This is a genomic window from Natronococcus jeotgali DSM 18795 (assembly GCF_000337695.1).
Taxonomy (GTDB): domain Archaea; phylum Halobacteriota; class Halobacteria; order Halobacteriales; family Natrialbaceae; genus Natronococcus; species Natronococcus jeotgali.
In genome coordinates, this window is record NZ_AOIA01000116.1 from 54,280 (window position 1) to 109,465 (window position 55,186).

General features: G+C 67.5%; 57 protein-coding genes and 1 tRNA gene (2 of these 58 running past the window's edge). 29 read left to right on the plus strand and 29 right to left on the minus strand.

All coding sequences use genetic code 11. The annotated features are described in order from the left end of the window. The 4 genes from C492_RS12490 to C492_RS12505 all read left to right on the plus strand — a co-directional run. On the plus strand, positions 1-24 hold the final stretch of the coding sequence (locus tag C492_RS12490) for a biotin transporter BioY (RefSeq protein ID WP_008424077.1). Its footprint begins 564 nt before the window's first position; 24 of the gene's 588 nt are visible here — the last part of the coding sequence; its start codon lies beyond the left edge, outside the window; its stop codon occupies positions 22-24. 6 nt (positions 25-30) lie between these two features. Next, positions 31-759 (plus strand): energy-coupling factor ABC transporter ATP-binding protein, encoded by a 729-nt coding sequence (locus tag C492_RS12495; RefSeq protein WP_008424078.1) that lies wholly within the window; start codon positions 31-33, stop codon positions 757-759. Then, the gene (locus tag C492_RS12500) at positions 753-1,457 is read left to right on the plus strand and encodes an energy-coupling factor transporter transmembrane component T family protein (protein ID WP_008424080.1); all 705 of its coding nucleotides are present in this window, start codon (positions 753-755) and stop codon (positions 1,455-1,457) included. Before C492_RS12495 ends, C492_RS12500 begins: the two co-directional genes overlap by 7 nt. A 97-nt stretch (positions 1,458-1,554) precedes the next feature. Then, the gene (locus tag C492_RS12505) at positions 1,555-1,830 is read left to right on the plus strand and encodes a hypothetical protein (RefSeq protein WP_008424082.1); all 276 of its coding nucleotides are present in this window, start codon (positions 1,555-1,557) and stop codon (positions 1,828-1,830) included. 242 nt (positions 1,831-2,072) lie between these two features. Here C492_RS12505 and C492_RS12510 read toward each other — a convergent pair. Beyond that, a tRNA-Thr gene (locus C492_RS12510) sits at positions 2,073-2,146 on the minus strand. 690 nt (positions 2,147-2,836) lie between these two features. Here C492_RS12510 and C492_RS24650 point away from each other — a divergent pair. From C492_RS24650 to C492_RS12520, 3 genes are read left to right on the plus strand one after another with little or no spacing between them, the layout of a single operon-like run. Beyond that, entirely contained in the window at positions 2,837-2,983 is a 147-nt protein-coding gene (locus tag C492_RS24650) for a hypothetical protein (RefSeq protein WP_008424084.1), read from the plus strand. After that, a complete protein-coding gene (locus tag C492_RS12515) occupies positions 2,973-4,661 on the plus strand; it encodes a sodium/proline symporter (protein WP_008424086.1) in 1,689 nt (562 codons plus the stop codon). Before C492_RS24650 ends, C492_RS12515 begins: the two co-directional genes overlap by 11 nt. Continuing rightward, positions 4,662-5,186: a hypothetical protein gene (locus C492_RS12520; RefSeq protein WP_008424088.1), complete on the plus strand. Its 525-nt coding sequence runs from the start codon at positions 4,662-4,664 to the stop codon at positions 5,184-5,186. 514 nt (positions 5,187-5,700) lie between these two features. Here the strand turns inward: C492_RS12520 and C492_RS12525 are convergent. Next, positions 5,701-6,735 (minus strand): class I SAM-dependent methyltransferase, encoded by a 1,035-nt coding sequence (locus C492_RS12525; RefSeq protein WP_008424090.1) that lies wholly within the window; start codon positions 6,733-6,735, stop codon positions 5,701-5,703. Between the two features lie 90 nt (positions 6,736-6,825). On the opposite strand from C492_RS12525, the gene dph5 reads away from it, so the two are divergent. Next, positions 6,826-7,599, plus strand: coding sequence for a diphthine synthase (gene dph5 / locus C492_RS12530; RefSeq protein WP_008424092.1), 774 nt, complete (start codon positions 6,826-6,828; stop codon positions 7,597-7,599). 135 nt (positions 7,600-7,734) lie between these two features. After that, positions 7,735-9,645: a polysaccharide deacetylase family protein gene (locus C492_RS12535; RefSeq protein ID WP_008424094.1), complete on the plus strand. Its 1,911-nt coding sequence runs from the start codon at positions 7,735-7,737 to the stop codon at positions 9,643-9,645. 57 nt (positions 9,646-9,702) lie between these two features. Here C492_RS12535 and C492_RS12540 read toward each other — a convergent pair whose 3' ends face one another. The 9 genes from C492_RS12540 to C492_RS12580 all read right to left on the minus strand — a co-directional run bounded on the left by C492_RS12540 (position 9,703) and on the right by C492_RS12580 (position 20,927). Further along, positions 9,703-10,683 carry an isocitrate/isopropylmalate dehydrogenase family protein gene (locus tag C492_RS12540; RefSeq protein WP_008424096.1) on the minus strand — a complete coding sequence of 327 codons (981 nt, stop codon included), beginning with the start codon at positions 10,681-10,683 and terminating at the stop codon, positions 9,703-9,705. Positions 10,684-10,752: 69 nt separating this feature from the next. Further along, positions 10,753-12,996 carry a S8 family serine peptidase gene (locus tag C492_RS12545; protein ID WP_008424097.1) on the minus strand — a complete coding sequence of 748 codons (2,244 nt, stop codon included), beginning with the start codon at positions 12,994-12,996 and terminating at the stop codon, positions 10,753-10,755. A 487-nt stretch (positions 12,997-13,483) separates the two neighbouring features. Then, a complete protein-coding gene (leuD, locus tag C492_RS12550) occupies positions 13,484-14,125 on the minus strand; it encodes a 3-isopropylmalate dehydratase small subunit (protein WP_008424099.1) in 642 nt (213 codons plus the stop codon). Continuing rightward, a complete protein-coding gene (gene leuC, locus C492_RS12555; RefSeq protein ID WP_008424101.1) occupies positions 14,125-15,549 on the minus strand; it encodes a 3-isopropylmalate dehydratase large subunit in 1,425 nt (474 codons plus the stop codon). The genes leuD and leuC overlap by 1 nt, the downstream gene beginning before the upstream one ends. Beyond that, the gene (locus C492_RS12560) at positions 15,546-15,842 is read right to left on the minus strand and encodes a hypothetical protein (protein ID WP_008424103.1); all 297 of its coding nucleotides are present in this window, start codon (positions 15,840-15,842) and stop codon (positions 15,546-15,548) included. Before C492_RS12560 ends, leuC begins: the two co-directional genes overlap by 4 nt. Position 15,843: 1 nt before the next feature. Then, the gene (ilvC, locus tag C492_RS12565; protein ID WP_008424105.1) at positions 15,844-16,896 is read right to left on the minus strand and encodes a ketol-acid reductoisomerase; all 1,053 of its coding nucleotides are present in this window, start codon (positions 16,894-16,896) and stop codon (positions 15,844-15,846) included. Next, positions 16,889-17,554 carry an acetolactate synthase small subunit gene (gene ilvN, locus C492_RS12570; protein WP_008424108.1) on the minus strand — a complete coding sequence of 222 codons (666 nt, stop codon included), beginning with the start codon at positions 17,552-17,554 and terminating at the stop codon, positions 16,889-16,891. Before ilvN ends, ilvC begins: the two co-directional genes overlap by 8 nt. Then, positions 17,551-19,362: a biosynthetic-type acetolactate synthase large subunit gene (gene ilvB / locus C492_RS12575; protein WP_008424111.1), complete on the minus strand. Its 1,812-nt coding sequence runs from the start codon at positions 19,360-19,362 to the stop codon at positions 17,551-17,553. Before ilvB ends, ilvN begins: the two co-directional genes overlap by 4 nt. Positions 19,363-19,688: 326 nt before the next feature. Further along, on the minus strand, positions 19,689-20,927 hold the full coding sequence (locus tag C492_RS12580) for a LeuA family protein (protein WP_449289509.1): 1,239 nt from the start codon (positions 20,925-20,927) through the stop codon (positions 19,689-19,691). Positions 20,928-21,488: 561 nt separating this feature from the next. On the opposite strand from C492_RS12580, the gene C492_RS12585 reads away from it, so the two are divergent. Both C492_RS12585 and C492_RS12590 read left to right on the plus strand, forming a co-directional pair. Next, complete coding sequence (locus C492_RS12585) at positions 21,489-21,944, plus strand: ferritin-like domain-containing protein (protein WP_008424115.1); 456 nt, start codon at positions 21,489-21,491, stop codon at positions 21,942-21,944. Between the two features lie 119 nt (positions 21,945-22,063). Beyond that, complete coding sequence (locus tag C492_RS12590) at positions 22,064-22,354, plus strand: DUF5779 family protein (protein WP_008424118.1); 291 nt, start codon at positions 22,064-22,066, stop codon at positions 22,352-22,354. A 36-nt stretch (positions 22,355-22,390) separates the two neighbouring features. Here the strand turns inward: C492_RS12590 and C492_RS12595 are convergent, their stop codons facing one another. Together C492_RS12595 and C492_RS12600 are read right to left on the minus strand one after the other, a co-directional pair. Then, positions 22,391-22,681 carry a HalOD1 output domain-containing protein gene (locus C492_RS12595; protein ID WP_008424120.1) on the minus strand — a complete coding sequence of 97 codons (291 nt, stop codon included), beginning with the start codon at positions 22,679-22,681 and terminating at the stop codon, positions 22,391-22,393. Positions 22,682-22,716: 35 nt separating this feature from the next. Continuing rightward, positions 22,717-23,421 carry a VOC family protein gene (locus C492_RS12600; protein ID WP_008424122.1) on the minus strand — a complete coding sequence of 235 codons (705 nt, stop codon included), beginning with the start codon at positions 23,419-23,421 and terminating at the stop codon, positions 22,717-22,719. A 188-nt stretch (positions 23,422-23,609) separates the two neighbouring features. On the opposite strand from C492_RS12600, the gene C492_RS12605 reads away from it, so the two are divergent. Together C492_RS12605 and C492_RS12610 are read left to right on the plus strand one after the other, a co-directional pair. After that, complete coding sequence (locus C492_RS12605) at positions 23,610-24,293, plus strand: hypothetical protein (RefSeq protein WP_008424124.1); 684 nt, start codon at positions 23,610-23,612, stop codon at positions 24,291-24,293. A 38-nt stretch (positions 24,294-24,331) separates the two neighbouring features. Beyond that, positions 24,332-24,760, plus strand: a complete 429-nt coding sequence (locus C492_RS12610) for an MPN domain-containing protein (protein WP_008424125.1) — start codon at positions 24,332-24,334, stop codon at positions 24,758-24,760. A 47-nt stretch (positions 24,761-24,807) separates the two neighbouring features. Here the strand turns inward: C492_RS12610 and C492_RS12615 are convergent, their stop codons facing one another. Further along, positions 24,808-25,017 (minus strand): ribbon-helix-helix domain-containing protein, encoded by a 210-nt coding sequence (locus C492_RS12615; RefSeq protein ID WP_008424127.1) that lies wholly within the window; start codon positions 25,015-25,017, stop codon positions 24,808-24,810. Positions 25,018-25,129: 112 nt separating this feature from the next. Between C492_RS12615 and C492_RS12620 the strand changes: the two genes are divergently transcribed. Next, the gene (locus C492_RS12620; protein WP_008424129.1) at positions 25,130-25,459 is read left to right on the plus strand and encodes a DUF5789 family protein; all 330 of its coding nucleotides are present in this window, start codon (positions 25,130-25,132) and stop codon (positions 25,457-25,459) included. On the opposite strand, the gene aglJ is transcribed toward C492_RS12620, so the two are convergent. The 3 genes from aglJ to aglF form a co-directional block, all read right to left on the minus strand. Then, the gene (gene aglJ, locus C492_RS12625) at positions 25,456-26,460 is read right to left on the minus strand and encodes an S-layer glycoprotein N-glycosyltransferase AglJ (protein WP_008424130.1); all 1,005 of its coding nucleotides are present in this window, start codon (positions 26,458-26,460) and stop codon (positions 25,456-25,458) included. The two genes, C492_RS12620 and aglJ, sit on opposite strands and share 4 nt — an antisense overlap. Before the next feature lie 69 nt (positions 26,461-26,529). After that, positions 26,530-27,909: an AAA family ATPase gene (locus C492_RS12630; RefSeq protein ID WP_049893038.1), complete on the minus strand. Its 1,380-nt coding sequence runs from the start codon at positions 27,907-27,909 to the stop codon at positions 26,530-26,532. Positions 27,910-28,839: 930 nt separating this feature from the next. Further along, on the minus strand, positions 28,840-29,571 hold the full coding sequence (gene aglF / locus C492_RS12635; protein WP_008424134.1) for a UTP--glucose-1-phosphate uridylyltransferase AglF: 732 nt from the start codon (positions 29,569-29,571) through the stop codon (positions 28,840-28,842). Positions 29,572-29,866: 295 nt separating this feature from the next. On the opposite strand from aglF, the gene C492_RS24230 reads away from it, so the two are divergent. After that, the gene (locus C492_RS24230; RefSeq protein ID WP_008424135.1) at positions 29,867-30,253 is read left to right on the plus strand and encodes a hypothetical protein; all 387 of its coding nucleotides are present in this window, start codon (positions 29,867-29,869) and stop codon (positions 30,251-30,253) included. 107 nt (positions 30,254-30,360) lie between these two features. After that, complete coding sequence (locus C492_RS12645) at positions 30,361-30,843, plus strand: hypothetical protein (protein ID WP_008424137.1); 483 nt, start codon at positions 30,361-30,363, stop codon at positions 30,841-30,843. 30 nt (positions 30,844-30,873) lie between these two features. Here the strand turns inward: C492_RS12645 and C492_RS12650 are convergent, their stop codons facing one another. Continuing rightward, on the minus strand, positions 30,874-32,031 hold the full coding sequence (locus tag C492_RS12650; RefSeq protein WP_008424138.1) for an MFS transporter: 1,158 nt from the start codon (positions 32,029-32,031) through the stop codon (positions 30,874-30,876). A gap of 159 nt (positions 32,032-32,190) precedes the next feature. Between C492_RS12650 and C492_RS12655 the strand changes: the two genes are divergently transcribed. Beyond that, entirely contained in the window at positions 32,191-32,496 is a 306-nt protein-coding gene (locus C492_RS12655) for a hypothetical protein (protein WP_008424142.1), read from the plus strand. A 43-nt stretch (positions 32,497-32,539) separates the two neighbouring features. Here the strand turns inward: C492_RS12655 and C492_RS12660 are convergent, their stop codons facing one another. Beyond that, a complete protein-coding gene (locus C492_RS12660) occupies positions 32,540-32,806 on the minus strand; it encodes a hypothetical protein (protein WP_008424143.1) in 267 nt (88 codons plus the stop codon). Between the two features lie 42 nt (positions 32,807-32,848). Continuing rightward, positions 32,849-33,805 carry a glucosyl-dolichyl phosphate glucuronosyltransferase gene (aglG, locus tag C492_RS12665; protein WP_049893039.1) on the minus strand — a complete coding sequence of 319 codons (957 nt, stop codon included), beginning with the start codon at positions 33,803-33,805 and terminating at the stop codon, positions 32,849-32,851. Positions 33,806-33,956: 151 nt separating this feature from the next. Between aglG and C492_RS12670 the strand changes: the two genes are divergently transcribed. Further along, the gene (locus C492_RS12670; protein ID WP_008424147.1) at positions 33,957-36,881 is read left to right on the plus strand and encodes an oligosaccharyl transferase, archaeosortase A system-associated; all 2,925 of its coding nucleotides are present in this window, start codon (positions 33,957-33,959) and stop codon (positions 36,879-36,881) included. Positions 36,882-36,917: 36 nt separating this feature from the next. Here C492_RS12670 and C492_RS12675 read toward each other — a convergent pair whose 3' ends face one another. From C492_RS12675 to glpA, 4 genes are all read right to left on the minus strand, one after another. Further along, positions 36,918-38,078 carry a Cdc6/Cdc18 family protein gene (locus tag C492_RS12675; protein ID WP_008424149.1) on the minus strand — a complete coding sequence of 387 codons (1,161 nt, stop codon included), beginning with the start codon at positions 38,076-38,078 and terminating at the stop codon, positions 36,918-36,920. After that, the gene (locus C492_RS12680) at positions 38,078-39,439 is read right to left on the minus strand and encodes an anaerobic glycerol-3-phosphate dehydrogenase subunit C (RefSeq protein ID WP_049893040.1); all 1,362 of its coding nucleotides are present in this window, start codon (positions 39,437-39,439) and stop codon (positions 38,078-38,080) included. The genes C492_RS12675 and C492_RS12680 overlap by 1 nt, the downstream gene beginning before the upstream one ends. A gap of 91 nt (positions 39,440-39,530) precedes the next feature. After that, entirely contained in the window at positions 39,531-40,817 is a 1,287-nt protein-coding gene (gene glpB / locus C492_RS12685; protein WP_008424152.1) for a glycerol-3-phosphate dehydrogenase subunit GlpB, read from the minus strand. 1 nt (position 40,818) lies between these two features. Further along, a complete protein-coding gene (gene glpA, locus C492_RS12690) occupies positions 40,819-42,531 on the minus strand; it encodes an anaerobic glycerol-3-phosphate dehydrogenase subunit GlpA (protein ID WP_008424153.1) in 1,713 nt (570 codons plus the stop codon). A gap of 308 nt (positions 42,532-42,839) precedes the next feature. Between glpA and glpK the strand changes: the two genes are divergently transcribed. From glpK to C492_RS12710, 4 genes are all read left to right on the plus strand, one after another. Next, on the plus strand, positions 42,840-44,381 hold the full coding sequence (glpK, locus tag C492_RS12695) for a glycerol kinase GlpK (RefSeq protein WP_049893041.1): 1,542 nt from the start codon (positions 42,840-42,842) through the stop codon (positions 44,379-44,381). Positions 44,382-44,384: 3 nt separating this feature from the next. Then, a complete protein-coding gene (locus C492_RS12700) occupies positions 44,385-45,458 on the plus strand; it encodes a hypothetical protein (RefSeq protein WP_008424157.1) in 1,074 nt (357 codons plus the stop codon). 46 nt (positions 45,459-45,504) lie between these two features. Further along, positions 45,505-46,188 carry an HAD-IIB family hydrolase gene (locus C492_RS12705; protein ID WP_008424158.1) on the plus strand — a complete coding sequence of 228 codons (684 nt, stop codon included), beginning with the start codon at positions 45,505-45,507 and terminating at the stop codon, positions 46,186-46,188. A gap of 556 nt (positions 46,189-46,744) precedes the next feature. Continuing rightward, positions 46,745-46,924 (plus strand): hypothetical protein, encoded by a 180-nt coding sequence (locus tag C492_RS12710; RefSeq protein ID WP_049893042.1) that lies wholly within the window; start codon positions 46,745-46,747, stop codon positions 46,922-46,924. 103 nt (positions 46,925-47,027) lie between these two features. Here C492_RS12710 and C492_RS12715 read toward each other — a convergent pair whose 3' ends face one another. Further along, entirely contained in the window at positions 47,028-47,369 is a 342-nt protein-coding gene (locus C492_RS12715) for a carboxymuconolactone decarboxylase family protein (protein WP_008424160.1), read from the minus strand. A 140-nt stretch (positions 47,370-47,509) separates the two neighbouring features. Between C492_RS12715 and C492_RS12720 the strand changes: the two genes are divergently transcribed. The 4 genes from C492_RS12720 to ribB all read left to right on the plus strand — a co-directional run bounded on the left by C492_RS12720 (position 47,510) and on the right by ribB (position 50,486). After that, positions 47,510-47,815, plus strand: a complete 306-nt coding sequence (locus C492_RS12720) for a hypothetical protein (protein ID WP_008424162.1) — start codon at positions 47,510-47,512, stop codon at positions 47,813-47,815. 79 nt (positions 47,816-47,894) lie between these two features. Further along, positions 47,895-48,902 carry a 4-demethylwyosine synthase TYW1 gene (twy1, locus tag C492_RS12725; RefSeq protein WP_008424163.1) on the plus strand — a complete coding sequence of 336 codons (1,008 nt, stop codon included), beginning with the start codon at positions 47,895-47,897 and terminating at the stop codon, positions 48,900-48,902. A gap of 187 nt (positions 48,903-49,089) precedes the next feature. After that, positions 49,090-49,797 (plus strand): DUF120 domain-containing protein, encoded by a 708-nt coding sequence (locus C492_RS12730; protein WP_049893043.1) that lies wholly within the window; start codon positions 49,090-49,092, stop codon positions 49,795-49,797. Beyond that, positions 49,794-50,486 (plus strand): 3,4-dihydroxy-2-butanone-4-phosphate synthase, encoded by a 693-nt coding sequence (gene ribB, locus C492_RS12735; protein ID WP_008424166.1) that lies wholly within the window; start codon positions 49,794-49,796, stop codon positions 50,484-50,486. The genes C492_RS12730 and ribB overlap by 4 nt, the downstream gene beginning before the upstream one ends. A gap of 8 nt (positions 50,487-50,494) precedes the next feature. On the opposite strand, the gene C492_RS12740 is transcribed toward ribB, so the two are convergent. Next, positions 50,495-50,845, minus strand: coding sequence for a DUF7471 family protein (locus C492_RS12740; RefSeq protein ID WP_008424168.1), 351 nt, complete (start codon positions 50,843-50,845; stop codon positions 50,495-50,497). A gap of 206 nt (positions 50,846-51,051) precedes the next feature. Between C492_RS12740 and C492_RS12745 the strand changes: the two genes are divergently transcribed. Then, a complete protein-coding gene (locus C492_RS12745) occupies positions 51,052-51,579 on the plus strand; it encodes a winged helix-turn-helix transcriptional regulator (RefSeq protein WP_008424170.1) in 528 nt (175 codons plus the stop codon). Positions 51,580-51,691: 112 nt separating this feature from the next. Continuing rightward, a complete protein-coding gene (locus tag C492_RS12750; RefSeq protein ID WP_008424172.1) occupies positions 51,692-52,621 on the plus strand; it encodes a branched-chain amino acid transaminase in 930 nt (309 codons plus the stop codon). A gap of 49 nt (positions 52,622-52,670) precedes the next feature. Here C492_RS12750 and C492_RS12755 read toward each other — a convergent pair whose 3' ends face one another. From C492_RS12755 to C492_RS12765, 3 genes are all read right to left on the minus strand, one after another. Then, complete coding sequence (locus C492_RS12755; RefSeq protein ID WP_008424174.1) at positions 52,671-53,111, minus strand: hypothetical protein; 441 nt, start codon at positions 53,109-53,111, stop codon at positions 52,671-52,673. 74 nt (positions 53,112-53,185) lie between these two features. Beyond that, entirely contained in the window at positions 53,186-53,899 is a 714-nt protein-coding gene (locus tag C492_RS12760) for a DUF502 domain-containing protein (protein WP_008424175.1), read from the minus strand. A gap of 39 nt (positions 53,900-53,938) precedes the next feature. Then, entirely contained in the window at positions 53,939-54,826 is an 888-nt protein-coding gene (locus tag C492_RS12765; protein WP_008424177.1) for a proline dehydrogenase family protein, read from the minus strand. Between the two features lie 129 nt (positions 54,827-54,955). Here C492_RS12765 and C492_RS12770 point away from each other — a divergent pair, with 129 nt between their 5' ends. Next, on the plus strand, positions 54,956-55,186 hold the start of the coding sequence (locus tag C492_RS12770; protein WP_008424179.1) for a CDP-2,3-bis-(O-geranylgeranyl)-sn-glycerol synthase. The gene runs 315 nt beyond the window's last position; the window shows 231 of its 546 coding nt (coding positions 1-231); it begins with the start codon at positions 54,956-54,958; the stop codon falls past the right edge of the window.

The window sequence follows — 55,186 nt, forward strand, 5'->3', positions numbered from 1 at the left end:
CGAATCGACACGCTCGACGCCTGATCCCTCATGATCGAGTTCCGTTCCGTCACCTTCGGCTTCGCGGACGTCCCGATCCTCGAGGGCGTCTCCCGATCGATCCACGACGGGCAGTTCGTCGTCCTCGCGGGGGCTAACGGCAGCGGGAAGACGACCCTGCTGCGACACTGCAACGGCCTCCTGACGCCCGACGATGGATCGGTGCTGGTCGACGGCGTCGACGTCGCAGCGGATCCGATCGCCGCGCGCACGAGCGTCGGGATGGTCTTCCAGCACCCCCGCGACCAGTTCGTCGCCGCGACCGTCGGCGACGACGTCGCCTTCGGCCCGGAGAACCTCGGCCTCGAGCGCGCCGAGATCGACCGCCGCGTCGCGGCGGCCCTCGAGGCGGTGAACCTGCGAGGACGCGCCGACGAACGGATCGAGACGCTCTCGGGCGGCGAGCAGTCCCGGGTCGCCATCGCGGGTGCGCTCGCGATGGAGCCGACCCACCTGGTGCTCGACGAACCCTTCACCGGACTGGACGAGCCCGCGCGCCGATCCGTGCTCGACCGACTCGAGGCGCTGGCCGCCGACGGCACCGGAGTGTTGCTCGCGACCCACGACCTCCGGGACGTTCTCGGGCTCGCCGACCGCGTGCTCGCGATGACCGACGGCCGCATCGTCGTCGACGACCCGCCCGCTCGCGCCGCCGACTCCCTCGAGGGACTCCCCGTTCGGGTGCCGCGAGCGCGCGGGCGGCCCGACAGCCGATGCTGACCTACGAACCCGGCGACACGGTCGTCCACGCGCTCGACCCCCGGGCCAAGCTGGCGGTTCAGATCGGATTCGCGACGACCGCCCTCGCGCACGCGACGCCGCGGGCGCTGGCCGGGCTCACCGCGTTCGCGCTCGCCGCGCTCGGCCTCGCGCAGGTGCGGCCGCTGCGGACGCTGTACGCCTACCGGTTCGCGCTCGCGATCCTCGCGGTCGGCCCCCTCGTCGCGGCCGCGACGCTCGGTCCGCCGTGGGTCGACCTCGAGGCGGGACTGGCCACCGCGCTGGCGGGTTACCGGGTGTTGCTCGTCCTGCTCGTCAGCGCCGTCTACGTCCGGACCACGCCGATTCGGGACTCCCGGGCGGCGATCCAGCGGACGGTTCCCGGGAAGCCCGGCCAGCTGGTCGGCGTCGGCGTCGCGCTCGTGTTCCGATTCCTGCCAGTCGTCCGCTCGGATCTGCGAACGATCCGCGACGCGATGGCCGCACGCCTCGGCACCGAACGGAGCGCCCGCGAGCGCGCGACGACGACCGCGATGAACGGGCTCTCGCGGACGTTCGCCCGCGCCGACCGACTCTCGCTCGCGCTGCGAGCCAGGTGTTTTTCGTGGAACCCGACGCTGCCCGAACTCGCGTTCTCCCGACGGGACGCGCCTGCGCTGGGAATCGCCGTCGCGCTGACGGCGACGGCGTTCCTGTGACCGCCCCAAAGCCCGTACTGGGTCCTCGAGCGGCCGTCAAACGAAGTATTGGCCGGGCCGGAATCATTAACCCGCCTCGGGACGACGGCACACACGAATGGAGCTGCGCCCCGGCGACATGGTTCGCGTCCGTTCGGAGCAACTTCCCGACGCGATCAGGCGGGAGCTCGACCCCGAACCGGGAACCGCCGTCGGTCGGGTTCTCGAGGCGAGCGACGTCTCGCTGGTCGACCTCGAGTGGTCGGTCGACTACGCGAGCGGGGCCGTGATGGACGGCGTGCTCCCGAAGCGCCGCAGCGACCTGCTCCGTCTCCCGTCCGACGCCCTCGAGAAGATCGGTCGCGACGAGTACGTCGCCCGTCGAACTCGCTGACGGAACGCTCCGTGAACACCCGCACCGGAGTCGGAATGCCGGACATCGCGGTTCCGAGTCGATCGTCGACTCCGTAACGGTGCCGAACGTCGAGCGCAGCGAGCCTCCTTTACGTGCCGAGAAGCAATCGTACACGGGAGTTGGTGATCCGTTACGAAGAGGACCACAGCACGGCCGTACCCTGCTCTGAGCGGTCAGAACGCACGTTCGACTCGCTCGAAGGAAGCCGTTTGGAGAGGAAAAGCCGGTGGAGGGATTTGAACCCTCGACCTAATCCTTACGAAGGATTCGCTCTGCCAGTCTGAGCTACACCGGCACACTCGTGGTGTGCAATTACGGATAAGGCCGATACCAGTCATAAGGATTGCGAATCGCTTCGGTCCTGGAACGAGTTCACACGACCCTCGAGTCGGCGAGTGGACTCCTCTGTGTAGACTGACGCGTCCTCATCCGACGCTGTGGAAACATCTGTAATCTGTCTACTCTATCGATACATATCTAATCTGTCGTGAGATTGCGATCGGGACCGTTTTCAGGTACTCGATAGTCGGGGAAGACGAAGCCGGGTTACGGACCGATATGACCCGTGTATGAGGGAATCGATGAAGAGCGACCCGGTCATCCGATACTCCTGGTAGTGAGGTCGAGGATCGAATTCGTACTGGTTTATCGGCGCTCTACACGCATATGGGGGCGCTGTAACGGTATTTGGCTTCCGAAGGAGACAAGACTAGTATCTGAGAAAGTATATTATATTAGTATAGAAATAGAGAATGATATATCGAGGATAGAATCGATCACGCCCGACGGAGCAACGACAGCGTTCGATCGGCTCGAGCTGCGCGGATAGCGTTATAAATGATTACAAACATATGATTGTAAGTAAATCTAGAATAGTTCGGTCTACAGCGCGTCGGGTTTCTCCAGAACGGCCGTCTCGTCGCGTTCTCCGCCAAAAGAGGGTGATCCGGTATCCTTATACAAGGATAGTGATCACACGACGATAATGCTCGAGAACAGTTCCGTCAACCTGGTCTGGTTGTTCGGACCGTTCGCGGCGTATCTAGTGATGCTCGGCGTGTACTACGTCTGGGAGGGACGACGGGAGAAGCGACTCCGGCGGCGCTACGAGGAGGCGGAGCATGGCCGGTAACGGAATCGCCGGCTCGGCCGGGGTCTGGGTCCTCGGGGCGTTCGCGACGTACCTCCTCGTTCTCCTCGGTATCGGATTCTACTCCTCGCGACTCATGGACTCCGTCGACGACTACGTCATCGGCGGGCGAAGCATCGGTCCCGTCGTCACGGGATTCTCCGAGCGAGCATCGGAGATGAGCGGCTGGCTCACGCTCGGCGTCCCCAGCGACGCGTTCGGAACGGGCGTGATGGCCTTCTACAACGGTCTCGGGATGATTCCCGCCGATCTGTTCGCGTGGGCCGGGCTCGCGAAACGCCTCCGGAAGTACACGGAGATCGTCAAAGCGGTCACGCTGCCGACCTTCTTCGAGACGCGCCTGCAAGACGACACCGGACGCGTCAAGGGGGTCTCCGCGTTCGTCCTGATGATCTTCGAGGGCGGCTACGTGGGGGCCCAGATCGTCGCCGCGGGGACGCTGCTGGAGGTCCTCACCGGCGTCGAGACGCTGGTCGGGATCCTCGCGGGCGGAGTCATCGTCGTCGGCTACACGATCCTCGGCGGCTACTTCGCCGTCGCGTGGTCCGACTACTTCCAGGGCGCGATCATCCTGCTCGCGTTCATCCTCCTGCCCGTGATCGCGTTCGCCAACTACGGGCTTCCCTTCGACGAGCTCGCGGCCGCGGGGAGTTCGTACGCGAGCGCCACGGCTGGCATGACCGGTTGGGCCGCGATCTTCGGCATCATCAGCTACGCCGCCATCGGGCTCGGTATCCCCGGAAATCCGCACGTGATGGTCCGGTTTATGGGGATCGACGAAGTGAAGAACATCCGCCTCGCGGCGCTGGTCGCCCAGCTGTTCATGTTCGTCGCCTACATCGGCGCCGGGTTCGTCGGACTGTACGCGCTGGTCGCCTTCGGTCAGGGCGGCATCGACGATCCGAACAACGTCATGCCGATGCTCACGCTCGAGTTCTTCCCGGGCGCCGTCGCGGGGATCATCCTGGCGGCGGCCCTCGCCGCGATGATGTCCAGCGCGGACTCCCAGCTGCTGGTCGCGACCAGCGCCATCGTCGAGGACGTCTACCACGGGTACGTCAATCCGAACGCGAGCCAGGCGAAACTCGTTCGGTACTCTCAGTTCGTGACGCTCGGGCTCGGCTCGGCGAGCATCGCCTTCGCGTACCTGGCGAGAAACACGCCGATCTACACGCTCGTTCTCGACTACGCCTGGGGTGGTCTCGGAGCGGCCATCGGTCCGACGCTTATCGCCGCGCTGTGGTGGAAACGCACCACCGCCGAGGGCGCCGTCGCGAGCATGATCGTCGGCACGGCGACGATGATCCTGTGGACCCAGCTATCGATCGTCGTCGACGCGGTCGGGCTCTCGAGCGCGATCGAGGGGTCGCCGTTCCTCTCCGGTCTCGTCGGGGTGTACGGGCTGTTCCCGGCGTTTGTGCTCTCGACGGCGACGCTGATCGGCGTCTCCCTGGCCACGCGCCCGCCCGAAGGCGTCGACGACCACTTCGACGTGTTCGACAAACCGCTCTCGGCGCTCTCGAGCGGCGATACCCCGACGGGGGCCCCGGAGTACGTCACCGACGGCGGCCGCGACGTGGACCCGAAAGCGGTCACGGAGACCGATAACGTTCGCGCACACGTCGCCGCCAGCGGCTACTGGGAGGAGGGCGACGAGTAGATGACCGACGCGCACCGCCCCGGACGGCGGGATGCGTCCGCGTCCCTCGAGGACGACTGCGGTCGCTGCGAGCGTGCGGACCTGCCCGTGATCAGCCCGACGGTGACCCGCGGCGACGTCGACTCGACCGGTCGCGTCGGCGCCGTCGCGTACCCGTATCGGATCTACGACGCGGCCGCCACCGTCGACCGACCGCTGATCGCGGATCGCGAGATCGAGTACGTCGTCAGCGTCGACCGCTCCCGCCGACTCGCGGTTCGCGCGGATACGGTTCCGGAAACGACGGACCGAACGGTCGACGACGTTCTCGTCATCCCGTCGGAGCTCTCCGACGACCAGTCCCGCGAGAAGGCCGAGGACGCCGTGTTCAACTGGACGCTCCGAACGGTCGCCGTTAGCTCCGCGCCGGACGTGCGTTTCGAGCGCTCCGTCGACGCCTACAAGCTGTACTGGCTCGCGTCCCGACCCGAGGGCGACGTCATCGTCGACAGCGTCCGCGCCACCGAATCGCCGCTCGAGGACTGAGGCCCCGCGCCGACGACCCGATGCTCGCTCGAAACGAAGGCGGGATCTCGCGGCCGTCGGTATCGTCCCGTGATCGCCCGAAGAAACGTATCCGAACACTGTCTATTCTACAATAGTGATTGATATATTACCTGTTTCGAAGGGACGTCTCGTGTGGACACCCGCGGTAGCGAAAGGTCGTGTTTGACGTATAAATCGGAGTGGAAGTGAAACACCGACACGCAATCGAGGAAGAGATGGAAAGAATGGATCCGTTCCGGCTTTCGAACGGGACGTTCGGCACGGCTGCCTCGAGAGTCAGTGCTGGCTTCCGTCGACGGGAACCAGAGGGAGCGCTACCGGGGTACGCGTCGCGTTTTCGAATCGGGCGCGGCGGGTAACGCGTCGGGGATCGATGTAGAGTGACGGAATTCGTGTCCCTAGTCGGTCATTCTCTGCCGAATGATATCTTTCGGCGGAGCGGTTCGGCAGGTCCGAGCGCGATCCGCGCGAACGCGCGCCCGCTCGAGCGACGCTATCGCTCGAGGCGGACGTCCAGACAGACGTTCAGTTCGTGGGGGGCGTACGACCTGACCACGTGCCGGGTCTCGACGGTCACCTCGTACTCGGACTCGGCGGCCTCGCGGATCGCGCGCTCGCCGGGGCCGAACGGGTCGTCCTCGTGCTGGATGTCGTAGTAGTGCAGCGTGCAGTCGTCGCCCGCGGCCGTGACAGCCGACTCGAGAAAGGCGTTGGCGCTGTGAGGCAGGTTCATTACGATCCTGTCGGCCCAGTTCTCGTACTCGGGGGCGACCTCGCGGACGTCGTCGCAGATCGGCGTGACGCGGTCCTCGACGCCGTTTCGCCGGGCGTTCTCCCGGAGGTACTCGATCGCGGTCTCGTTGACGTCGACGCCGACGCAGTCGGCGCCGCGCTTGGCGAACGGGATTACGAACGGCCCGACGCCGGCAAACATGTCGAACGCCCGCTCCTCGCTCGACGCTCGCGGGCTCCGCCCGCTCGCGCGTTCCGAGGCGTCTGACGCCTCGCTGCCCACCTGCTCGGCGACGCGGTGACGTTCGGTCGCCAGCCGCGGCGAGAAGTACACCTCGGCGAGATCCAGCGCGAACTCGCAGCCGTACTCGCGGTGGACGACCTCGGTCCCCTCGCCCGCCAGCAGTTCCCAGTCACGAACCCGGGTCTCGCCTTTGACCTTCGATGCCTTGTTCAGGACCGTCTCGACGGGAAGATCCGACTCGAGGATCGCCTCGGCGATCGCCCGCGCGCGATCCGGATCGTCCTCGTCGAGCAGGGCGGCTCGCCCGAGGCGCTCGTAGGACGGTTCGAACGACAGTAGGTCGGCGGGAGTCGTCTGGCTCCGGCGCTCGTCGACGGTTCGCTCGACGACCTCGTACCCGTCGGGAACCGCGTCGGGATCGCGGACGGGAACGTAGAGCCACCCGTCCGCGACGGCGATCTCGTAGTCGTCGTCGATCAGGTCCGCCTCGGCGAGGGTCGCTCGCGTTCGTTCCCCCTCCTCGCGCTCGACGCGGACGCAGGGCACCTCCATACCGTCCACTCGCCGTCCGCGGCTCCTAACGCTGACGCTTCCGGCGCCGGACTCGAAAGGTTATAACGGCCGCTCGCGCTACCGGCGGCTATGCTCACCTTCATCGGACTCGGACTCTACGACGAGCGATCGATCACCGTCGAGGGCCGCGAGGCGCTGCGGGCGGCCGACCGCGCTTACGCCGAGTTCTACACCAGCGAGCTGCTCGGAACGACCGTCGCGGATCTCGAGTCCGCACACGACGTCTCGATCGAGGTCCGGGATCGGGCGGGCGTCGAACGGGAGCCCGAGGAGATGCTCGCGGCCGCCGAAAGCGAGGACGTCGCCTTTCTGACAGCGGGTGACACGATGATCTCGACGACCCACGTCGACCTCCGATTGCGGGCTCACGACCGGGGGATCGAGACGCGGGTGATCCACGGCGTAACCGCCCAGACGGCCGCCAGCTCGCTGACGGGGCTCCAGAACTACCGGTTCGGAAAGGCGACGACGCTCCCGTTCCCGTACGCCCACGGCGCGGACGGGTTGCCGGCGAGCGTCACCGAGACGATCGACGCGAACCGCGCCGACGGCCTTCACACCGTCGTTTATCTGGATATTAAAGCCGAGCGCGGCGAGTACATGACCGCGGACACCGGCGCCGAACTCCTGGCCGACGTCTACCCCGAACTCGTCGGCGTCGTCGTCGCGCGAGCCGGCAGCCCGGCCCCGCTCGTCGCGGCGGGACGGATGCGCGAGCTCGCAGAGCGGTCGTTCGGCGACCCGCTGCACCTGCTGGTCGTCCCCGGCGAGTGTCACCTCCTCGAGGCCGACGCGCTCGTCGAACTCGCCGGAGCCGAGGAAGACGCCCTCGACGTCGCGTAGGAAACCGCCAGCGAGAGCGGAGATTAGCGATCGGATAAGACCCGAATACAGATCGATCCCGGATACAGTCGTTTCAGGAAGAGTATTTAGTATCTCTATTAACAAGTATACAGGTACGGAAAGTTCAGATCACACATGGATAACGGCAACAACGCAGGATACGGATCGTCCAGACGGCGACTGCTGGCCGCCGTCGGTGCATCGTCGGCGACCCTCGCCGGCTGTACGGACTTCCTCTCCGAGGAGGAAAGCGGCGACTCCGGAAACGGCAACGACTCCGACGGCGGGAACGGCGGCGACTCCGGAAACGGCAACGACTCCGACGACGGTGGGAACAGTGGCGGAGAGACGCTGTGGCCGGCGATCGACGACGGAGAGCTGCTGGCGGACTTCGAAGAGGAACCGACGCGGCGTACCGGGGAGCTCTCGATGTCGGCCGACGAGGCGCGACGAGGGTCCCAGGCCGCCGTCGTCGAGGACGAGAGCGGCGAATCGGCGGGACTGACCGTCTACTTCTCGGACGGGATCGATCTCACCGACGGCGACGTCTCGTTCGCGGCGAAACCCGAGGGCGCGAACCGGATCGTCGTCGAGTTCATCGCGCCGGGACGGCAGAGCCGACTCACGACCGTCCGGCTCCTGCCCGACGAGTACACCGGTTGGCTCCGGCTCGACTGCGGATACGAGCACAAACCGGCCGGCGAGCCGGACCTGTCGAACGTCACCGCGATCAACATCCTCGCGACCAACGACGGGCGGCCGATCAAGCTGGTCGTCGACGACCTCCGCAAGACCGACTCCGTCGACAACGGGAAGGCCATCCTTCTCCTTCAGGGGGGATACGACTCCCAGTACGAGATCGCCGCCGACATGCTCGAGGAACGCGGCTGGGCCGCGGCCGTCCCGGTCAACCCCGAGGCGATCGGCGCCGAGGGGAGGATGGACGTCACCCAGCTACAGGAGCTTCGCGACCGCGGGTGGGACGTCTGTCCGAACCCGGGCGTGACGATGCCGCTGTCGGACATGCCGAAGGACCGACAGCGCACGGTCCTCGAGAACGCCAAGGCGACGCTCGAGGAGCGCGGTTTCGAGAACGGCGCGCGCCACCTGCTGGTCCCCGACGATCGGATGGACCAGACGACCCACGAGGTCGTCAGGGACGTCTACGACACCGCGTACCTGTTCGGCTCGTGTCCGAACATCATGCCCCCGACCGCACAGCACATGCTTTCACACGTCTGGGGGCCCTCGCTCCACAGCGGCGTCCGACGCCACGTCAACCTCGCCGACCAGTACAACCAGCTCACGGTCCTGCGGATGCAGGAGATCGTGGACACGGACGAGCCCGAGGGTGACGAGATGACCCTCGACGAGTTCGAGCACCTGCTCAACCACCTCGAGAACCGGGGGCTCGACGTCATCACGCCCTCGGACCTCGTCGACGGCTCCTACGGCGGAGAGGGCGCCGACGGCGGGACCGACGGGAGCGCCGAGCGACCCGAAGGGACCATCTTCGAGGCGGGCCAGTCTCACGGGCTCGACGGCAACGGCTCCGGGAGCGAGACCGTCGAACTCGACGAGGGACTCGTCGTGGCGGAGTTCTCCCACGAGGGCAACGGCGACTTCGTCGTCGAACTCGACGGCGACGTCCTGACGGCGGCGTCCGGATCGACGACGGGCGAATCGGTCGCGACCGTCGGCGGCGGCACCGCGGAGTTCGCCGTCGAGGCCGACGGCTCCTGGTCGATCGAGATCACCCAGCCGGCGGTACACGCCGACGACCTCGAGGAGCTTCCGGTCGAACGCTCCGGCAGCGGTTCGGGGTACGTGGGCCCGCTCTGGACCGAGGGCGGCGTCTCCCTCTCGCCGACCCACGACGGTGACGGCACGTTCATCGTCGACGGCTACGGCGCCGACGGCAGCCGGGAGCAGATCGTCAACAAGACCGGATCGTTCGACAACTCCCGATCCTACGCCGCCGGCGGAACGGTCTGGATCAACGTCGAGGCCGACGGCGACTGGACGCTCGGCGCCGATCCGTCCTGATCCGCTCGTCGGCTCGTCGGACGGACGCGTTCTACCCCGCGGAAAAAGGGTTCCGCGCTACAGCCGCTCGATGATCGCGTTCGTCACGTCCTCCGTTTTCGCGTCGCCCCCGAGGTCCGGGGTTCGCGGGCCGTCCTCGAGCGTCGATTCGACGGCCGACCGGACCGCGGACGCCTCCTCGTCGTACTCGAGGTACTCGAGCAGCATCGCGGCCGAGAGGATCGCCGCGGCCGGGTTCGCGACGCCCTCGCCGGCGATGTCGGGTGCGGTGCCGTGGACGGGCTCGAACAGCGCCCGGTCGGGGCCGACGTTCGCAGAGGGGAGCAGGCCGAGTCCGCCAACCAGTCCCGCGGCGAGATCCGAGAGGACGTCCCCCGCGAGGTTCGGGCAGACGACGACGTCGAACTGCTCGGGATCGAGACAGATCTCCGTCGCGAACGCGTCCATCAACACCTCGTCGGTCGCGACGCCTTCGTCGCTGGCCACCTCGGCGACCGTTTCTCGGAAGAGGCCGTCGGTCTCGCGCATCACGTTGGCCTTGTGAGCGATCGTGAAGCCGTCGTGGTCGCCGTCCCGGGTGTACTCGCAGGCGAACTCCGCGAGCCGTCGGGAGGCCGTTTCCGTCGTCACGCGGGTGAGAGTCGCCACGTCGTCGGTGAGTCGATCCTCGTGGCCCGCGTAGACGCCCTCGGTGTTCTCACGGAGGAAGACCAGGTCCGTCTCCGGACGGACGGCGTCGACGCCGGGATACGCCCTCGCGGGGCGGACGTTGACGAACGAGCCGACGGCCTCCCGGAGCGGCAGGATGACGTCGGCGGCGGTCTCGCCGGCCGCGCCGAACAGCGTCGCGTCCGCCGAGGCCGCGAGGTCGTAGGTCTCCTCGGGGAGCGGTGCGCCGGTCTCCTCGGCGACCGCGTCGCCGGCCTCGGCCTCGACGAACTCGAAGTCGATCTCGAGGGCGTTCAGTACGTCGGTCGCTGCGGGCGTGACCTCCCGCCCGATTCCGTCACCGGGCACGACGGCGATCTCGTGAGTCATGAGGGACTCTCGCTCCCCTGAGAAAAAGAGGGTATCGAATACCACGAGATCTGCCCGCCGCGGAGCGGCTCAGGACCGCGCCAGCCGCGCGACGCCGACCGCGACGAGCGCGCCGACCGCGGCGAGGACGACCGGGTTCGGCGCCCCCGAGCCGCTCTCCGAGGACGAGACGACCACGGTTTCGACCGTTTCTCCCTCGATCGGCCCGGTCTCCACGGCGACGCGGTCGAATCCGGGCCCGGACACCGCAACCGCGTAGCGGTCGCCGGCTCCGGCCACCGTCGTCGCGACGGTCCCGCCCGCGGCCGTTCGCTCCGGCAGTTCGACCGTCGCTCCGGACGGCGATTCGACGACGACGGTGGCGTTCTCGACCGGGGTTCCGTCCTCGGCCTCGACGGCGACCTCGAGGGGCGAATCGCCCGCCAGTTCGAACGACGCCGCTCGCGGTTCCGAATCCGAGACGACGACCGTTCGCTCGCGTCCGACGTAGCCCGGGGCGTCGGCCTCGAGCGCGTACTCGTTGCCGACGGGGACCCCGTCGATCCGGTACCCGTCGGAGGTTCGCTCGCCCGGGTACGACCCGGTCGGTCCCCTCGCGGCGACCGTTCCGCCCTCGATCGCCGTCCCGAACCGCCCGTCCTCGAGCGCGACGTCGATCGTTCCGCTGCCCGCGAGGGAGAGATCGACCGCGGCCGAGCCGTCGGTCGGCGCCGACGCCGTCGCGGACGCCGGTTCGTAGCCCGAGCGTTCGGCGACGAGTTCGTACTCGCGGTTCGCGTCGAGCCCCTCGAACTCGAACTCGCCGTCGTCGTCGGTCGTCGTCGCGTGGCCGTCGTCGCCCGCGGTGGCCGTCACCGCGGCGTCCTCGAGCGGTTCGCCGGTGACGCCGTCGACGACGGTTCCCTCGAGGGTCGCGTGCGTGCCGGCCCGCTCGATCGCCGCCGGCACGTCGACGATCCCGTTGCCGCTGCGCTCGCCGTCGGCGTCGACCGCGGTCTCGGTCAGCGCGGCCTCGAGCTCCGCGGCGTCGAGGGGTCGGTCGGTCGCCGACTGAACGAGCGCCATCGCGCCGGCGGCGGCGGGTGCAGCCATGCTGGTGCCGCTTTTGACCTCGTAGCCGCCCCCGGGAGCCGTGCTCGTGACGTCGACGCCGGGCGCGGCGAGGGTCGGGACCGCGTACGAGCCGGGCCAGCGCTCGGGAGCCGCCTCGCCCCACGTTGCATCGGTTTCGATCACCTCGCTGCTCGAGAACTCGGGGACGGTACCCGATCGACCGACCGCGCCGACGCTGGTCGTGTCGTAGAGGTTGCCCGGCGACGTCGACGTTTCGGCGCCCTGGTTCCCGATCGAGCTGACGACCGGCGTTCCGGCGTCGTTGGCGTTCCGAATCGCGTCGAGCAGCCCGGTGTCGTACCCGTCGACGCCCAGGCTCAACACGACGACGTCCGCGCCGCTCTCGACGGCCCACTCGAGTCCCGCGATGATGTCGCGCTCGTAGCCGACGCAGTCGCCGCCGCTGCAGTCGGTCATGACGGCGCCGTGGTAGAGGTCGGCGCCGGGAGCGACGCCGATCGCGGCGCCGCTCTCGTTACCCCCGGCGACGAGTCCCGACACGTGGGTCCCGTGGTCGTCGTACGCGATCGGCTCGGGCGAGGGATCGGCGCCGAAGTCCTTCCACTCGTCGACCTCGAGGTCCGGGTGATCGCCGTCGACGCCCGAGTCGAGGACGGCGACCGACGCGCCCTCGCCCCTCGTCCCGTAGGTCTCCCAGGCCTCGGGAACGTTCATCTGCTCGAGCCCGGTCGACGGGCCGTCGGGCGCGGTCGCGGTCCCGGCGTCGGCGCCGCTCGCCTCCCGATCGGTCGCCGCGGAGACCGTCTCGTCGGCGTCGACCGCGACGACCCCGTCGGCGCCGGCGATCGCCTCGAGATCGATCCGATCCGTGTCGACCGTCGCGACCGCCGCGGCGACGAGCCAGAACTCCCGCTCGACGGTGACGGCGTCGCTCGCGCCGACCGACCGCGCGAACCGTTCGTGGCTCGCCTCGACCCGGGCCTTCCGGGCCTCGAGGTCGTCGTCCGCGTCGAGCGGCGGCGATTCGAGGCGGACGAGGACGGTGACGTTGCCCTCGGCGTCCTCGAGCGCCGGATCGATCGGCGCGGCCGTCTGCCCGCCGTCCCCGACGGCCGATCCGCCCGGATTGCCGGGCGCGCCGACGGCTACACCCGAAAGGGATCCGAGAACCAGTACGAGCGCGAGCACCCCGGCTACGGCGCGGTCCGCGAAACGGTCGGCTACCGAGTTCCGGGGCATTACTGTAGCATATATATTCAATATACTAAATATGATGGGGTCAAATTTTCATCTGATGGAAAATAGAATAATAATGTGAGGGCCGACCGCGAAGGCGAACGCGGGCTCCGTCTGGGCTTTCGGGGGAATCGTCAAACGCCTCTCGTGTACGGTCGAGGAGTTCAGCATCACCGTCGAACTCCACACAGAAGCGTGAATCATTCGAGAGTATCCCAACTGCGGCTCTCGGGGGGACACGACTCGACACCAGCACACGCTGACGTGTGCGTGCGGCTTCGAGGGATACGTGGTCGTCTCGTGAGTGAGCAAACGCGTTGCGTTTGCGACCTATGCAAGAGCGGAGGTCTTGTAGTATGACGAGAGAGTTTGCCCTCTCGAATCAACTCGGCATAGCCGAGACTCCCAGCGCGAGGATACCCCCGTCGTCGGGCTATGCCCGACTGCTCGCGGGATCTTTGATCCCGCCCTGTTCACGCCGGGGAGGATGTCATTCGGCTTCGGGGATTGCGTCGGCCTCGACGTAGGGCAGTTCGCGGGCAGTGTCCCGGACCGCGGCCGCGTTGGACTTCATCAGCGCCGTCGTGTCCCAGACGCCCTCGACTAATGCCTTCCGCTGGGCGTCGTCGACGGTGACGTCGATCGTCTCCGAACCGTAGGTGACCGTCTCGGCCTCGACGTCGATCTCGAGGTCGCCGTCGGGGTTCTCGTCGACCCAGTCCTGGAGTTCCTCGATCGTCTCGGCGTCGGCCGTGACGGTCGGGATGCCCAGCGCGAGGCAGTTCCCGGCGAAGATCTCCGCGAAGCTCTCGCCGATGATGGCGTCGATCCCCCAGCGCATCAGCGCCTGGGGGGCGTGTTCGCGCGAGGAGCCACAGCCGAAGTTCGAGTTGACCACCATCACCGAGGAGTCCTGGAACCGCTCCTCGTTGAACGGGTGGTCCTTCTGCTCGTCGTCCTCGTCGAATCGCAGATCGAAGAAGGCGAACTCCCCTAGCCCGTCGAAGGTGACGACCTTCATAAAGCGCGCCGGGATGATCTGGTCGGTATCGATGTCGTTGCCCCGGATCGGAACGCCGGAGCCCGAGACGGAGTCGACCTCGGGGATCTCGACCCCGTCCGCGTCAGCCATTATGCGGTCACCTCCGCTTCCGGCAGCTCACGCACATCGGTCACTTCCCCGGTGATCGCCGCCGCGGCGACCATCCGCGGGTTCATCAGGACGGTCCGTCCGTCCTTGCTGCCCTGGCGGCCGACGAAGTTCCGGTTCGAGGAGGAGGCGCAGGCCTCGTCGCCCTCGAGCTGGTCCTCGTTCATGCCCAGACACATCGAGCAGCCGGCGTTTCGCCACTCGAAGCCGGCCGCCTCGAAGACGTCCTTCAGGCCTTCCTCCTCGGCGGCCTTCTGGACGCGCTGGCTGCCGGGGACGACGAGCGCGCGGACGTCGTCGTGGACCTCTCGACCCTCGACGATCCGGGCCGCCCGTCGCAGGTCGGGCAGCCGGGCGTTGGTACAGGAGCCGAGGAAGGCGACGTCGATGTCGTAGCCCGCCATCGTCTCGCCGGGCTCGACGCGCATGTGCTCCTGGGCGCGCCGTGCGGTGTCTTGCTTGTCCGCGGGCAACGCCTCGGGTTCCGGGATCGGATCGGTGATGCCGATCCCCTGTCCCGGGGTCGTCCCCCAGGTGACGACCGGTTCGAGCTCGTCGGCGTCGATGCGGACGACGTCGTCGTACTCGGCGTCGTCGTCCGACCGGATCGACTCCCAGTACGGCTTGAGCTCCTCGAACTTCTCCGGGTTCTCCCGGAAGTAGTCCGTCTCCTCGAGCCACTCGTAGGTGGTCTCGTCGGGGTTGACGTAGCCCGCGCGGGCGCCGCCCTCGATCGACATGTTACAGATCGACATCCGACCCTCCATCCCCAGCGACTCGATCGCGGAGCCAGCGTACTCGTAGACGTAGCCGACGCCGCCTTCCGTTCCGAGTCGACGGATGATCTCGAGGATGACGTCCTTCGCTCCGACGCCGTCGCCGAGTTCGCCGTCGACTTCGATCTTTCGTACCTTCTGTTTCTCGAACGCGAGGGTGCCCGTCGCGAGCACGTCCCGGATCTGGCTGGTGCCGATACCGAAGGCGAGCGCGCCGAAGGCGCCGTGGGTCGAGGTGTGGGAGTCGCCACAGACGATCGTCTTCCCGGGCTGGGTGAGCCCCTGCTCCGGGCCGACGACGTGGACGATCCCCTGATCGCCGCTGTCGGGATCGGAAAAGTCGATCCCCGCCTCGCGGACGTTGCGCTCGAGTTCGCTCATCATCTCCTCGGCCGCGTCCTCCTCGTAGGGGCGGGACTGGTCGGCCGTCGGGACGATGTGATCGACCGTCGCGTGCGTTAGTTCGGGGTAGGCGACCTCGAGGTCCCGTTCCCGCAGCATCCCGAACGCCTGCGGGCTGGTGACCTCGTGGATGAGGTGGAGGCCGACGAACAGCTGGTCCTGCCCGGTCGGCAGCGTCGTCACCTTGTGGCGGTCCCAGACCTTGTCGTATAACGTCCCCTCGCTCATACGTCGGTTACTCCTCGGTCGCGGTCGTGTTCGTTCCCGCGCTCGAAGACGTCGTTCGCGTCGTCGGCGCCCTCCGGCGGCGTGTGGTCGACTCGCTTCATCGTGCGGTCGGACTCCGACCGCGGATCCGTCGCGGCGGGGTTCTCGTCGTCGCCGTTTCGTCGACCGCCGTCGGCCACGACCGTCGGGCCGCGGCTGAACAGCCGGCCGGCCGTCTCGCCCGTGTAGGGGTTGGTGTGGTTGACCGCGCGCATCGAGTCGTCGTCCGCGTTCGTGTCGTTCGTTCGATTCATGCTAATCCGCTTGCACCTTCTCTCGCTCGTCCTCGGTTTCCGATTCCTGTTCCTCCTGCCAGGCGAACAGCGCACGGAGGCGCTCGCCGACTTCCTCGATCTCGTGGTCCTTCTCGGCCTGGTTGAGCTGCGTGTAGACGGGCCGGTTGGCCTGGTTCTCGGCGACCCACTCGGTCGCGAACTCGCCGTTCTGGACCTCCTCGAGAACCTCCTCCATGTTCTGGCGGGCCTGGTCGTCGATGACCCGCTCGCCGCGGGTGAGTCCGCCGTACTCGGCGGTGTCCGAGACCGAGTCCCACATCGCGCCGAGCCCGTCCTCGTACATCAGGTCGACGATGAGCTTCATCTCGTTGAGACACTCGAAGTAGGCCATCTCCGGGCTGTAGCCCGCGTCGACCAGCGTCTCGTAGCCGACCTTGATCAGCTCGGCGATGCCGCCACAGAGGACGGCCTGCTCGCCGAAGAGGTCGGTCTCGGTCTCCTCGCGGAACGTCGTCTCGACGACGCCGGCCCGCGTACAGCCGATCGCCTGGGCGTAGGCGAGCGCCTCGGCCTTGGCGTCGCCGGTCGCGTCCTGGTAGACCGCCAGCAGCCCGGGGGTGCCCTCGCCGTTCTCGTAGTTGCGACGGAGCAGGTGGCCGGGCGTCTTGGGCGCGATCATCGTCACGTCGACGTCCTCGGCGGGCTGGATCTGGTTGTAGTGGATGTTGAAGCCGTGGGCGAACTGCAGCGTGTCGCCGGCCTCGAGTTCGTCTTCGATCTGCTCGTAGACGTGGGGCTGGACCGTGTCCGGGACGAGCATCGAGACGATATCGGCCTGCGCGGCCGCCTCGACGGGCGTCGTGACCTCGAGCCCGTCGGCTTCGGCGGCCGAACGCGAGGAGGAGTCCTCGCGGAGGCCGACGACCACGTCGACGCCGCTGTCGTGGAGGTTCAGCGCGTGAGCGTGGCCCTGGCTTCCGTAACCCAGTACGGCGACGGTTACGTCGTCGAGCTGCGATTGGTCTGCGTCCGATTCGTAGTAGATCTCGGTGGTGAATTCGTCGTCAGTCATCGTCTGCTGGTTGGGTGTACTGCTGGTTCGCCTCGCTGGCGGACGATTCTGGCGGGGTCGGCGCCGCGGTGTCGTCGGTACCGCGGGCCAGCGCCGTCGTCCCGGTTCGGGCGATCTCGCGGATGCCGAACTGGGAGAACGTCTCGATCGCGGCCTCGATCTTCTGGCGGGCGCCCGTGATTTCGAAGGTGGCCGTCTGGGGACTCGAGTCGACAGTCTTGGCGTCGTACATGTCCGCGACGGCGGCGACCTGGTCGGGCCGTTCGGCGTTGACCTTCACGAGCGCGAGTTCGCGACGCATCGCGTCTGGCTCGAGCTCCCGGACCGCGATCGCCGGCAGCAGCTTCCGCAGCTGCTTTTTGATCTGGTCGATCCCGGGATCGGGCTCCTCGACGACGAGCGTGATCCGGGCGCGTCCGTCCTCGTCGGTCGGTCCGACGGTCAGGCTCTCGATGTTGAACTGGCGTCTCGAGAACAGTCCCGAGACCTCGGCGAGCACGCCGGGTTCGTGTTCGACCAGCGCCGAGATGACGGTCCGTCGGGGCTCGTGTCGCGCCTCGACCTCCGGGTCGATGCGGATCCCCTGTTTGTTGCGCCGACCCGCGGGGGTCGGTCGCTCGTCGGGAGCGGGTCCGTCGAGGCCCTGGTCCCGTGTCATAGCTGGTCCTCCGTCAGCGCGAACTGACCGTTGTCGCCGCCGCTGGGAACCATCGGATAGACGTTCGCCTGCGGATCGATGTGGACGTCGATCACGGAGGGGCCGTCGTAGGCGAGCGCGGCGTCGATGGTGTCGGCGACCTCGTCGTAGTCGTCGATCCGGAACCCTTCCGCGCCGAAGGCCTCGGCGAGCGTGTCGAACTCGGGCATCCAGCCGTAATCGGAGGCGGAGTGGCGCCCGTCGAAGAAGGCGTCCTGCCACTGGCGGACCATCCCGATGTACTCGTTGTTGAGGACGGCGACCGTGATATCCAGGTTCTCGCGGACGGCGACCGACAGTCCCTGTAAGGTCATCAGGAACGAACCGTCGCCGTCGATGCAGACGACCTCCTGGTCGTCGTCGGCCGCGAAGCGGGCGCCGATCGCCGCCGGCAGGCCGTATCCCATCGCGCCCAGGCCGTGGCTCGAGACCCACGTGCGGGGCTCGGTGTAGGTCCAGTACTGGCAGGCCCACATCTGGTGTTGGCCGACGCCGGTGGTGACGACCGCGCGGTCGCTGGTGGCCTCGTCGAGGGCTTCGACGACGAACTGCGGTTTGATCGGCTCGTCCTCGGGTGCCTCGTAGGCCATCGAGTAGTCGGATTTCCACTGCTGGCACTGGGCGCGCCACTTCGTCGCCTGTGGCGACTCCTCGACGGCTTCGGCCAGCTGGGAGACGACGGTGTCGGCGTCGCCGACCAGCGGGTAGTCCGCGTGGATGTTCTTGCTGATCTCGGCGGGGTCGATATCGACGTGGATGATCTCCGCGTCGGGCGCGAACGTCTCGATGCCGCCGGTGAGCCGGTCGTCGAACCGGGTGCCGACGGCGATCATCGTGTCGCAGTGGGTGACCGCCATGTTGGCGTACCCGGTGCCGTGCATGCCCGCCATCTCCATCGAGAGCTCGTGGTCCTCGGGGAACGCGCCGATCCCGGGCATCGTCGTGACGACCGGAATCTCGTGTTCGATGGCGAACTCGCGACAGACCTCGCTGGCCTCGGCCTTGATGACGCCTCCGCCGAGCAGCATGACGGGACGCTGTGAACCCTCGACGCGCTCGGCCGCGGCGTCGACGAACTCGGGGTCGGCTCGCTGCTGGACCTCGTAGGTGTCGGGCGTCCGCGGCTCGTCGGGTTCGCGGTCGGTCTCGGCGTTGGTGACGTCCTTGGGCAGATCGACGAGCGTCGGCCCGGGCCGGCCCTCGCTCGCGAGCGCGAACGCCTCGCTGACGTCCGTGCCGACGCGGTCGGGTTCGCTCGAGAACGTGTTGGTCTTCGTGACCGGCATCGTGACGCCCGTGGTGTCGGTCTCCTGGAAGGCGTCGTTGCCGACGAACTCCGTCGGCACCTGGCCGGTCAGTGCGACGACCGGATCCGAGTCCATGTCGGCGTCGGCCAGCCCGGTGACGAGGTTCGTCGCTCCCGGCCCCGAGGTCGCCAGGCAGATGCCCGGCTCCCCGGAGACGATGCCGTAGGCGTCGGCCGCGTGGGACGCCCCTTGCTCGTGGGCCATCGTCACGTGGTGGATCTCGGAGTCGTACAACGCGTCGTAGACGGGCATGATCGCGCCGCCTTGCACGCCGAAGGCGTGTTCGACGCCCGCGTTCTCGAGCGCGCGGACGACGGACTCGGCGCCGGTCGTGACCGGGGTCGGTTCGGCGTCGGTCGTCGACTCCTCGGTCGCGGCCGACTCCGGCGGCTCCTCCCGCGTCGTCTCCTGGTCGTCGTGCTGTTCCTCGGTCGCGGTAACCGGTGGTGCGCGTTCGCTCATCGATTACCTCCTGTCGCCTCTCGGCGGTCCGGTGCGCTTGCTGGTGTCATCTGGTAAGTTGCTGGTCGCTCGGCGGTCGGTGCGACGGATGCGGGCCGGGGTCGAGGAAGGAGTTGGTGAGGGGCTAGTGGGCCCCTACAATACGAATGCGAGCGAGCGCGCTGCCGTCGGTATCGCGAGTGCGAACCGATGCTCGAGCGCGATCCGTCATCACTCGACACGTAGGCGTGGGAACGATCATAATAGTTTCGTCCCGGGCAACGCTGGCGGGAACGCCGTCGCGATAGCCGGGGCTCCCGGCCGGTAGCGAACGAGGGGGTCATCCCTCAGATCTGCACCTCCTCTCGCTCCTGCTGGCGCTCGACGCCAGCTTCCTCGGCGAACCGCTCCAAGTCGTCGACCGTGATGCGGCGCTTCTCGGCGCCGTAATCCTTGACGCGGCGGGTTACCGTCCGCACCTCGTCGTCGGTGGGTTCGTAGCCCCGCTCCTCTAAGCGCTCGCGGACCGAATGGGTCCCGGTGTGTTTCCCCATGACCAGCCGACGCTTCGCGCCGACCATCTCGGGAGTCATCACGCCGGGTTCGAAGGTGTCGGAGTTCTCGATGACGCCCGCGGCGTGGATCCCGCTCTCGTGGGAGAAGGCGTTGTCGCCGACGACGGGTTTGTTCCCCGGCGTCTCGATCGAACTCTTCTCCTCGACGATCTCGGACAGTTCCACGATGCGGGTCGTATCGATTCCCGTGTCGCACTGGTAGACCGACTCGACGGCCATCACGAACTCCTCGTAGGCGGCGTTGCCGGCCCGCTCGCCGATCGAGTTGACCGAGACCTGCGCCTGGTCGGCGCCCGCCTCGATCCCCGACAGGGCGTTGGCGGTCGCCAGCCCGAAGTCGTCGTGGGTGTGGACGTCGACCCGCGCGTCGGTGTGGGCACAGACCTTCTCGATCATCGCCCGGAACCGGTTGGGCGTGGCGACGCCGCAGGTGTCCGGGATGTTGATCCAGTCGGTTCCCGCCTCGGAGACCGCTTCGATAACCTCGATCAGGAACGCCTCGTCCGTCCGGGTCGCGTCCATCGGCGAGAACATGCAGGTCGCCCCCGCCTCCGTGATCCGCTCGACCGACTCGACGGCGCGCTGTACTACGTCCTCCCGGGTCGCGTGCATCGAATCCTCGATCTGGACGTCACTGGTGCTGACGAACGTATGCACCATCTCGACGCCCGAATCCAGTGCGGCGTCGATATCGTCGTCGACGACGCGGGCCAGCCCGCAGGTCGTCGTCGACGTCGAGGACGCGATATCCCGAACCGCCTCGAACTCGGCCTCGGAGTTGACGGGGAACCCGGCCTCGATGACGTGGGTACCCATCTCGTCCAGGACGGAGGCGATCTCGCGCTTATCGTCGTAGGAGAACGACGTGCCGGGCGACTGTTCGCCGTCCCGCAGCGTCGTATCGAAGACACGTGCTGACTCGATTTCGTCAGTGGAATCTAACGTGCCCTGGAAGAACTCGACCCCCCTGACTGGTGTCAGAGGTCGGGTTGCCTTGTGAAGACATTGTATCCGATCCGAGGATCGACGACGTATATAAACCTGACGCTGGCAGTAGCGGTGACACGGAGTGACAACCCGACCCGTTCTCGAGTCGACGGCGAAAACCGCAAGACATCAACGTCCTAATATCGAACATAGATCCTATTATCATACCGTCCTCGGTTCGGCCCGTCGTCGGAAACGCGTCGGTTCCGTCGAAAAATTCATACTTATTGAGTGGAAATTAAATTAGAGCCGCTGGCGCGCGCTCGTCGATGAACAGTCGGTCACTAACGGTCGGGAATATCGACGAGCAGTTACAGATCGTCCAATAACTTCGCCGCGGTAGCTGAACTGTGGCGGCGGGTAGTCCCGCCTGCGAGTACCTGGGCGATTTCGGGACGGCGCGACCGATCGATCGTCCAGAACGCGACGCGTCGCGGTCGCGCCCACCGGCGGCCACTGCTCGCTCGAGGCGATGGCGGGATCGGCCGCGACTCCGACCCCCGAAATCACCGGGGGATCGAAGCCGGCTGCCGAGGGTTTCGGGCGTGTGAGAACTAAACCTCTCGCCGTGGTAGGACGGCGGGTATGACGTCAGACGAAGTGACCAGCCTCCTGCGGGAGGCGTACACCGACGAACTCGAGACCGTGATGAACTACCTGACCAACGCCATCGTCCTCGACGGGGTCCACGCCGAGGAGGTCAAATCGAGCCTCGAGGCCGACGTCGACGAGGAGCTCGAGCACGCGCGGTTGCTCGGGAACCGGCTGAAACAGCTCGATCGCTCCCCGCCGGGATCGGAGTCGTTCGAGGCCGGCCAGTCGAGCCTTCAGCCCCCCGAGGACACCACCGACGTCGAGTCGGTGATCGACGGCGTCCTCGAGGCCGAAGAGGACGCCCTGGAGACGTACCGCTCGCTGCTCGAGGCCGCCCGCGAGGCCGACGACCCGGTCACGGAGGACGTCGCGGTGACGATCCTCGCCGACGAGGAAGCCCACCGCACGGAGTTCCGGGGGTTCAGAAAGGAGTTTCCGCAGGACTGAGGCGGGCTATCGTTCCCGGTGCGACCGCGGGCGACCCGGTTTCGCCGAAACTGACTGCGGTGGTCCGCACGAGACGGCCGAAGCGAACGTTTTTCTCGCCGCGCTTCGAGGGGATCCGTATGAGCGATTTCGATCTCGACCTGCGAACCGTCGAGGAACGCATCGACGAGGAGTTCGAGCTCGACGGCGAAATCGTCCTGGGCGTCCTCGACGGGACGACGCCCGCCGACGAGTGGCTCGAGGCGGTCTCGACGGGGAACGTCCTCGTCCTCTGTGTCGAGGGCGAAGTTAACGAGCTGGCGTCCGGCTTCGCGCGCGATGTCAAGGAGTCGGGCGGCAACCTCGTTCACTTCCGCGGGTTCCTGGTGGTCACGCCGCCGGGGATCGACGTCGACGCCGATCGGCTGTAGTCGACCGAGAGTGGGGCGCGAACCCCCGACGGACGGCTACTCCCCGCTTCCTCGCTTCCTGAAGGCGGCGCGTCCGTCCTGCGCGACGGTGATCCGGTACCCCTCGTAGGAGAACGCGACCTCGGCTTCCGCGGCGGGAACGGGCGGCTCCGAGAAGACGTGTTCGAGGAGGTGGTCGATGCAGTCGTACAGCGGCGTCAACTCGTCGGTGTCGACTCCCTCGAGTTCGGCGACGGTTCGGGCGACGCTCACGTTCGGGTCGGCTTCCTCGACGTCGAAGGTTCGGTGGACGACGTCGCCGCCGTCGCGTCGGGATTCGTCGGTCATCGTGGCACGATACCGGCGACGGACACGAAGGTAGTTCACCGCTCAGTTGCAGGCCCGGGCTGGCGGAACGTCAGCCAGTGGCCGTCCGGATCCCGCACCACGACCTCGTCGCCGGCGTCGCGCTCGAGGCGGTCGACGCGGTTCGCGACCGCCTCGAGGGCCGCACCCGGATCGTCGGTTTCGAAGCCGAGGTCGACGTGGACGCCGCCGCGGCCGTCGGCGATGCCGAGGTGGGGCTCCCAGAGCTCGAGGGCCATCGGTCCGTTCAGCCGCACTCGCTTGCGGTCTGCGCCGACGTCGACGGTCCGGAAGCCGAGCGCCTCGTAGAACTCCCGGGCGCGCTCGAGCGATTCGACCTCGAGGACGACCTCGAAGAGCCCGTCGATCCCCGGTCCCGCGACGTCGCGCTGGCCGAGCTCGACGCAGTTGCCGTCGGGGTCGTAGAGGTACAGCGACCGCGAGGAGCCGAACCGGGCCTCCTCGAGGTCGTACTCCCCGCCCAGGCGGTCCCACCACTCGTCGTACTCGTCGGCGGGGATCGAGAGCGCGTAGTGGGTGTGGAGCCCGCCGCGGGGAACTCCCTCGGGTCGCCGGAGAACGAGGTCGGTCTCGCCCGCGGCGAGGACGCACTCGTCGGCGCCGTCCTCGCGGACGGGAAGCGACAGCGTCTCCGCGTAGAACCGCCGCGCGGGCTCGAGGTGCTTGACCTCGAGCGCGAGCCAGGAGAGACCGGTGAGCATGGTCGCCCCTACTCCGGCCGGCGGCATAGAAGCGTCGCCGCGTCGAACGCCGACGCTCGATACCGACGGAGCCCCAGGCGCCGCCGAGACCGCCGTCGGGTACGGATCGGCGGCGAGCGCTCGGCACCGAACCGGCGGAATCGGCGGGTTCGTCCAGGTTTATGAGCCGAGCGAGCGTACCGTCGCGCATGCCATTTCGGGTCGACGAGCGCGCGAGCGAGTTCGCCGAGATCGATCGGTTCGACGGCGGCGTCGGCTGGATCGCCCATCCCGACGAGGAGATGCAGCGGGCCAGCCACGCCCTCGAGCTGGACGGCGACGTCTGGGTGATCGACCCCGTCGACGCTCCCGGGATCGACGACGTGCTCGCGGGGCTGGGCGAGGTCCGCGGCGTCGTCGTCGCGCTCGATCGCCACAAGCGCGACGCCGCCGCCGTCGCCGACCGCCACGAGGTCCCCGTTTACCTCCCCGCCTTTTTCGAGGGCGTCTCCGAGGAGCTCGAGGCGCCCGTCGTTCGCTTCGGCGACGAGCTCGCGGACACCGGGATCAAGGCGCGGACGGTCGTCGATAGCCGATTCTGGCAGGAAGTCGCGCTCTACGACCCCGAGGGGGGAACCCTCGTCGTCCCGGAATCGCTCGGCACAGCCGACTACTTCCTCGCCGGGGGCGAGCGCCTCGGGGTCCACCCGATGCGGCGAGCGCTCCCGCCCCGAAACGCTCTCGGCGATCTCGCCCCCGATCGGGTGCTCGTCGGGCACGGCGACGGCGTCCTGACCGACGCGACGGCGGCCCTCGAGGAGGCGCTGGCCCGGTCCCGCACCCGGGCGCCGCTGGTGTACGCCAAAGCGGGGTGGAAGCTGCTGCCGTTCTGAGGCCATACAGCTAACTGCGAGGCGCGCGTACGACGTCCGTGGTCTACGCTACCCGCGCCCTGATCGAGGTGTTGCTCGAACTCGCCAGCAACGCCGATCCGAACCCGGTTCGGACCGGCGTCTCGGTGACGCCGGCGGGACGGCTCGAGGGGGCCGCGGAGCTTCCGCCCGAGGCGCCGGTCTTTACGGACTTCTTCCTTCCCGATCCCGGCAACGCGGTCAACGCGGTGTTCGGCGTCGACCTCTCGACGCCGGCCCGACAGGCCCAGGGTCAGTTCGTTTCCCATCCCGTCGGCGAGCTCGAGGTGACCAAACGCGACGACCTCGCCGAGGTGGTCTTCGTCGCCGTTCCGCCGTGGACGCTCGAGGAGGCGTCGTTCGCCGCCTTCGATCGAGTCGGCGACCGGCAACCCCTCGAGATCCTCGACGCCCGGGCGCCGGAGGGGTCGCTTCGCGACCGGGAGTAACGGCGCTTCGAGAGGCGGCGGCCGCGCCGTCGCCGGAGCGTTGTCGGCTACTCGAGGTAGCCCAGCCCGCGGAGCTGTTCGGTGATCTCCTCGAACTCGGCCTCGGTCAGCTCACCCCGTCGCTGGTGCTGGATAACGATGCTCCGAAGCAGGAACCGGACCAGGTCGCTGGTGCTCTGGAAGCTCGTCCCCTCGATCGTCTCGTCGACGCGGTCGGCTAGATCCTTCGGAATCGAAACCGTGGTGTACTCGGCCATACCGGATACTCCGTCGCGGGCCCCAAAGACGTATCGCCGTTCGCCGGGAACGTCGCGGGTCCGGCGAGCGTCTCCGCAGCGGTTTTGATATGCGGCGTGCTACGTACCGCGTATGGGAGTCCGGCCACCATCCAACGACGACAACGACGACCCGGAAAGCGTCGACTTCGGCATCGCCGCCCTCGACGCCCGCCTCAGAGACTCCGAGCTATCGTTTCCGGCGACCGCCGACGACGTCGACGCCGAGCTCGGCCACGAGCGAATCCCCTACGACGTTCACGGAAACGACGTTGCGCTCGGGGAGGTGCTCGCGGAGACGAACCGGGAGCGGTTCGATTCGCGCCAACAGCTACTGAACGCGCTTCACGAGCCGTTCGAGGAGTACCGCCGCCAGCACTCCAACGGCGTCGTTCAGCAGGTTCGCTCGATGCTGCCGTTCTAGTCGTCGCGGCCCCGCTCGTCGCGCGTGATCTGCTCGAGTCGACGGCGCTGTTCGCGGTGCAGCGTCACGAGCATATCAGAGAGCACGCCGAACATGACCAGTTGCACCCCGAGCAGCACGGCGGCCGCCGACACCAGTGCCAGGATCTCGTGGCCGATTCCGTACTGGATCCACTCCCAGAGCACGTACGTTGCGACGACGCCGCCGGAGACGATACTCGCCGCGCCGAAGCTGCCGAAGTAAAACAGCGGATTGTTGGTCTTCGCCAGCGAGTACAGCGTCAGCACGATCGTGCCGCCGTCACGAAGGGGGTTGAGGTTCGTCTCCGAGGCCTCCGGACGGGCCCTGTAGCTGATCGGAACGACGGCCGTGTCGATCCCGTGTTTGACGCACTCGACGGCGAGTTCGGTCTCGATGGTGAACCCGTCGGCGTCCAGCGAGAGCCGCTCGAACGAGTCGGTCGTAAACGCCCGGTAGCCCGAGAGGATGTCCTCGTACTCCGCGCCGTGGATCAGCCGAAACGAGCGGTTGATCAGCCGGTTTCCGAACCCGTTCAGGGCCGCCATCGCGTCGTCGTCCATGTCCGCAAAGCGGTTTCCGATGACGTGGTCGTACCCCCTCGAGAGGGGCTCGAGCATGCGGTCGGCGTCGGCCGGATCGTAGGTGCCGTCGCCGTCGACCATCAGCACGTACGGGACGGTGACGTACTCGAGCGCCTCCCGGACGGCCTGTCCCTTCCCGTCGCCGGTCTGGGTAAATACTTCCGCGCCGTGGTCGCTGGCGATCGAGCGCGTCCCGTCGTCGGAGTCGCCGTCGACGATGACGACGTTCGAGTACCCCTGTTCGCGGAAGCCGTCGATCACGTCGCCGATCGTCGCCGCCTCGTTCAGCGTCGGGACGAGGATACAGACGTCGTCCGCGGCGATATCGCGCGTTCGATCGCTCATCGACAGGAACGCCTCTCGCTCGAGCGCCGTCGCGCGAACCCCGTCATGCTCCATCGGTCGTGAATTCCGGGCCATGAGACAAAAATATGCTGGTCGTATCGGTTACAAAATAGTCGGTCGACGCTACGGTCCCACGATCGAGACGATGTGCTGGCGCATCCGTCCGTCGATCGGAATGTTCGCACAGCGCTCGTCGAGGCCGATCGTCTGGAGTAACAGGCTCGAGTCGTCGAGCAGGGAGAGCTGAAGGTAGGTCCCCTCGCGGTAGCCGTCGCTCGTTCGGGTCATGTTGATGATCTTCAGCGTCTCGTACTCCCGGAGCTGGTCGGTGATGCGTTTCTTGCCGAGGACGTTGGCGTCGATGGCCTCGGCGAAGGCCCGATAGACGCGGTACATCTCGGTCGCCTTGAACGCCGAGCGCTCGGAGAACTCGTCCATGGTCGCAAGCGCCGCGATCGCGATCTTCGCCTGGGTCGGGCAGCCACGAATGAGGTCCTGAATCCGGGTCACCTCGGCGTCGTCGTTGGCGACCCGGACGTGACTCTCCGTGACCCGGGCGGCGTCGTTGTCCCTGGCGACCTCGCCCGCGAGCCGGAAGAGGTCGATCGCCCGGCGGGCGTCGCCGTGTTCCTGGGCCGAAAAGGCCGAACACAGCGGGATGACGTCGTCGGTCAGAACGTCCTCGCGGTAGGCGTCGCGACGGCGCTCGAGGATGTCGCCGAGCTGGTTGGCGTCGTAGGCCGGGAAGACGATCTCGTCGGGTGAGAAGGAGCTCTCGACGCGAGTGTCGAGTCGGTCGCCGTACTTCAGGTCGTTGCTGATTCCGATGACGGTGATGCTCGCGTCGACGTCGTTTTCCTCGCCCGCCCGCGAGAGCTGCATCAGGAGTTTGCTGTCGTCGGCCTCCTCGGGCGGGACGTTCTCGACGTCGTCGGGTGGCGCGAGCCGATCGATTTCGTCTAAGACGACGATGATCGCGTCGTACAGTTCGTCGATGACCGACCAGAGTCGATCGTAGTACGCCCCCGTCGCGATCCCGGAGTGGGGGATCGTGATTCCCGTTTTCTCGGGCTCGTTCAGGCTCTTCGCGAGGTGGATGACGGTCTGGACCTCCGAGCGGCGCTGGGCGCAGTCGATCACCGCACGGCCGATTCGAACGTCGTTTTCCCGCCCCCGCTCGACCACCTCGCGGCTGACGTAGCGGGTGACGAGGGTCTTTCCGGATCCCGACTTTCCGAGCAGCAGCGTCCCCTTGCCCGTTCCGCCGGTGATCGTCGGTTTGAGCCGCCGAGCGACGGTCTCGATCTGGTTGTTCCGACCGACGATCTTGTTCTGATCGGGGACGTGGTCGATCCGCAGCAGGTCCTCGTTCGCGAAGATCCGATCCTCCTCGTCCAGCACCGAGAGCGGATCGTCGCGAGACTTGGAGCGGGAGTGGGCGACCGCACCGTGCTCGGCGGCGTACTCGCCGAGCGTCCCCGTCCCCTCCGCGTGCAAAGGCATACACCGTCTTTCAGATGAATTTTCCTTAGCTCTTTCCTTCCGCGGACGGGGGACGCCCGGACGGTGTGGCACCGGATTCGTCCGGGTTCCACCCGTGGTTCGGTCGGCGCTCGCGACGGTCGGTCCGCACACTGGTTGCGATCCCCACACCGGATTTCAGATGAATCGCTGCGGATCGACGGAGCGTTCCCCCCACCCACCCACACCGGATTTCAGATGAAATGTCTCGGAAACGAGGCGGCCGCGAACTCACCCCCACACCGGATTTCAGATGAAATCGTCGCGAGGGAAGGTGAGAGGAGGGACGAGAAGCACTCGAGACGAGCGCGGGAAGATTCGTCAGCCGTCGGTTTCGACGGGTTCAGTGCCCGACCGTGGGATATCATCTGAAATTCGGTGTCCCAGCGGTGAACCGGCCGTGCCGACCGCTCCCTCGAACCGGCGCTCGAACGACCCGGCTTCTCCTCTCGCGCCGAGTCGATCGGGATAGGATATAAAGAGATGACGAGTCACAGTCGGGTACTCACTTACTCCTCCTAGATGGGTTCTTCTCTGTTTCTCTCACTACCCTACTACTACTAGATTACCACTAGGGTAAAATATATAATATAGTACCAGAGCGACTGCAGCGACTACCGCCATAGCGATCTCGATACACAATCTAACGGATTCTCGTCCCGTTTTATCCCATTATCCCGTCGCTCGGGTCGGCCGCGATCCGCCCCCTCCCCCGCCCCCCGCTCGAGCGATTTCATCTGAAATCCGGTGTGGGGGTGTCGGACCGGAACCGCCCGGTGTTCGGCGGCGATCGACGCTCGAGGCCGCGACCGACGCACCGTAAGCGACGCCGGGGCGCCTCGCCGTCTCGCGTCGAACACGTCAGTTTCTCGAGTCAGAACGTCGCGGTCGCTCGGAACGGGAACGCCGCGGTCACTCGGAACGCAACGCGTCGGTCTCCCGCAGGCGTCGTTCGGCCTCCTCGCGGTCCTCGGGGTAGCCGACGTCGATCCGCCAGCCGTCCATCGGGATCGCGTCGATGGTCCGGCCCGACTGAATAAGCAGGTCGATCGCGTCGGGAAGCTCGTACTCGCCGCGGTCGGAGGGCTGGACGAGGTGGCAGGCGTGGAAGATCGCGGGGGTGAACGTGTAGAAGCCGGTCATCACCAGACTCGACGGCGGATCGTCGGGCTTCTCGACGACCTCGACGATCTCGCCGTACTCGTTGGTGTCGAGCACGCCGTACCGCGACGCTTCCTCGTCGGGAACCGCCTCGACGAGGAAGGCCGCGTCCGCGCGCTGCTCGCGCTGGCGGTTGACGACGTCCCCGAGGTTTCCCCGGAAGACGTTGTCCCCGAGCATGAGCACGAAGTCGTCGTCGACGTGGGGTTCGGCCCGGAGGATCGCGTGGGCGAGTCCGAGCTGTTCGCGCTGGTGGGCGTAGGTGATCGGGACGCCCTCGTAGGCGTCGCCGTAGCGCTCGATGAGTTGCTCCTTCCGGTAGCCGACGACGACGATCAGCTCGTCGACTCCGATTGCAAGCAGGTTGTCGAAGACGTCCTCGACGAGCGGTTTGCCGTCGACCTCGACGAGGGCCTTGGGTTTGTCCTCGGTGAGCGGTCGGAGGCGCGTCCCCTTTCCGGCGGCCAACACGACGGCTTGCATGTTCTAACGGGCGCCGCGAACTGACAAATAGCTTGGCCGCGCCCCGAACCCGCACGCTCGTTCCGCCGCCCGTGCCGGCGCCGGGAGTCCCACCCTCGCGACATACTGTTCCACCCGTCACCCGAGCCGGTTCGCGTACACCGCGAGGCGGCTCTTCGCGTCGCGGACAGCCAGCAGCGCCCGGCAGCTGACGCCGGCCGCACAGTAGTAGACGTAGTGGCGACCGTTCCAGGGGTCGATTCGCGATCGCGCGCTCGAGGTAGTCGGCCGCCGATTCCCGCCGCCCGTTCTCGGCGTGGACGAACGCGACGTTGGCCGCGAACTCGGCTCGCCGCCGGCGGCGGATGCGCCGACCGTGTCTCTCGAGCACCCGTCGGTATCCCTCGAGCTTTCGCTCGGGATCGGTGCCGATCCGCTCGCCGTCGGTGTGGCGATCCACGAGCGCGTCCGAAACGCCGCGGATCTCGTCGAACTCCGCCGACGCCAGGAGACGGAGGTAGAACTCGTAGTCCTGGGCCGCGGGCAGGTCCTCGTCGAGGCCCCCGACGGCATCGAAGGCGTCGATCGGGAACGTCGTCGCCGAGAAGCCGCCGATCGGATTCCCCCGCCCGAGATCCTCGAGGGTTCCGCTCGCGAGCGCGAGCCGAACGATCGGGGAATTCCCGACCTCGAACCCGCGTGATCGCCGGTGCCGTCGTACGATCGCGACGGCGACGACCGCGTCCTCGCCCGTCAAGAGCCGCGCTGACCCCGGACTATAACTCGGTGCGGAACACCTCTTCGAGGTAGATGACCAGCACTGAGTCCCGCCCGACGGTCGAACGGATCGAAACCCTCGTCGTCGATCCCGAGGCCGTCATCGAGACGTTCGAGCGCAACCGCGATGCCGACGGCGACGGACGCCACGTCATCCGCGTCTCGGCGCCGTTCGAGACTGAAGCGACGGCCGCCCGGTTCGTTTCCGGGGGCGAGTCGAACCGAGCGGACGCCCCCGCGGTCGACCTCGGCCCGGAGGCGTTCGTCAACGTCCGCGGCGAGTACGACCCCGAGCGCACCCGCATCCCCGCGCCCTCGCGGGCGGAGTCGCGCTCGATCGCCCGCAGCGACCGCGGCGCGGACGTCGACGAGGCGACCGTCGCGGAGTACCACGAGACCGCCGTGGAGGCCTGGCGAGAGTGCGTCCGCACGAGTCTCGTCGAAGAGGTTCCGCTGGTCGATCCGGAGACCGGCGACGAGATCCGGGTCGACGTCCGGTACGCCGAAATCGACTGAGCGACGCGGGGCGCCCGCCTCGAGGACGACCTACTCCGGCAGTCGCCCCGCCCGCTCGAGGACGACGAGAACGAGGGCGATCGCGGCCAGCGCGGCCGCGCCGCTCGCGAACACGGCGTCGTAGGCGAACCCCTGTTCGACGAGCGAGCCGAGGGCCGACGAGCCGAGCGCCTGCATCAGCATCCAGGTGGAGCTGAAGACGGCGTAGGCGCTGCCCCGCGTCGAGTCCGGGAGCGTGTCGAGGAGGAAGGTGTCGATCGCCGGGAAGAGGGTGTGGATGACGAACCCGACGATCGCCGAGAGGACGACCAGCGCGAGCAGTCCCTCCGCCCGCGTCAGCGCGAACAGGCTCGCCGCGAACGCGCCGACGATCCCGAGCAGGTACGGGACGTGGGGAAAACGGTCGGCGAGGTCGCCGCCGAAGTAAAACGCGGGGACGCCCGCCGCGAAGATGATCGTCAGCATCATCCCCGCCGCCCAGTCCGAGAGGCCCTTCGACTGCATGTACAGTTCGTAGAAGTTGAACAGCCCCTGCCAGACGAACGACGCCGCCCCGACGATCGCCAGCGCGGTCACGATCAGCTTCCACTCCGAGAGCGCGCCGGCGACGAAGTCGCGGTCGGCCTCTCCCGCGGTCGGGAGCTCGGCCGTCCTCGCCGCGATCCACGTCGCGACCGTGATCGCCGCCGCGCCGACCGCGATCGCCCACAGCGAGAGCCGCCAGTCGACGAGGACGGTGAGCGCGACGAACGGCGCGGCGATCACCGCGGCGACCTGGCTGGCGGCGCCGTGGATGCCGATGATCCGACCGATGCGGTCCGGGTACAGCTCGCTCAACAGCGGGTTCGCCGAGACGAAGTAGATCCCGGAGGCGATCCCCATCAGGAAGGCCCCGGCCATGAGGTGTTCGACCGTCGTCGCGGTCGCGGCGATGCTCGAGGCGACCGCGAGGACGAGCCCCGAGACGAGGACGACGAGGTGACGTGGCACCTTCGTCAGGATCCACCCGGTCGGGAGCCGGGGCGCGGCGCTTCCGACCCACCCGAGGGTCACGACGAGGCCCGCGGTCGCCTCCCCGATCCCGAACTCCCCGATGAAGACGTCCAGAAGCGGCGCGAAGACGACCCTGGCGAGATTGACCAGGAAGACGAGTCCGCAAAGAGACGCGAACAGTTTGGCGCGAGTCACGGTCGCTATTTCCGACAGGCCGCCTCAAGCGTTCCGAAGTCGACGCGCCGTCGACCCGGGCGACGCGCCTCCTCGGAAACTGCTCGCTCGCCCCCTCGAGAGCGTCACCGACCCGGCCTGACCCGAGCCGTTTTGACCGTCGCTCCCCTACTGAAACCGATGCCGACGACGTGTGCGCTCTGTCGGCGGGTCGTCCCCGACGAACGGATCGACGATCCCCAGATCGTCCAGGAACACCACCTCCGGCCGGAGGAGCGAGCGACGAGCCCGACGGTGATGCTCTGTCGCCCCTGCCACAAGCAGATCCACGCGCTCTTTGCGAACGAGGCGCTCCGCGAGGAGTTCGACACGATCGAGGCCCTGCGGTCGGCCGATCGCCTGCAGGGATACCTCGGCTGGATCCGCGGAACCGAGAAGCTCGACATCCGGGTGCAGACGAGCGATCGGCTGCGGAACGATCGATAACGGCGGTGACGGCGGAGAGCGAGCCGCGTTCCGCCCTCTCGCCTCACCTCACGAACGCGCACGTCTCCGCGGCGTCCTCGCGGTTGCAGACTCCCTCGAGGCGGATCCAAAGCGACGAGTCGTACCCTCGGAGCGTCGCGTCCACGAGGACGCAGTCGTCGTCCAGCCGGACGCGTACCGCATAGTCCCCCGGCGTACGCCCCCACTCGCAGTACAGGAGCGCCCCGTAGTCGTACTGGCCGACGCCGTCGAACTCGCGTGCGGCCCGGCTCCCGTGCGAGGTGGCGTGGACGACGTCCCCATCCCGCAACCTCCTGTAGTCCCTCCGCGAATCGATTCGTCTCGAGCCGTCTCAGGCGGTCGCCGTCTCGTCGTCCGCTCGAACGAGCGCGTCGTCGGGCTGGACGAGCCCGTAGAGATAGCCCAAACCGACCGCCGCGGTGAAGACGAAAATCGCGACTAGCTGTTTGGCCTTCGCCCTCGAGGGATCGCGGGCGAGTTCTCGCACTCGCGAGGGGACGAACTCGAGCATGAGCTGTTGTAGATACTCGTTTTTGTCGCCTGCGGCCTCGGGCAAGAGGAGATCCATGATGCGTTTCGAGTACCCCTGCCAGAACGACCGGAAGACGAGCCACCGGAAGTCGCCGCGGTAGTCGAACAGCTTGTGGTTGACGACGGCGTCGGTGTTGTAGATCACGCCCTTGCCGTACCGGTTGGCCATCCGGATGCAGACTGGGGCTTCGTGGGCCTGGATGTGTCGATCACCCTTTCGGCCCGTGTTCTCGTCGTAGCCGCCCACGCTGAGAAAGACGTCCCGCCGGAAGGAGATGTTCGAGCCGTAGGTGTTGCGAAGCTCCTCCATGTGCTCGCCCATCCCCCGCTCGTCGCAGCCGACGAGCCAGTAGAACTCCGCGGGGAAGAAGTCGGGTTTCTCGGTGACCCAGTCGGGTTTGGCGTGGCCGCCGACGGCGATCGCGTCGGTCTCCTCGTAGACCCGGGCCAGCTCCGCGATCCAGTCGGGTTCGGCGACGGCGTCGTCGTCGATGAAGGCGACGACCTCGCCGCTTGCGATCTCGGCGCCCCGCGTGCGGCTGTAGGAGATCCCCCGGTTCTCGTCGTTGCAGTGGAGGACAACGCCCTCGCGGTCCCCGTACTCCTCGCGGACGCGCTCGAAGACGGCCTCGTTGCCGTCGACGACGACGACGACCTCGAGCGGCTCGTAGGTCTGGGCGAGCACGCTGTCGACGCACTCCGAGAAGACGTCGTAGCGCTCCATCGCGTACGTGCAGACGACCGCGGAGACCTTCATCGGACGTTCGATTTCGATCTCCGAAGGATAAACCTTGCCGTCGTCGACCGCTCTCGAGCTTCGCTCGAACAAAACAATCACTGAATGTGATAGTTAAATAATCTGGGTGATATGGGAAAGCTTATTCGTGGCTTACTTCTCGTGGAACCTAATGAGTACGGAGACCGAGCGAACCGAGGAGCGGACGGGATCGTCCGTCCTCGGCTCGTGGGCGAAGTGGTACTACGTCCCCGTTCTCGGGGTCGCCATGCTGTTTATTTTCTGGACGCGGATCCAGTCGTACGGGGCCTTCGTTACCGAAGATGGAACGCCCGCGCTCGCGGGCGTCGACTCCTGGTACCACTGGCGAACCGTGCAGTGGACGACCGAGAACTACCCGTTCACGATGCCGTACGATATCTGGACCGGATTTCCCTCCGGCAGCTACGTCGGCCAGTTCGGCACCCTGTTCGATCAGCTCATCGTGACCGCCGCGATGGTCGTCGGGCTCGGCGATCCGTCACAGAGCACGCTCTACGCGGTGTCGCTGCTCTCGGTGCCGGCGATGGCGGCGCTGGTCGCGATCCCCGTCTTCTACGCCGGTCGGCGCCTGGGGGGCACCGTCGGCGGCCTCGTCGCCGTCGTCGTGCTCGCGCTCGCGCCGGGGCAGTTCTTCGTGCGGTCGACCGTCGGCCAGCTCGATCACCACGTCGCCGAGGTCTTGTTCATGGCGATCGCCGTGCTCGCGATGATGGTCGCGCTGCGGGTCGCCGAGCGCGACCAGCCGATCTACGAACTCGTCGCCGACGGGGACTGGGCCACCCTTCGATCGCCGACGGTCTACGCCGCGCTGGCTGGGATCGCGCTCACGCTGTACGTCTGGATCTGGCCGTCGGGCGTCGTCCTGATCGGCATCTTCGCGGTCTTTTTCGCCGTGCAGCTCTGTCTGGACTACGTCCGCGGCGTCTCCCCCGATCACGTCGCGTTCGTCGGCGCCGTCGCCCTCGGCGTAACCGCGATCGGGACGGCCCTGCTGATCGAGGCGCCGGGAACGAGCGTCACGAGCTTCGGCTACCTCCAGCCCGGAACCGCGGCGCTCGTGGCCGTCGGTTGCCTGTTCATGGCGTGGCTCGCCCGCCGGTGGAACGCCCGCGGGTTCGACCGTCGCCTCTACCCGGTCGCGATCCTCGGACTCGTCCTCGCCGCGTTCGTCGCCATGTGGCTCGTGTTGCCGGATTTCTACACCACCCTCGTCGGCAACCTCACGGGTCGACTGCTGCCGTTCAACCAGGACGCGGGGACGCTGACGATCCAGGAGGCCCAGCCGCCCGAGAACTTCGCCGATCACGTCTTCGGCGAGTTCGGCACCGCCTTCTACACGATGCTGGCCGGGCTGGTCCTGCTGCTCGCCCGGCCGCTGTTCGGCCGCGAGTACCGCGCGGAGTACACGCTGATCCTCGTCTGGTCGCTGTTCCTGATCAGCATGGCGGCGACCCAGGTTCGGTTCTCGTACTACCTCGTGCTCGCGGTCGCCGTCGTCAACGCCGCCTTCGTCGCCGACGTCGTGCGGCTGTTCGACCTCGACCTGCAGCGGAGCGCGCGGTCGCTTCGCGGGATCGAGACCTACCAGGTCATCGTCCTGCTCGTGGTCGTCCTGTTGCTGTTCGCGCCGCTGCTCCCGGTCGTCGCGGCCGACGACATGTCCGTGATCGACCGCGGCCAGGCGACGGGACCGCATCCCGACGCGATGACGTGGGAGGCGTCGAACGACTGGCTCGAGTCGAACACCCCCGAGCCCGGTAACTACGGCGGCGCCGACAACGCCAGCGAACTCGAGTACTCCGGCACCTACGACTACCCCGAGGGCGGCGACTTCGACTATCCCGCGGGCGCTTACGGCGTCATGTCCTGGTGGGACTACGGCCACCTGATCACGACCCAGGGCGAGCGGATCCCCCACGCGAACCCGTTCCAGCAGAACGCCGAGACCGCCTCGGCGTTTCTCACCGCCGAGTCCGAGCGCGAGGCCGAACTGATCCTCGAGAACGTCGCGGCCGGCGAGTCCCCGCTGGACGACGGCGACGACGTCCGACCGACCGAGGAACTCGAGGCAGGGGTCGAAGAGAACGCCACCGAACAGATGCGGTACGTGATGATCGACGACCAGATGGCCGGCGGGAAGTTCAGCGCGATCGCCACCTGGTCGGGCCCCGGCTACGGCCACTACGTCACGCCCCAGAACGTCGACGCCACCGAGCCGATCGACCGCGACGAGGTCGGCGAGCGGCTCGGATCGGTCCCCTACGACGACACGATGATCTCCCGGCTGTACTTCGACGACGCCGCGGGGCTCGAGCACTACCGGCTCGTCCACGAGAACGACGCGCGGACGGTCGGCTTCGTCAGCTACGCGCTGATGAATCCCGAGACGGATCAGGTGGCGACCGACCGGAACGGCCAACCGCAGGTCGTGGTCAACCGGATGGCCGGCTCGCAAACCATCTCCCAGATCGAGGCGAGCCCGAACGCCGAGATTATCGACCAGCGAACCGGCTCGGCGGTCAAGACCTACGAACGCGTCGAGGGGGCGACGATCACCGGAAGCGTCGACGGTCCCGTCGGGGAGAACGCGACCGCGACCGCCGAACTCGAGGTCGACTCCGGCGCCGACCGCGGCACGTTCACCTACGAGCAGGAGGTCGAGGTCGACGAGAACGGCAGTTTCGAGCTCACGGTTCCGTACGCGACCGACGACGAACTCGGCGTCGAGGACGGGTACACCGACAGCAGCGTCGAGGCGGTCGAGAACTACACCGTGACCGTCGACGGCGACACCGACTACCGGGCCGAAACCGCGGTCCCCGAAACCGCCGTCGTCGAGGGCGACGCCGTCGAGATCGACCTCCAGGAGACGACCCTCGAGGAGGAGTCGGCGAGCGGGGACGACGCCGAGGCAGACGGCAACGAAACGGCCGGCAACGAGACCGCCAACGAGGGCGCGAGTGACGAACCCGCCGCGAACGAGAGCGCGGGCGCGAGCGACGAACCTGCAGAAAACGAAAGCGACGCCGCCAGGGTTGCTCAGGCGGCGGACTGAGTTCGGCGACGCCTCGCCGCCCCGACGCCGGACGGCCTACCGAGGATCGCCGTCGGGCGAGGCGAGCGCCCGGAACGCGAGCGTCGGAAACCGGGGGACGACCGTGCTCGGACGTCGCCCGCTCCCGCTCGTCGACAGCGGGACCCGCTCGATGACCCCTCTGTCGGCGAGTTCGTACAGGAACCGCTTGACCGTCCCGGCCGTGAGCCCCGACCGCTCCGCGATCTCCGCGGCGACCTCCCGGATCGGGCGGTCTGCGGCGTCGACGTCGATCAGCCCGCACAGCACCCGCTGGCGGGTTTCCGACAGCGAGAGCGCTCGATCGACGTGGACGCCGGGCTCGGGAACGTCCTCCATCGCCGCCTCGAGGTGCGATCGCTCGATCCGGTCCGCGCCGTCCTCGACGGCCAGCAGCGTCGCTCCGAACAGCGCCGCGAGCGCGTCGTGGGCGTTGCCGTCGGCCCAGATCGCGACCTCGCGGACGGTCTCGTGGTCGAGCGTCCCCGCGGTCAACCCAGTCGAGGTGCGGTCGGTGACGACGTCGGCGAGCTCGTGGTGGCGGTAGGTCGGAACGGTCACCGTCGTTCCCGCCCAGTCCTCGGGCTCGGTCTGGCCGACGGCGACCGTCGCAACGGCGTCGTCGACCGGTTCGACGAGCTCGCGCACGCGACCGTACGAGAGCGACTCGGGCTCGTCGTGGTGGTCGATCGCGACGACGGCCCGCCGATCGGGCCGGGAGAAGCGGGTTCGGAGCCGCTCTCGCAGGGCGTCGGTGCCGACGCCGCTCTCGGGGACCGCGTCGTTCGAGACCATCGAGAGCACGGCCCGGTAGAACGAGAAGGGGCTTCCGACCCGGCGCGCGTCGACGTAGACGAACCAGGTCACGGCCCCGGAACTGCCGGCCCTGGTCGTCGTCCCGATCGACCGCGTCGGCTCGCCCAGTCGAGCGTTCAGCGCGTCGAAAAGCGCCGTGACGACCGCCGAGGTGCCGGACCCGGCGGGACCGACGACCGCCGCGGGCTCGGGCAGGTCGTCGTCGAACACCGGCTCGAGGGCGTCGAGCAACTGCTCGAGGACGGGACCTCGCCCGACCGGTTCCGAGCGGTGGACGACCGGGCTGAGGTGGTTGCGGTTGACGACGATCCCGCTCGTCCGGTGTGCGGATCGCCGTCGTGCGATGCGTTCCGCGAGGTTCATTATCGCTCCGCGCCGACGAGCGCGGCCTCGAGCACCTCGAGAGTGTGGGTGATCTCGTAGCCGGTTCCGTGGCCCATCTGCATCGAACAGGTCGGACACTCCGTGAGACCGGTCGTCGCTTCCGCGTCCTCCATGTGCTCGAACATCTCCTCGCCGATCTTCATGGAGGTTTCGTAGTTCTCCTCCTTCCAGCCGTACGTTCCCGAGATCCCCGAACAGGAGTCGCCGACGTCCTCGACGTCGATCCCGTCGATCGCGCTCAGCACCTCGACGGTCTGACCGTCCAGTCCCTGGTTGCGGGCGTGACACGGCGCGTGGTAGGCGAACTCCCCGTCGACGGCGGTGCCCTCGAGCTCGCCTTTCAGGTCCTCGTGGACCCGCAGGTACTCGACGGCGTCCCAGGTGTTCGCGGCGACGTCTTCGGTCCCCTCGAAGTCGAACAGCTCCGGGTACTCCTGGCGGATCGACATCGAACACGAGCTACAGGAGGCGACGATATCGGCGCCGTTCTCGATCGCGTCGGCGAGCTCCCGGACGTTCGTCTCGGCGGCCAGACGGGCGTCCTCGAGCATCCCGTTGGCGAACATCGGCGTTCCGGAACAGGCCTGCTCGGGGACCATGACCTCGTAGCCGAGGTGCTCGTAGACCCGGACGAGCGCCTTCGCGACCTCCGGCGTGTTGTAGTTCGAGTAGCAGCCGTGGAAGTACGCGATGCGCTTGCGGGGGTTCTCGACGTCCTCGCCGCGCTCGGCCCGCGCGGCCCGCGCCCGCTCCCTCGAGGTGTCGTTGCCGCCGCGTTCGGCCCACCAGCCGCGGAACGTCTGGGTCGCGAACTCGGGGAACTCCCGCTCGCCGGTGATCCCCATCACCTTCTCGCCCATCCACTGCGTCACGGAGAGTCCCATCACGAAGTTCGCGGTCCGGGGGAAGGTCGCGGCGATCGGCGCCAGCTTCCGGTAGTTCGAGAGCATCCGGTTGCGCCAGTACTCCCGGGAGAGCTTGCTCATGTTCTCCTCGACGTACTCCGCCCGCGCGGTGTTGTGCATCTGCGAGAGGGGTACCTCGGAGGGGCAGGCACTGTCGCAGCGCATGCAGTTCGAACACTTCATCACCGAGTCGTCGATGTCGTGGTCGGACTGGCGCTTGAGCCGCCACTGCTCGGGGCCCTGGAACTTCGGCCCGGGGAACTCGTCGTCGACCTCGGCGACGGGACAGTTCGTATCGCAGGTCGAGCACTTGTAGCAGTTGTCGGCGCCCGGCCGAAGGTCCATCTCCTCGGCCTCGGGGAACACCTCGATCGGCTCGAACCCCTCTTCCTCGCCCGGTACGTGATCGTCCATCGGTCGTTCTGCGTCGCTCATCGAATCACCTGGGTAGATCGCGCTCGCTCGTTCGTCTCGTTCGCGTCGCTCGAGTCAGCCGTCGCAATTGTCCTCGCCGCTTCGGTCGCGCTCATCTGCTCGCCTCCGCGCCGGCGCGCCCGCCCGCGACGTATCCCGTCGCGAGTGAGACCCCGGCGCCCGACTTCTCGGCCGCGTAGTCGTAGCCGCCAAGCACCGCGCCGGCAGCCCGCAGGTTGGAAAACTCGGGCTCCTCGTCGGCGTCGAGGGGTCGCAGCTCCCGGTCCGGAACGACGCCGAACCGGGCGTACGGTTGCTCGCCGAAGACGTCGTCGACGAACCAGTCGTAGCGGTCGTCGGCGTGGGGAACGTGACAGTCGAAGATCGGCTCGAAGGCGCGATCGCGCTCGCTGCGAACGCCCTTGCCGACGAGCCCGCCCGTCGCGAGGACGTACTGGCCCGCCTCGTGGGGAATCTCCTGGCCGTGGCGGTCGACGAGTACGTGATCGATCGTACCGTCGTCGTCCGTCTCGTAGCCGACGACCGGGACCCCCGAGACGACGCGCACGCCGGCGTCCTCGAGGGCCTCGTACAGCAGGTCCTCGAGGCGCATCCCCGGCAGGCTCGGCGGCCCCATCGGCACCTCGAAGACGTCGGCGCCGAGCCGATCGGCCAGCTCCGCCCGCACCTCGTCGGCGAACTCGTCGCCCAACAGCGCTGGAAAGCCGACGCGGCTCTCGCCCTCGAGATGGGGTTTTACGGTCGCCGCGAGCGCCTCGCGGGCGGACCGTTCGCCCGCGGCCGTCTCGACGGGCTCCTCGCGGTCGAGCAGGTGGGCGTACCGCGTGAGCTTCGCGTCGTCCCGGACGATCCCGGGGAACCGCAGGGTGACCCCGCGGGCCGCGAAGGGCGCGCCCGCGGCCTCGAGGTGGGAGGCCGCAAGCGGCGCGTCGAAGTCGGTCAGCGTCTCGAAGCCGACCAGCAGCGTGTCTCGGGGATCGCTCGCCAGTCCGGCGGCCGTCGAGACCGGGTACCGGGCCGTCGGTTTGACCGTCCCGCCGTGGGTCGGAACGAGGGCGTTCGCGTCCGTGTGATCCCCCGCGTAGGCGTCGCCGGCGACCTCGTCGAAGAAGGAAAGCGCCTCCCGGACCGCCTCGGTGCCGACCCGTCGGTAGGGGTGGCTCTCGGGGAGTTCCTCGAGTCGGTCGAACGGGTCGACGATCGGGCCCTCGCCCTCGTGGGTGTACCCCAGCACGTCGATCAGTCCGCTGGCGTTCCTGAGGGTGCTTTGCTTGTGGGTGACCAGTCGAACGTCGGCGCCCTCCTCGGCCGCGGCGAGCGCGGCGGTCGCGCCCGCGATCCCGCCGCCGATCACGAGGACGTCGTCGCTGATCGCCATCTCAGTCACCCCCCGACCGCCGGCGCGACGAGGGCCGCACGCTCGAGTCGCCCGAGTCGAACGCGCCGTAGTCGACCGCTTCCGTGTGGCTCGCGGGATCGTTGTCCCGGTTCATCGTCGTCGCGTGCAGGGCGTAGTTGAGCATCGCCTGGGAGAGTTGCTCGCCCCAGAGGGCGTGGCGCTCGCCCTTCCAGCGCTCCTGGAACAGTTCGTCCAGGGCCTCTCGAGTCGTCGCCTCGTCGTACTCGGGGTGGAGCTCGTTGGCCATATTTTGACAGCAGAACCCGCCCTGGCAGTTGCCCATCGACGCGCGGGTACGGATGCGAACGGCGTTGAGGTCCGATCCCGACTGGTCGATCGCGTCCTGCACTTCGGCCCGCGTAACGCCCTCGCACTGGCAGACGACGGGGTTCGGCTCGTCGGTCTCGAGGACCTCCTGGGACCGACTTCCCAGCCGCTGTTTGCTCCGGCGGGCGATCGGCGAGCGCAGCCCGAAGTCGTCCATCCCCTCCTCGAGGACGGCGAGGTTCTCGCTGCCCGGCAGGGCCTCCTCGGCGGTCGCACACGAGGCTCGAACGCCGAGTTGCTCGCAGACGTGGTTCGAGATCTCCTCGGCCATCGCCCGGTAGGTGGTAAACTTCCCGCCGACGATACTGGACATCCCCGAGACGCCGTCCCGTTCCTCGTGATCGAGCAGGAAGAAATCGCGCGTGATGTCGGTGGGATCCGTCGTCCCTCGGCCCGGGGGCTCGTACAGCGGCCGCACGCCCCAGAACGAGCGAATGGTTCGGGCCTCCTCGAGGATCGGCACGAGCTCGGAGAGCGTGTCGATCATCATGTCGACCTCCCACTGCTCCTCGGGGTAGTCGTCGGGGTCCGTGACCTCCTCGTCGGTCGTCCCGAGGATCGCGGTCGTCTCGTGGGGGACGACGATGTCGGCGTCGCCCTTCGGCCGACAGCGGTTGATGACGGTGTCGACCTGGCGGACGTTCATGATCGTCATCACGCCCTTCGAGGGGCGAACCTCGACGTCTAAGTCGGCCATCGCACCGATCTGGCCGGCCCACGCACCCGTCGCGTTCACGACGTACTCGGCGGTGATCTCCTCGGTCGTGCCGGGCGTCCCGTGGGTTCGCTTGCCGGGACCGGACTCGTGGCGCACCTCGACGCCGTAGATGTCGTCCCCCTCCCGGAGCAGGTCGATCACTTCGGCGTGGGTCTCGATGCGCGCGCCGTAGTTCTCGGCGTCGACCGCGTTCGCGACGCACAGGCGGAACGGATCGACCGCGCCGTCGGGGACCTGGATCGCCCGCTTGACGTCCTCCGCGAGGTAGGGTTCGACCTCGCGGGCCTCCCGCCCCGAGAGGACTCTCGCGGGGATGTCGCAGTCCCGACAGCCCTCGAGTTTCTCCCGGAAGTAGTCGTCCGGGTCTTCGGGGCGTTGAACGAACAGCCCGCCGGTGGTCTCGACGCAGTGGCCGGCGATCTCCCGGAGGATCTCGTTTTCCTCGATGCACTCGACCGCGCTGGCCTGATCCGAAACCGCGTAGCGTCCGCCGCTGTGTAGCAGGCCGTGCATCCGGCCCGTCGTCCCGTCGGTCAGATTGCCTCGCTCGACGAGCGTGACCTCGACGCCGCGCATCGCCAGATCCCTGGCGATACCGCAGCCGGTCGAGCCGCCCCCGAGTACGAGAACCTCGGTGTCGTGTGCCATCCCTTCGTCCGTACCTCGCGCTCCTGTCTCTTTATTTTATCGCAGACCTCGTACCGGCAGTAACGCCCGAGCGACCGCCGATCGGTGCGGGGCGGACCGATATCCGCTCCACGAGGAGATTCCGACGGTATATCGACGATCGGACGGATACCGAGACGATTCGGGTCGGATCGTACATATTACTTCGGCGCTAACGTAACAGCTATATTATAACTTCGGCAACGTTTATAATGATCGTAGGAAATGTTTACCAGTAGAATGCGATCGTCAGTAAAGACATCGCTCGGAGCGAGACGGGGTGACCACCAATGACAGGACAGACGTACGTCGGCGCAGTCGATCAGGGAACGACAGGGACGCGATTTATGGTGTTCGACCACGGCGGGCAGGTCGTCGCCAACGCCTACGAGAAACACGAACAGATCTATCCGGAGCCCGGCTGGGTCGAACACGACCCGATAGAGATCTGGGAGAACACGAAAGACGTCATCACGACGGCGCTGGGCAAGGCGGGGATCAGTCCCGACCAGCTCGAGGCTATCGGCGTCACGAACCAGCGCGAGACGACGCTGCTGTGGGACGCCGACTCCGGCAGGCCGGTCCACAACGCTATCGTCTGGCAGGACCGACGGACGACCGACCGCGTCGAGCGGCTCGAGGAGGACGGCCTCGTCGAGACGGTCCGCGAGAAGACCGGCCTCGAGGCCGACGCCTACTTCTCGGCGACGAAAGCCGAGTGGCTCCTCGAGAACGCCGATCCGATCAAGATGGAGCGCACCCGCCCCGAGGACATCTACGACCGGGCCGAGCAGGGCGACGTGCTGTTCGGGACCATCGACACCTGGCTGATCTACAACCTCACCGGCGAGCATATCACCGAGGTCACGAACGCCTCGCGGACGATGCTGTACAACATCCACGACCTCGAGTGGGACGACGACCTGCTCGAAGAGTTCGGCATCCCCCGGGAGATGCTTCCGGAGGTCCGTCCCTCGAGCGACGACGACACCTACGGCTCGACCGATCCCGACGGGTTCCTCGAGGCCGAGGTTCCCGTTGCCGGGGCGCTGGGCGACCAGCAGGCCGCGCTGTTCGGCCAGACCTGCTTCGACGCCGGCGACGCCAAAAACACCTACGGCACCGGTTCGTTCTTCCTGATGAACACCGGCGAGGAGGCCGTCGAGAGCGACCACGGCCTGCTGACGACGATCGGCTTCCAGCGCTCGGGCGAACCGGTCCAGTACGCCCTCGAGGGTTCGATCTTCGTCACCGGCGCGGCCATCGAGTGGCTCGAGGACCTCTCGCTGATCGACAACCCGGCCCAGACCGCCGAACTCGCCCGCAGCGTCGACTCGACCGACGGCGTCTACGTCGTTCCCGCCTTCACGGGACTGGGCGCCCCCCACTGGGACCAGCGCGCCCGCGGGACCATCGTCGGGATGACCCGGGGCACCCGCAAGGAACACGTCGTCCGGGCCACCCTCGAGTCGATCGCCTACCAGACCCGCGACGTCGCCGAGGCGATGGAAGCCGATTCGGGGATCGAGATGACCAGCCTCCGGGTCGACGGCGGCGCGGTCAAGAACAACTACCTCTGTCAGCTCCAGTCGGACATCATCGGCTCGAGGATCGTCCGCCCGAAGGTCGACGAGACGACGGCGCTTGGCTCGGCCTACGCCGCCGGGCTGGCCGTCGGTTACTGGGAGGACGTCGAGGGGTTGCGCGACAACTGGCAGATCGACCGCGAGTTCGACCCCGAGATGGATCGCGCCGAGGCCGATCGAAAGTACGACCGCTGGGACGACGCGCTCGATCGAGCGCGGAATTGGGCGACGGACGGTGAGCAGTGAGCCATGATCGGGACCCTGCTGCAAGTTCCGATCGTCGGCATGGAGCTCGAGGCGTTCGTCGTCCTGCTGATCGCCGCCCTCGCCGGCGGTGCGTTCGGGGCGGCCCTCGGCGCGCTGCCCGCGTTCGTCTTCACGGGCTTCGTCGTCTTCCTCGGCGAGGGTCTCGCCGTTCTCGAGGGAGAACTGGGCGGGCTCGGGGCCGTCGCGGCCGGGGACATCGCGACCGGCATCACCGGGACGATCGGCTTCGGCGCGGTCACCGGTCCCCACATCGCCTTCGCCGGCGGCGTCGCCGCGACGGCCTACGCCGGCAAGCGCTATCCCGAGATGGAACCCGCCGGCTGGGACTACCACTTCGGGAAGAACATCCTGTACGCGTTCGGGACCAAACCCGACATCCTCGCGGTCGGCGCGATTTTCGGCGTCGTCGGGTTGCTGATCACCCAGGTGCTCGACGGGGTCGGCTTCCCGACTGACAACATCGCGCTCTCGGTCGTGGCGACGGCGTTCCTGGCGCGACTGGCCTTCGGCTACCCGCTGATCGGTAAGGTCCGCGGTGCGAACATCCTCGACATGACGCCGTTCGAGCGCGAGGAGACGCGCGTGGCTGCCGACGGCGGCGACGCGGGCGGCCGGTTGGCCACCGAGCCGTGGCTCCCCCACCAGTACGAGTGGTCCGGCGTCGCCGCCGTCGGCCTCGTGGGCGGGATCCTCGGCGGGTTCATCTGGCTCGAGACGGGGAGCATCTTCCTGGGCTACGCGATCTCCGCGATGAGCCTGCTGTTTCTCAACCTCGGCGTCGAGAAGATCCCGGTCACCCACCACATGACGCTGCTGGGCTCGGTGGGGGCGGTGATCGCGGCCTCGGCGATCGGGAGCGATCCGGTCGTGTTGCTCGTCGCCGGCGCGTTCGGCGCGATCAGCGGCCTTCTGGGAGAGGTCTCCCAACGCGTGTTCTACTCCCACTCCGGGACCCACGTCGACCCGCCGGCGATGGCCATCGCCGAGTTCATGTTCGTGCTCGGGATCCTCTACCTGGCCGGGCTCCTCCCCAACGCGGGCTACCTCGCGCTGTAGCCCTCGAACCGACTCTTTTAGGTCTCCTAGCCCTCGAGTGACGGGCATGACCGCCGATCCGCCGCTGGTGCTCGACGTCGACGGCACGCTCACTCGCCTCGAGGGGTGGGGACTCGACCCGCGCGTCTTCGATCCGCTCCGCGAGTGGGAGGCCCCGGTCGTGATCGCCACCGGGAAGGCGTTTCCCTACCCCGTCGCCCTCTGTCAGTTCGTCGGCGTCCCCGAACTCGTCGTCGCCGAGAACGGCGGCGTCGTCTACACGGGCGACGACGTCTTCTTCACCGCCGACCCGGAGGCCGCCCGGGCCGTCGTCGAGGACTACCGCGCGGCGGGCTACGAACCCGGCTGGGGCGCCGAGGACACCGTCAACCGCTGGCGCGAGACCGAGGTCGCGATCAACCTCGAGCAGCCCGTCGAACCGCTGCGGGAGATCGCCGCCGAACACGGCCTCGAGGTCGTCGACACCGGCTACGCCTACCACGTCAAGGACACGGCGCCGAACAAGGGCGACGGCGTCGAGACCATCGCCGAACACGTCGGCTTCGACCTCGCCGAGACCGTCGCCGTCGGCGACTCGGTCAACGACGTCTCGACGTTCGAGGTCGCGGGCCGGAGCTTCGCGGTGGCCAACGCCGACGCGGCCGCGACCGAGGCCGCAGACGAGGTGCTCGAGGAGGGCCACGCCGACGGGACGCTGACCGCGCTCGAGCGCGTTCGTGGGAGTCGATAACCCTCGAACCTGTGTCGACCCGCGGACCTACGTCAACGAGGAGGCTTCCAGCGGTTCGTCCGGAACGAGTGTAACCGACCGAATAACGCTGCGGTGGCGTGCGCTGTCGACTGTCCGAACGCCAGTGAGGGCAGTCGATGATGCTGCGCGAGGGATGAGCGAACGACGTGAGCGAATCGGCTGGGGAGGACGTGGCGATTTTTTATCTCCGTGATCGACAAATGAGTAACAACAGATCGTCCCGCGGTTTCGTTGTTCAGTTTGCGTCGTGGATCTGAGGCGGTCGAACTGTTACATGGAGATGCAGACGTACCTTTTTCTCGTCGGGTTCGCTCGCGTCGCTCGCTCACCACTCCTCCAAAAATCTACGCTAAAAAGCCGCCTCCGCGGGCTTCGCCCGCTTCGGCGGGGAACCGCTCGCTTCGATCGCGGATTCTGGCGGTGATACCTGCTTCACCTGTACGGAACGCGAGTTTCGCTCCCTCTCTGAATAAAGAAACCGTGCTACCAACCATTAGTAATATAACAACTTGCCCGTACAGGACAGACGGCCACTATGGTTCGAGCACGAATCGTCGGGCTGGAATTGGTCCTCGCGACCGGACTCCTCCTCTGGACGACGACTCGAGTCAGCGGCTACGAACGACAGGTCCTCTTTGCACTGCTGACGATGAGCGTCGCGCTCGCCGCCGTCGTCCTCTTTCGCTCGCTCGAGCGCGTCGATGAGCGCGAGTAACTCGCTCGAGCGGAGGTATAGCCTCCCTCGAGACGGGACTGCACTGGTCTCGCGTCGCTCGAGCGCGGTCACGAAAGAACGGGGAAGCGACTCGCCGACTGCGTCAGGTTTCGTCCTCGTCAGTGAGATCCTCGATCCAGCTGATCGCGGCCATCGCCTGCGGGAACCCCAGCGTCGGGATCGAGAGCGCGGCGACCTGTTTCAGGGCCTCGGGGTCGACGTCCTCCTCGAGCCCGCGCCGGACGTGAGAGTGGACGGCTCCCTCCGATTGGGCGCCGATCGAGAGCGCGAGTTTGAGCAGGCGTTTCGTCTCGTCGTCGATCGGGCCCGCTTCGGAGCAGGCCTCGCCGAGGTCGGCGTACGCCTCCCAGACCTCGGGGTAGTCGTCGGCGAACTCGCCCGCCGTCGACGGCAGTTCGTCGGGATCGTCGATCTGATCTGCCATGCGTGGGGTGGTCCGCCCGGACCACCAAGATACTTCTGCCGAGCCCCGGGAGCCGGGAACCGGCGCACTCGATCGCCCCGAGCGCTCGAGGTGTCGACCGGTCGCAGAACCCTTTTCTACGAACCGACCAACCCCTCCGTATGGACGGACTGGATCTCGCGGTCGGGGCCTTCGGCCTCAGCGGGACGGCCGCGATCTTCGCGCTCACCTACCGGGATGCGATTCGACGGGAAATCTCCCGACCCGTCTTTTGGGCCGCGGTCACTGCGATCCCGTTCCTACTTGGGGTCGGGCTCTACCTGTTCGCGCCGGTTCCGATGACCGGCGTGATCATGACCGCAAACACCGGGATCGTCATCTACACGTTCGAGCGCGAGATCGCCGACGAGGACGACGAGGACGGCGGCGAACCGGTCGAACCGGGCACGCTCCCCCACCGGAAGTAGCGCCCTCGAACGGACTCACTGTCCTCGACTCTCCTGACACCGCACGGCTTTTGCCCGCGCCGCGTAAACGGAGACCAACATGAGCGACTCCGCGGATCCCGGATCGAGCGCCGACGGGGACGACGCCCCCGCCCAGGTCTCGAGTCCGGACTACCACAGCGAGAACCACACCGCGGCCCAGACCTGCGGCTGGACGGCCAACGCCCTGCGCGGCGAGGGCTGTTGCTACAAGAAGGTCTACTACGGGATCGAGTCCCACCGCTGCATCCAGATGACGCCCGTGGTCAAGTGCAACGAGCGCTGCGTCTTCTGCTGGCGGGACCACCGGGGCCACGCCTACGAGCTCGGCGACGTCGAGTGGGACGATCCCGAGGCGGTCGTCGACGCCTCGATCCGCCTGCAGAAGAAACTGCTGTCCGGATTCGGCGGGAACGACGAGGTTCCCCGCGAGGTCTTCGAGGAGGCGATGGAACCGCGCCACGTCGCCATCTCGCTGGACGGCGAGCCGACGCTGTACCCCTACCTCCCGGAGCTGCTCGAGGCCTTCCACGACCGCGATATCACCACTTTTCTCGTCTCGAACGGCACCCGTCCCGAGGTCCTCAGGGAGTGTGATCCCACGCAGCTGTACGTCAGCGTCGACGCCGCTGAACGCCACACCTTCGATCGGGTCGTCAAGGCCGTCGAGGACGACGCCTGGGACCGCCTGCTCGAAACGATGGGCGTCCTCCGCGAGAAAGAGGAGACGCGGACGGTGTTGCGGACGACGCTGGTCGACGGCGAGAACATGCACCACCCCGACTGGTACGCCGGCTTCTACCAGCAGGCCGACCCCGACTTCGTCGAGCTGAAGGCGTACATGCACGTCGGCCACTCTCAGGGGCGGCTCGACCGCTCGTCGATGCCCGACCACGAGGAGGTCGTCGCGTTCGCCGAGCGCGTCGGGGAGTACATGCCCGAGTTCACCGAGGTGAAAGGCGTTCCGTCCTCCCGTGTCGCCCTGCTCTCGAAGACGACCGACACCTGGGTGCCGAAACTCGAGAAGGACAGCGAGTTCTGGGAGCGGGACCCGATGACCGGCGACTGACCCGAGCGCCGGCCCGTACGGCCGACCCGTCGACACGTTCGGCCGCGAAGACGTTCGCCGGAGGGCTTTTACCCGCGTCGGGCGGACGTTCAGTACGAAGCGAATAAACTTCCGCCAACTGCATAACGGTTTCGTTACGCATTCCACATCCGATACGCTTTTGAGTGATCCGACGAAACGTCCAGGTATGTCAGTGTCAGCGGAGTCTTCGGTCGGCCACGACGAACTCGCCGTTCTCAAGCTGCTCGCCCTCGAGGGCGGGCTCGAGGGGGACGTCAAGATTTCCTGTTCCCGCCTCGCGGATCGGCTCGACGCGTCGAACCAGACCGCCTCGCGGCGGCTCCAGCGCCTCGAAGCGGCCGACCTGCTCGAGCGCGACACCGTCAGCGACGGCCAGTGGGTCGCGGTGACCGACGCGGGCGAGCGGGCCCTCCACGCCGAGTACGAGGACTACCGCCGGATCTTCGAGACCGACGCCGAGGTCGCCCTCGAGGGAACCGTCACCAGCGGGATGGGCGAGGGTCGCCACTACATCTCGCTGCCGGGGTACGAACGCCAGTTCGCCGAGCGGCTCGGCTACGAGCCGTTTCCGGGGACGCTGAACGTCGACCTCCGCGAGGACAGCGTCCGCCGCCGGAGCGCGCTGGCCTCGCTCGAGCCCGTGCCGATCGACGGCTGGGAGGACGACGACCGAACGTACGGCCCAGCGGTCTGTCACCCGGCGACCGTCGAGACCGCGGACGGCGACGCGTACGAGGGAGCGCACATCATCGCCCCCGAACGAACCCACCACGACGAGGACCAGCTCGAGGTCATCGCCCCCGACAAGCTCCGCGAGGAGCTCGACCTCGCGGACGGGGATCGCGTGACGGTCACCGTGGGTGATCGCCGATGACCGGCGGCCGCGCCAGCGCGAACGCCGGGGCGGGCGGACGGTCGCCGGCGACGTTCGAGCGCGCCCTCGAGTCGCTGCGGGCCGGCGAGCCGGTGCTGGTCCACGACGCGGCCGACCGCGAGGGCGAGACCGACCTCATCTACCACGCCGACGCCGTCACGCCCGAGGCCGTCGCGCACCTGCGCAACGACGCGGGCGGGCTGGTCTGCGTCGCGCTTGGCCACGGCGTCGCGGAGGCGTTCGACCTCCCCTTCTACGCCGAGGCGGTCGACCACCCCGCGACGGCCGATCACGAGCTGGGGTACGACGAGCGCTCGTCGTTCTCGCTGACGGTCAACCACCGCGACACCTACACGGGCATCACCGACGCCGACCGCTCGCGGACGATCCGGGCGCTGGGCGAGGCCGCCGCCGACCCCGCCACGACGGAGTTCGCGTCCGAGTTCCGGGTGCCCGGCCACGTCCACCTGCTGAAGGCGGCCCCGGAGCTGCTCGACCAGCGGGAGGGTCACACCGAACTCGGGCTCGCCCTCGCCGACGCCGCCGACCTCCCGCCCGCGGTCGTCGTCTGCGAGATGCTGGACGAACGGACCGGCGAGGCGCTCGTCCCGGCCGACGCCCGCGGCTACGCCGACCGCCACGACTACGTCTACCTCGAGGGTCGGGACGTGCTCGAGCGGCTGGACTGAACCGTTCGTCAGTCGCCGTCGCTTCCCAGCGAGCGCCGCTGGGATCCCGGACTGCTCCGGTAGACCGCGTACAACACGAGAACGGCGATCGAGAAGTCGAACCCGTGCTCGACGAGGTGGTGGACCGTCATGGGCACGAGCCCGAAGACGGTGCCCAGCCCGACGATCGATCGGATCACGAGCAACCCGAGCACGGCGGTGATCAGCAGGTACCGCCTCGATCGCCGACGGGAGTAGGCGACGACCCCGCAACAGAACAGCACCGTCGTGCCGATCGCTGCCAGCACGATGACGACGAGCAGTATCGGGGTCAGCTGGGGGTCGACCCAGCCGCCGCCGACCGGGATCGGGAACTGCATCTTCGGTGTCGTACGTCGGTCGGGGCGGTACTATGTCCTTCGGTCGCGAATGCGGGTAGTATGTCGATCGGGGTCGACCGTTCCACAACCCGTCCGGAGGCGGCGACGGTCGGCCCGTTCTCGCGGATCGGGAACGATCGAAACCGGTTATCAGTGCGGATCCGCTAGCGGTCGACGCCGACCGTCCGCCGACGGAGCCGATGCCAATGACAGACACGAGACGACAGATCGAAGCCCACGTCCGCGCGAACGCCGGCATTCACTTCAACGAGCTCGTCCGGGAGTCGTCGTTCGCGCCGGGGCAGATCCAGTACCACGTTCGCCGATCGATCGACGACGGCGAGCTCGTTCGCGGCGAGTTCTACGGCCGAACGCACTACTACACACCCAAGTACGACGAACGCGAGCGGGCGGTGCTGGCGCTGTTCCGGCGCGAAACCGCCCGCGAGATCGTCGTCTACCTGATCGAGCACGAGCCGACGGGACCGAGCGCGGTCGCCGACGCGCTCGGGATCGCCCGGAGCACCCTCGAGTACCACCTCGAGCGCCTGGTCGAACGGACGGTCGTCGAGAAGGAGTACGACGAGCGCAACCGCGTCGTCCTCCGGCTCGCGAACCGCGAGCGGACCGCCGAGTTGCTGTCGGCGATCGAGCCGACGGTTCCGGACCGACTGCTCGACCGGTTCACCCGTCTCGTCGACGGCTTGCTCGAGAGCCCGGGCGACTCGGAGTAGCCCGGGTGCGGCGTCGGGCGCACGTCGCGAGTCGTTCGCGATCCCGTCCCGCGTCGTCCGCCCGGACCGCCAATCGCGAACGTTCATTACGCCGGGCTTCGTCCCCCCGTCTATGGGATTCGACGAGATGGACGTCGACACGATCTGGATGGACGGCGAGTTCGTGGACTGGGACGACGCGCAGATCCACGTGCTCACCCACGGTCTGCACTACGGGACGGGAATCTTCGAGGGGGCGCGCTGTTACGACACCGAGGAAGGGCCCGCGATCTTCCGCTGGGACGCACACTTAGAACGGCTCTACCAGTCGGCCAAACCCTACGAGATGGAGATCGGCTACGACCGCGAGGAGCTGACCGAGGCGACTCTCGAGCTTGTCCGGAGCCAGGAACTGGCCTCCTGTTATATCCGCCCCGTCGCCTTCTACGGCTACGACAGCCTCGGGGTGAGTCCCGGCGACTGTCCGACGCGGATCGCGATCGCCGCCTGGCCGTGGGGCACCTACCTCGGCGAGGACGCCCTCGAGAACGGGATCGAGGTGATGGTCTCCTCCTGGCGGAAACACGCCTCGAGTCAGATCCCGACGAACGCCAAGACCACGGGGCTGTACGTCAACAGCATGCTCGCGGGCGAGGAGGCCCGCCGCAACGGCTACGCCGAAGCGATCGTCCTCAACAAGGAGGGCGACGTCGCCGAAGGCCCCGGCGAGAACGTCTTCCTCGTGCGCGACGGCGAGATCTACACGCCCGGGCTCTCGGAGTCGATCCTCGACGGCATCACCCGCAAGACCGTGATCACGCTCGCGGAGGATCTGGGCTACACCGTCCACGACAGCGCCTCGATCTCGCGGGGCGAACTCAACACCGCCGACGAACTCTTCTTTACGGGCTCGGCGGCGGAGGTCACGCCCATCCGGAAGGTCGACAACGTCGTCATCGGCGACGGCTCGCGGGGTCCGGTGACCGAGGAGCTCCAGTCGAAGTTCTTCGAGGTCGTCGAACGGCGCACCGACGAGTACGACGACTGGTTCACGTACGTCTAGGGAGCGTCGAGTCGAACGCTCGAATCGTCCGAACGAGGGGACTCCGGCGTTAGCGACTGCTCGTCGTCACTTCCAGGCGCAGCCCGTCGCCGTCCTCGGGGACGTACGACGCGGGATCGACGGACTCGCCGTCGACCAGCGCCCGCAACTCGGTGGTGGCGTCGGCCTCGTCGTAGGTTACCCCGTCGTGCTCGAGGACGTGGTTGCCCTCGATCGTCTCGAACCGGAAGTGAGGCAGCAGGTCGATCCCCTCGGCGATCGTCACCGGTTCCTCGCCTTCCATGTACCAGTTCTCGTCGCCGTCGTGGAGGTGAAACCGAACCGAGTGGTTCTCGGCGTTCTCGGCCTGGTACCGGTCCGCCGAGAGGTCGATCGGGTCGCCGTCGATGACGATCGCGATGTCGCCGCTCGCGTTGACCCCGTCGTCCGAGAGACATCCGGCGAGGAATGGAACGCTCGAAACCCCCGCGAGAACCGTTCGTCGTTGCATACTCGTTCGAAGGCGGGGTCCGATCAAAAGGGCCCGGTTTCGGCGCCGACGGCGCCTCCGAAAGCGAGCCCCGATCAGTCCTCGAGGCGCGGTTCGGAGTCCGTCTCCCCGCCGTCGGCGGTCGTCTCGTCGACGACGTCGATCGGAATTCCGGACTCCATGTCGCGGCTCCGATTCGAGTCGCCGAAGCCGGCGCTCAGCACGCGCGTGAGCGCATCCTCGACGTCCTCGTCGAGTTCGGTGATCTGCTCGGATTCGACCTCGACGACGAACCCCGTCGTGATGTTCGGCGACGTCGGCAAGAAGAGCACCTCGCGACCGTCCTCGGTCACCTTCCCGGTCTTGAACGCGGTCATTCGGAGTCCCCGCCAGGTCTCGATCTTGACGGGTTTCTGCAGGGAGTCCTGCTCGCCGAAGGCGGTCTCGGCGGCCATCTTCGAGGCGTTGTAAACGACCCGGATCACGGGAACCCGGTTGGCGACGTTGTCGAGGAGCCGTTCGACCAGTCCGCCGACGGTCGTTCGCATGAGGTAGCCGACCGAGAACGTGAGGATGATCAGCACCGCCAGCGCGACGATCACCCGGAGAAACTGGGCGAGTTCCTCGCGGGTCTGCTGGGCCTGCGCCCCGTCGTCGGGGATCAGCGGGCGGAGGACGGCCTCGTCGAGGATCAGCTCCGGCGTCAGTCCCGCGATAAACCCGTAGAGCCAGTAGCTGACGTACAGCGTCACGAGGATGGGGCCGAGAACGATCAGCCCGCTCGCGAAGTCCCGCTTCCACGAAGCCATTGTGCGTTCACTCTCACCGGAGCTAATGAGCCCTTTCCTTTACCGGCCGAGGACGGCTCGCAGCGCGAACCGGAGGTTCTCCTTGCGCTCCATCGCGCGGCGATAGAAGTACGACTTCCAGCGGGCGCCGTAGGGGACGTACTGGTAGACCTCGTACTCCTCGGCGAGCTCGAACTGGGCGTCGTTCCGGACGCCCATCAGCATCTGGATCTCGAAGTCGGTGCCGTGTTCCTCGTGGAGTTCGATCGCGCGCTCGATCATCGCCGGGTCGTGGCTGCCGACCGCGATGCCGTCCTCGAACTGTTCGAAGGCGAACTCGAGCAACGCCTCGTACTCGCGGTTGACGGCCTCCCCGTCGGTGTAGGCGATCTCGGAAGGTTCGTCGTAGGCGCCCTTGACGAACCGAACCTTCCCGGGAACGTCGGCGAGTCGTTCGACGTCCCTGCGGGTTCGTTTCAGGTTCGCCTGGACGCAGACGCCGACCCCGCCGTCGGCCCACCGGTCCGACGAGGATCGCGTTTCGGCGGAACGCTCACCGCCCCCGTACGCTCGGGCCAGCTCCTCGTAGGCGTCGAGGGTCGCGTCGGTCGTCGTGTGATCTTCCATGTCGATCCAGACGAAGACGCCGCGGTCGGCCGCCGTCTCGACGATCTCCTCGAGGTTCTCCCGGAAGACGCTCTCGCCGAGGTCGAGGCCGATCTGGGTGGGTTTGACCGAGATCGTCGCCTCGAGGTCCGACCGCGCGATATCTTCGACGAGCTCGCGGTACTCGCGGGCGTCGGCGTCGACGTCCTCGCGGTCGTCGTAGTGTTCGCCCAGCAGGTTCACGATCGCCTTCACGTCCCGGCCGTTCAGCTGGCGAACGTGCTCGAGGGCCCCGGCGGGTCCCTCCCCGGCGACGAATCGGTTCGCGACTGGCGGTATCATACTCGAGTGATACGACGCCGTTCACAAGGAAGTAGCGCTCGCTCTCCTCGCGGGAAACCGACGCGCCGGGACCGCCCGGGACGCTGCGGAACCGCCTCGATTAAGACACGCGGGTTCGTTCCGCCGCACATGGCAGTACTCGAGACGATCGTCGTCGCCTTCTGGGCGATGTTGCCAGCCTACGTTCCCAACAACGCCGCGGTGCTCGCCGGCGGCGGTCGGCCGATCGACGGCGGACGGACCTGGGGCGACAAGCGCGTGCTCGGGGACGGAAAGACCTGGCGTGGAACCGCCGCGGGGATCCTCGCCGGCGTGGCGCTGGCCGGCGTCCTGACCCTCCTCGCCGATCCCGTGCGCGCG

Excerpts from the sequence above, each read along its gene's own strand:
- aglG (WP_049893039.1), bottom strand. The coding sequence starts at position 33,805 with ATGAAGGTCTCCGCGGTCGTCTGCACGTACGCGATGGAGCGCTACGAC.
- C492_RS12655 (WP_008424142.1), top strand. The coding sequence starts at position 32,191 with ATGCCGACGACGTGTGCGCTCTGTCGGCGGGTCGTCCCCGACGAACGG.
- C492_RS12545 (WP_008424097.1), bottom strand. The coding sequence starts at position 12,996 with ATGCCCCGGAACTCGGTAGCCGACCGTTTCGCGGACCGCGCCGTAGCC.
- C492_RS12645 (WP_008424137.1), top strand. The coding sequence starts at position 30,361 with ATGACCAGCACTGAGTCCCGCCCGACGGTCGAACGGATCGAAACCCTC.
- aglJ (WP_008424130.1), bottom strand. The coding sequence starts at position 26,460 with ATGGAGCATGACGGGGTTCGCGCGACGGCGCTCGAGCGAGAGGCGTTC.
- ilvB (WP_008424111.1), bottom strand. The coding sequence starts at position 19,362 with ATGAGCGAACGCGCACCACCGGTTACCGCGACCGAGGAACAGCACGAC.
- C492_RS12525 (WP_008424090.1), bottom strand. The coding sequence starts at position 6,735 with ATGGAGGTGCCCTGCGTCCGCGTCGAGCGCGAGGAGGGGGAACGAACG.
- dph5 (WP_008424092.1), top strand. The coding sequence starts at position 6,826 with ATGCTCACCTTCATCGGACTCGGACTCTACGACGAGCGATCGATCACC.
- C492_RS12680 (WP_049893040.1), bottom strand. The coding sequence starts at position 39,439 with ATGAGCGACGCAGAACGACCGATGGACGATCACGTACCGGGCGAGGAA.
- C492_RS12765 (WP_008424177.1), bottom strand. The coding sequence starts at position 54,826 with ATGATACCGCCAGTCGCGAACCGATTCGTCGCCGGGGAGGGACCCGCC.
- C492_RS12515 (WP_008424086.1), top strand. The coding sequence starts at position 2,973 with ATGGCCGGTAACGGAATCGCCGGCTCGGCCGGGGTCTGGGTCCTCGGG.
- glpB (WP_008424152.1), bottom strand. The coding sequence starts at position 40,817 with ATGGCGATCAGCGACGACGTCCTCGTGATCGGCGGCGGGATCGCGGGC.
- C492_RS12600 (WP_008424122.1), bottom strand. The coding sequence starts at position 23,421 with ATGCTCACCGGTCTCTCCTGGCTCGCGCTCGAGGTCAAGCACCTCGAG.
- C492_RS12585 (WP_008424115.1), top strand. The coding sequence starts at position 21,489 with ATGACGTCAGACGAAGTGACCAGCCTCCTGCGGGAGGCGTACACCGAC.
- ribB (WP_008424166.1), top strand. The coding sequence starts at position 49,794 with ATGACCGGCGGCCGCGCCAGCGCGAACGCCGGGGCGGGCGGACGGTCG.
- C492_RS12715 (WP_008424160.1), bottom strand. The coding sequence starts at position 47,369 with ATGGCAGATCAGATCGACGATCCCGACGAACTGCCGTCGACGGCGGGC.
- C492_RS12605 (WP_008424124.1), top strand. The coding sequence starts at position 23,610 with ATGCCATTTCGGGTCGACGAGCGCGCGAGCGAGTTCGCCGAGATCGAT.
- ilvN (WP_008424108.1), bottom strand. The coding sequence starts at position 17,554 with ATGACACGGGACCAGGGCCTCGACGGACCCGCTCCCGACGAGCGACCG.
- C492_RS12720 (WP_008424162.1), top strand. The coding sequence starts at position 47,510 with ATGGACGGACTGGATCTCGCGGTCGGGGCCTTCGGCCTCAGCGGGACG.
- C492_RS12740 (WP_008424168.1), bottom strand. The coding sequence starts at position 50,845 with ATGCAGTTCCCGATCCCGGTCGGCGGCGGCTGGGTCGACCCCCAGCTG.
- ilvC (WP_008424105.1), bottom strand. The coding sequence starts at position 16,896 with ATGACTGACGACGAATTCACCACCGAGATCTACTACGAATCGGACGCA.
- C492_RS12755 (WP_008424174.1), bottom strand. The coding sequence starts at position 53,111 with ATGCAACGACGAACGGTTCTCGCGGGGGTTTCGAGCGTTCCATTCCTC.
- C492_RS12760 (WP_008424175.1), bottom strand. The coding sequence starts at position 53,899 with ATGGCTTCGTGGAAGCGGGACTTCGCGAGCGGGCTGATCGTTCTCGGC.
- C492_RS12705 (WP_008424158.1), top strand. The coding sequence starts at position 45,505 with ATGACCGCCGATCCGCCGCTGGTGCTCGACGTCGACGGCACGCTCACT.
- C492_RS12540 (WP_008424096.1), bottom strand. The coding sequence starts at position 10,683 with ATGACTCACGAGATCGCCGTCGTGCCCGGTGACGGAATCGGGCGGGAG.
- C492_RS12630 (WP_049893038.1), bottom strand. The coding sequence starts at position 27,909 with ATGCCTTTGCACGCGGAGGGGACGGGGACGCTCGGCGAGTACGCCGCC.
- C492_RS12730 (WP_049893043.1), top strand. The coding sequence starts at position 49,090 with ATGTCAGTGTCAGCGGAGTCTTCGGTCGGCCACGACGAACTCGCCGTT.
- C492_RS12590 (WP_008424118.1), top strand. The coding sequence starts at position 22,064 with ATGAGCGATTTCGATCTCGACCTGCGAACCGTCGAGGAACGCATCGAC.
- C492_RS12520 (WP_008424088.1), top strand. The coding sequence starts at position 4,662 with ATGACCGACGCGCACCGCCCCGGACGGCGGGATGCGTCCGCGTCCCTC.
- C492_RS12670 (WP_008424147.1), top strand. The coding sequence starts at position 33,957 with ATGAGTACGGAGACCGAGCGAACCGAGGAGCGGACGGGATCGTCCGTC.
- leuD (WP_008424099.1), bottom strand. The coding sequence starts at position 14,125 with ATGGCTGACGCGGACGGGGTCGAGATCCCCGAGGTCGACTCCGTCTCG.
- C492_RS24650 (WP_008424084.1), top strand. The coding sequence starts at position 2,837 with ATGCTCGAGAACAGTTCCGTCAACCTGGTCTGGTTGTTCGGACCGTTC.
- C492_RS12595 (WP_008424120.1), bottom strand. The coding sequence starts at position 22,681 with ATGACCGACGAATCCCGACGCGACGGCGGCGACGTCGTCCACCGAACC.
- C492_RS12745 (WP_008424170.1), top strand. The coding sequence starts at position 51,052 with ATGACAGACACGAGACGACAGATCGAAGCCCACGTCCGCGCGAACGCC.
- C492_RS12620 (WP_008424129.1), top strand. The coding sequence starts at position 25,130 with ATGGGAGTCCGGCCACCATCCAACGACGACAACGACGACCCGGAAAGC.
- C492_RS12615 (WP_008424127.1), bottom strand. The coding sequence starts at position 25,017 with ATGGCCGAGTACACCACGGTTTCGATTCCGAAGGATCTAGCCGACCGC.
- twy1 (WP_008424163.1), top strand. The coding sequence starts at position 47,895 with ATGAGCGACTCCGCGGATCCCGGATCGAGCGCCGACGGGGACGACGCC.
- C492_RS12535 (WP_008424094.1), top strand. The coding sequence starts at position 7,735 with ATGGATAACGGCAACAACGCAGGATACGGATCGTCCAGACGGCGACTG.
- leuC (WP_008424101.1), bottom strand. The coding sequence starts at position 15,549 with ATGAGCGAGGGGACGTTATACGACAAGGTCTGGGACCGCCACAAGGTG.
- C492_RS12495 (WP_008424078.1), top strand. The coding sequence starts at position 31 with ATGATCGAGTTCCGTTCCGTCACCTTCGGCTTCGCGGACGTCCCGATC.
- aglF (WP_008424134.1), bottom strand. The coding sequence starts at position 29,571 with ATGCAAGCCGTCGTGTTGGCCGCCGGAAAGGGGACGCGCCTCCGACCG.
- glpA (WP_008424153.1), bottom strand. The coding sequence starts at position 42,531 with ATGGCACACGACACCGAGGTTCTCGTACTCGGGGGCGGCTCGACCGGC.
- glpK (WP_049893041.1), top strand. The coding sequence starts at position 42,840 with ATGACAGGACAGACGTACGTCGGCGCAGTCGATCAGGGAACGACAGGG.
- C492_RS12500 (WP_008424080.1), top strand. The coding sequence starts at position 753 with ATGCTGACCTACGAACCCGGCGACACGGTCGTCCACGCGCTCGACCCC.
- C492_RS12700 (WP_008424157.1), top strand. The coding sequence starts at position 44,385 with ATGATCGGGACCCTGCTGCAAGTTCCGATCGTCGGCATGGAGCTCGAG.
- C492_RS12505 (WP_008424082.1), top strand. The coding sequence starts at position 1,555 with ATGGAGCTGCGCCCCGGCGACATGGTTCGCGTCCGTTCGGAGCAACTT.
- C492_RS12675 (WP_008424149.1), bottom strand. The coding sequence starts at position 38,078 with ATGAACCTCGCGGAACGCATCGCACGACGGCGATCCGCACACCGGACG.
- C492_RS12750 (WP_008424172.1), top strand. The coding sequence starts at position 51,692 with ATGGGATTCGACGAGATGGACGTCGACACGATCTGGATGGACGGCGAG.
- C492_RS12560 (WP_008424103.1), bottom strand. The coding sequence starts at position 15,842 with ATGAATCGAACGAACGACACGAACGCGGACGACGACTCGATGCGCGCG.
- C492_RS12710 (WP_049893042.1), top strand. The coding sequence starts at position 46,745 with ATGGTTCGAGCACGAATCGTCGGGCTGGAATTGGTCCTCGCGACCGGA.